The 56,849-nt window shown below is 72.0% G+C and carries 52 protein-coding genes, 5 tRNA genes and 2 pseudogenes (1 of these 59 running past the window's edge); 45 read left to right on the forward strand and 14 right to left on the reverse strand.

The genetic code is table 11. The features are described 5' to 3' along the window. From ABEB00_RS20430 to ABEB00_RS20445, 4 genes and pseudogenes are all read right to left on the reverse strand, one after another. Positions 1–144: pseudogene (locus ABEB00_RS20430) on the reverse strand (ATP-binding protein); the annotation flags it as partial. Beyond that, complete coding sequence (locus ABEB00_RS20435) at positions 125–523, reverse strand: DUF742 domain-containing protein (protein WP_200262880.1); 399 nt, start codon at positions 521–523, stop codon at positions 125–127. The gene ABEB00_RS20435 and the pseudogene ABEB00_RS20430, both read right to left, overlap by 20 nt. 111 nt (positions 524–634) lie before the next feature. Further along, positions 635–1,048: a roadblock/LC7 domain-containing protein gene (locus tag ABEB00_RS20440; protein ID WP_005479910.1), complete on the reverse strand. Its 414-nt coding sequence runs from the start codon at positions 1,046–1,048 to the stop codon at positions 635–637. A gap of 9 nt (positions 1,049–1,057) precedes the next feature. After that, positions 1,058–5,221, reverse strand: a complete 4,164-nt coding sequence (locus ABEB00_RS20445) for a sensor histidine kinase (protein WP_345621348.1) — start codon at positions 5,219–5,221, stop codon at positions 1,058–1,060. Positions 5,222–5,841: 620 nt separating this feature from the next. On the opposite strand from ABEB00_RS20445, the gene ABEB00_RS20450 reads away from it, so the two are divergent. The 9 genes from ABEB00_RS20450 (at position 5,842) to ABEB00_RS20490 (ending at position 9,879) form a co-directional block, all read left to right on the forward strand. After that, positions 5,842–6,045 carry a hypothetical protein gene (locus ABEB00_RS20450; protein ID WP_345621350.1) on the forward strand — a complete coding sequence of 68 codons (204 nt, stop codon included), beginning with the start codon at positions 5,842–5,844 and terminating at the stop codon, positions 6,043–6,045. A 97-nt stretch (positions 6,046–6,142) separates the two neighbouring features. Next, positions 6,143–6,919: a fumarylacetoacetate hydrolase family protein gene (locus ABEB00_RS20455; protein ID WP_345621351.1), complete on the forward strand. Its 777-nt coding sequence runs from the start codon at positions 6,143–6,145 to the stop codon at positions 6,917–6,919. Then, the gene (gltX, locus tag ABEB00_RS20460; protein WP_345621352.1) at positions 6,912–8,396 is read left to right on the forward strand and encodes a glutamate--tRNA ligase; all 1,485 of its coding nucleotides are present in this window, start codon (positions 6,912–6,914) and stop codon (positions 8,394–8,396) included. The genes ABEB00_RS20455 and gltX overlap by 8 nt, the downstream gene beginning before the upstream one ends. A 127-nt stretch (positions 8,397–8,523) precedes the next feature. Next, positions 8,524–9,258, forward strand: coding sequence for an HAD family hydrolase (locus ABEB00_RS20465; RefSeq protein ID WP_345621353.1), 735 nt, complete (start codon positions 8,524–8,526; stop codon positions 9,256–9,258). A gap of 91 nt (positions 9,259–9,349) precedes the next feature. After that, positions 9,350–9,421, forward strand: a tRNA-Gln gene (locus ABEB00_RS20470). A 42-nt stretch (positions 9,422–9,463) separates the two neighbouring features. Then, positions 9,464–9,536: transfer RNA gene (locus ABEB00_RS20475), tRNA-Glu, on the forward strand. 62 nt (positions 9,537–9,598) lie between these two features. Continuing rightward, positions 9,599–9,671: transfer RNA gene (locus ABEB00_RS20480), tRNA-Glu, on the forward strand. Positions 9,672–9,706: 35 nt separating this feature from the next. Next, positions 9,707–9,778 (forward strand) — tRNA-Gln (locus ABEB00_RS20485). 28 nt (positions 9,779–9,806) lie between these two features. Then, a tRNA-Glu gene (locus ABEB00_RS20490) sits at positions 9,807–9,879 on the forward strand. A gap of 147 nt (positions 9,880–10,026) precedes the next feature. On the opposite strand, the gene ndgR is transcribed toward ABEB00_RS20490, so the two are convergent. Further along, a complete protein-coding gene (ndgR, locus tag ABEB00_RS20495) occupies positions 10,027–10,743 on the reverse strand; it encodes an IclR family transcriptional regulator NdgR (protein WP_345621354.1) in 717 nt (238 codons plus the stop codon). A 196-nt stretch (positions 10,744–10,939) separates the two neighbouring features. Between ndgR and leuC the strand changes: the two genes are divergently transcribed. The 4 genes from leuC to ABEB00_RS20515 all read left to right on the forward strand — a co-directional run bounded on the left by leuC (position 10,940) and on the right by ABEB00_RS20515 (position 14,270). Then, entirely contained in the window at positions 10,940–12,370 is a 1,431-nt protein-coding gene (gene leuC / locus ABEB00_RS20500) for a 3-isopropylmalate dehydratase large subunit (RefSeq protein WP_345621355.1), read from the forward strand. Between the two features lie 6 nt (positions 12,371–12,376). Beyond that, the gene (gene leuD / locus ABEB00_RS20505; RefSeq protein WP_345621357.1) at positions 12,377–12,970 is read left to right on the forward strand and encodes a 3-isopropylmalate dehydratase small subunit; all 594 of its coding nucleotides are present in this window, start codon (positions 12,377–12,379) and stop codon (positions 12,968–12,970) included. Between the two features lie 264 nt (positions 12,971–13,234). Further along, positions 13,235–13,465, forward strand: coding sequence for an SCO5555 family protein (locus ABEB00_RS20510; protein ID WP_345621359.1), 231 nt, complete (start codon positions 13,235–13,237; stop codon positions 13,463–13,465). A 136-nt stretch (positions 13,466–13,601) separates the two neighbouring features. Continuing rightward, positions 13,602–14,270, forward strand: coding sequence for an HU family DNA-binding protein (locus ABEB00_RS20515; protein ID WP_345621360.1), 669 nt, complete (start codon positions 13,602–13,604; stop codon positions 14,268–14,270). Positions 14,271–14,363: 93 nt separating this feature from the next. On the opposite strand, the gene ABEB00_RS20520 is transcribed toward ABEB00_RS20515, so the two are convergent. Further along, a complete protein-coding gene (locus ABEB00_RS20520) occupies positions 14,364–14,567 on the reverse strand; it encodes a hypothetical protein (RefSeq protein ID WP_345621361.1) in 204 nt (67 codons plus the stop codon). 9 nt (positions 14,568–14,576) lie between these two features. Then, positions 14,577–15,215 (reverse strand): 2-phospho-L-lactate guanylyltransferase, encoded by a 639-nt coding sequence (gene cofC, locus ABEB00_RS20525; RefSeq protein WP_345621362.1) that lies wholly within the window; start codon positions 15,213–15,215, stop codon positions 14,577–14,579. A 155-nt stretch (positions 15,216–15,370) separates the two neighbouring features. On the opposite strand from cofC, the gene ABEB00_RS20530 reads away from it, so the two are divergent. The 3 genes from ABEB00_RS20530 (at position 15,371) to ABEB00_RS20540 (ending at position 18,425) form a co-directional block, all read left to right on the forward strand. Continuing rightward, entirely contained in the window at positions 15,371–16,168 is a 798-nt protein-coding gene (locus ABEB00_RS20530; protein ID WP_345621364.1) for a lysophospholipid acyltransferase family protein, read from the forward strand. Further along, positions 16,165–17,175, forward strand: coding sequence for an NAD(P)H-dependent glycerol-3-phosphate dehydrogenase (locus ABEB00_RS20535; protein ID WP_345621365.1), 1,011 nt, complete (start codon positions 16,165–16,167; stop codon positions 17,173–17,175). The genes ABEB00_RS20530 and ABEB00_RS20535 overlap by 4 nt, the downstream gene beginning before the upstream one ends. 92 nt (positions 17,176–17,267) lie before the next feature. Beyond that, positions 17,268–18,425 (forward strand): D-alanine--D-alanine ligase family protein, encoded by a 1,158-nt coding sequence (locus tag ABEB00_RS20540; protein ID WP_345621366.1) that lies wholly within the window; start codon positions 17,268–17,270, stop codon positions 18,423–18,425. 30 nt (positions 18,426–18,455) lie between these two features. Here the strand turns inward: ABEB00_RS20540 and ABEB00_RS20545 are convergent, their stop codons facing one another. Together ABEB00_RS20545 and ABEB00_RS20550 are read right to left on the reverse strand one after the other, a co-directional pair. Further along, entirely contained in the window at positions 18,456–18,953 is a 498-nt protein-coding gene (locus ABEB00_RS20545) for a DUF3515 domain-containing protein (RefSeq protein ID WP_345621367.1), read from the reverse strand. Between the two features lie 20 nt (positions 18,954–18,973). Further along, positions 18,974–19,207, reverse strand: coding sequence for an Lrp/AsnC family transcriptional regulator (locus ABEB00_RS20550; protein WP_345621368.1), 234 nt, complete (start codon positions 19,205–19,207; stop codon positions 18,974–18,976). Between the two features lie 206 nt (positions 19,208–19,413). On the opposite strand from ABEB00_RS20550, the gene ABEB00_RS20555 reads away from it, so the two are divergent. Both ABEB00_RS20555 and thiD read left to right on the forward strand, forming a co-directional pair. Next, positions 19,414–20,382, forward strand: coding sequence for a thiamine-phosphate kinase (locus ABEB00_RS20555; RefSeq protein ID WP_345621369.1), 969 nt, complete (start codon positions 19,414–19,416; stop codon positions 20,380–20,382). Continuing rightward, entirely contained in the window at positions 20,379–21,191 is an 813-nt protein-coding gene (gene thiD / locus ABEB00_RS20560; RefSeq protein WP_345621370.1) for a bifunctional hydroxymethylpyrimidine kinase/phosphomethylpyrimidine kinase, read from the forward strand. Before ABEB00_RS20555 ends, thiD begins: the two co-directional genes overlap by 4 nt. Before the next feature lie 112 nt (positions 21,192–21,303). On the opposite strand, the gene rpmB is transcribed toward thiD, so the two are convergent. Further along, positions 21,304–21,489 carry a 50S ribosomal protein L28 gene (rpmB, locus tag ABEB00_RS20565; RefSeq protein WP_105970634.1) on the reverse strand — a complete coding sequence of 62 codons (186 nt, stop codon included), beginning with the start codon at positions 21,487–21,489 and terminating at the stop codon, positions 21,304–21,306. Between the two features lie 282 nt (positions 21,490–21,771). Here rpmB and ABEB00_RS20570 point away from each other — a divergent pair, with 282 nt between their 5' ends. From ABEB00_RS20570 to mutM, 9 genes and pseudogenes are all read left to right on the forward strand, one after another. Continuing rightward, positions 21,772–23,514 (forward strand): DAK2 domain-containing protein, encoded by a 1,743-nt coding sequence (locus tag ABEB00_RS20570; protein WP_345621372.1) that lies wholly within the window; start codon positions 21,772–21,774, stop codon positions 23,512–23,514. A gap of 126 nt (positions 23,515–23,640) precedes the next feature. Continuing rightward, positions 23,641–25,896 (forward strand): ATP-dependent DNA helicase RecG, encoded by a 2,256-nt coding sequence (gene recG, locus ABEB00_RS20575; RefSeq protein WP_345621374.1) that lies wholly within the window; start codon positions 23,641–23,643, stop codon positions 25,894–25,896. Positions 25,897–26,160: 264 nt separating this feature from the next. Continuing rightward, positions 26,161–26,748, forward strand: a pseudogene (gene rsmD, locus ABEB00_RS20580) (16S rRNA (guanine(966)-N(2))-methyltransferase RsmD); the annotation flags it as partial. 26 nt (positions 26,749–26,774) lie between these two features. Further along, a complete protein-coding gene (gene coaD, locus ABEB00_RS20585; RefSeq protein WP_345621517.1) occupies positions 26,775–27,254 on the forward strand; it encodes a pantetheine-phosphate adenylyltransferase in 480 nt (159 codons plus the stop codon). A gap of 109 nt (positions 27,255–27,363) precedes the next feature. Continuing rightward, positions 27,364–28,524 (forward strand): F0F1 ATP synthase subunit B, encoded by a 1,161-nt coding sequence (locus tag ABEB00_RS20590; protein WP_345621376.1) that lies wholly within the window; start codon positions 27,364–27,366, stop codon positions 28,522–28,524. 176 nt (positions 28,525–28,700) lie between these two features. Next, complete coding sequence (locus ABEB00_RS20595) at positions 28,701–29,354, forward strand: YceD family protein (RefSeq protein WP_345621377.1); 654 nt, start codon at positions 28,701–28,703, stop codon at positions 29,352–29,354. Between the two features lie 2 nt (positions 29,355–29,356). After that, positions 29,357–29,530 carry a 50S ribosomal protein L32 gene (gene rpmF / locus ABEB00_RS20600; RefSeq protein ID WP_073491177.1) on the forward strand — a complete coding sequence of 58 codons (174 nt, stop codon included), beginning with the start codon at positions 29,357–29,359 and terminating at the stop codon, positions 29,528–29,530. Positions 29,531–29,549: 19 nt separating this feature from the next. Next, positions 29,550–30,368, forward strand: a complete 819-nt coding sequence (gene rnc, locus ABEB00_RS20605) for a ribonuclease III (protein WP_345621518.1) — start codon at positions 29,550–29,552, stop codon at positions 30,366–30,368. An 88-nt stretch (positions 30,369–30,456) separates the two neighbouring features. Next, complete coding sequence (gene mutM, locus ABEB00_RS20610) at positions 30,457–31,317, forward strand: bifunctional DNA-formamidopyrimidine glycosylase/DNA-(apurinic or apyrimidinic site) lyase (RefSeq protein WP_345621519.1); 861 nt, start codon at positions 30,457–30,459, stop codon at positions 31,315–31,317. On the opposite strand, the gene ABEB00_RS20615 is transcribed toward mutM, so the two are convergent. Further along, a complete protein-coding gene (locus ABEB00_RS20615) occupies positions 31,307–31,729 on the reverse strand; it encodes a winged helix-turn-helix transcriptional regulator (RefSeq protein WP_345621379.1) in 423 nt (140 codons plus the stop codon). The genes mutM and ABEB00_RS20615 overlap by 11 nt on opposite strands. A gap of 31 nt (positions 31,730–31,760) precedes the next feature. Beyond that, positions 31,761–32,927 (reverse strand): CAP domain-containing protein, encoded by a 1,167-nt coding sequence (locus ABEB00_RS20620; RefSeq protein ID WP_345621381.1) that lies wholly within the window; start codon positions 32,925–32,927, stop codon positions 31,761–31,763. A gap of 163 nt (positions 32,928–33,090) precedes the next feature. Between ABEB00_RS20620 and ABEB00_RS20625 the strand changes: the two genes are divergently transcribed. From ABEB00_RS20625 to ftsY, 5 genes are all read left to right on the forward strand, one after another. Next, positions 33,091–33,372: an acylphosphatase gene (locus tag ABEB00_RS20625; protein ID WP_345621382.1), complete on the forward strand. Its 282-nt coding sequence runs from the start codon at positions 33,091–33,093 to the stop codon at positions 33,370–33,372. Between the two features lie 386 nt (positions 33,373–33,758). Further along, positions 33,759–33,977 carry a hypothetical protein gene (locus ABEB00_RS20630; RefSeq protein WP_345621384.1) on the forward strand — a complete coding sequence of 73 codons (219 nt, stop codon included), beginning with the start codon at positions 33,759–33,761 and terminating at the stop codon, positions 33,975–33,977. 253 nt (positions 33,978–34,230) lie between these two features. Beyond that, positions 34,231–37,785 (forward strand): chromosome segregation protein SMC, encoded by a 3,555-nt coding sequence (gene smc, locus ABEB00_RS20635; RefSeq protein WP_345621385.1) that lies wholly within the window; start codon positions 34,231–34,233, stop codon positions 37,783–37,785. Between the two features lie 252 nt (positions 37,786–38,037). Next, on the forward strand, positions 38,038–39,450 hold the full coding sequence (locus tag ABEB00_RS20640; RefSeq protein ID WP_345621387.1) for a sugar porter family MFS transporter: 1,413 nt from the start codon (positions 38,038–38,040) through the stop codon (positions 39,448–39,450). A 287-nt stretch (positions 39,451–39,737) separates the two neighbouring features. After that, entirely contained in the window at positions 39,738–40,946 is a 1,209-nt protein-coding gene (gene ftsY, locus ABEB00_RS20645; protein WP_345621388.1) for a signal recognition particle-docking protein FtsY, read from the forward strand. A gap of 116 nt (positions 40,947–41,062) precedes the next feature. Here the strand turns inward: ftsY and ABEB00_RS20650 are convergent, their stop codons facing one another. Next, positions 41,063–41,743 (reverse strand): bifunctional DNA primase/polymerase, encoded by a 681-nt coding sequence (locus tag ABEB00_RS20650; RefSeq protein ID WP_345621389.1) that lies wholly within the window; start codon positions 41,741–41,743, stop codon positions 41,063–41,065. A gap of 442 nt (positions 41,744–42,185) precedes the next feature. Here ABEB00_RS20650 and nsdA point away from each other — a divergent pair, with 442 nt between their 5' ends. From nsdA to ffh, 5 genes are all read left to right on the forward strand, one after another. Next, positions 42,186–43,679 (forward strand): transcriptional repressor NsdA, encoded by a 1,494-nt coding sequence (gene nsdA / locus ABEB00_RS20655; protein ID WP_345621390.1) that lies wholly within the window; start codon positions 42,186–42,188, stop codon positions 43,677–43,679. 302 nt (positions 43,680–43,981) lie between these two features. Beyond that, positions 43,982–45,334: an ammonium transporter gene (locus ABEB00_RS20660; protein ID WP_345621391.1), complete on the forward strand. Its 1,353-nt coding sequence runs from the start codon at positions 43,982–43,984 to the stop codon at positions 45,332–45,334. Further along, complete coding sequence (locus tag ABEB00_RS20665; RefSeq protein WP_345621393.1) at positions 45,331–45,669, forward strand: P-II family nitrogen regulator; 339 nt, start codon at positions 45,331–45,333, stop codon at positions 45,667–45,669. Before ABEB00_RS20660 ends, ABEB00_RS20665 begins: the two co-directional genes overlap by 4 nt. A gap of 26 nt (positions 45,670–45,695) precedes the next feature. Further along, positions 45,696–48,161 carry a [protein-PII] uridylyltransferase gene (locus tag ABEB00_RS20670; RefSeq protein WP_345621394.1) on the forward strand — a complete coding sequence of 822 codons (2,466 nt, stop codon included), beginning with the start codon at positions 45,696–45,698 and terminating at the stop codon, positions 48,159–48,161. A 103-nt stretch (positions 48,162–48,264) separates the two neighbouring features. Continuing rightward, positions 48,265–49,815: a signal recognition particle protein gene (gene ffh, locus ABEB00_RS20675; protein ID WP_345621395.1), complete on the forward strand. Its 1,551-nt coding sequence runs from the start codon at positions 48,265–48,267 to the stop codon at positions 49,813–49,815. A gap of 110 nt (positions 49,816–49,925) precedes the next feature. On the opposite strand, the gene ABEB00_RS20680 is transcribed toward ffh, so the two are convergent. Continuing rightward, on the reverse strand, positions 49,926–50,783 hold the full coding sequence (locus ABEB00_RS20680; protein WP_345621396.1) for a class I SAM-dependent methyltransferase: 858 nt from the start codon (positions 50,781–50,783) through the stop codon (positions 49,926–49,928). 769 nt (positions 50,784–51,552) lie between these two features. On the opposite strand from ABEB00_RS20680, the gene ABEB00_RS20685 reads away from it, so the two are divergent. The 8 genes from ABEB00_RS20685 to lepB (ABEB00_RS20720) form a co-directional block, all read left to right on the forward strand. Beyond that, entirely contained in the window at positions 51,553–52,149 is a 597-nt protein-coding gene (locus tag ABEB00_RS20685; RefSeq protein WP_345621397.1) for a hypothetical protein, read from the forward strand. A 220-nt stretch (positions 52,150–52,369) separates the two neighbouring features. Then, on the forward strand, positions 52,370–52,789 hold the full coding sequence (gene rpsP, locus ABEB00_RS20690) for a 30S ribosomal protein S16 (RefSeq protein ID WP_345621398.1): 420 nt from the start codon (positions 52,370–52,372) through the stop codon (positions 52,787–52,789). 2 nt (positions 52,790–52,791) lie between these two features. Beyond that, entirely contained in the window at positions 52,792–53,031 is a 240-nt protein-coding gene (locus ABEB00_RS20695) for an RNA-binding protein (RefSeq protein WP_004924853.1), read from the forward strand. A 170-nt stretch (positions 53,032–53,201) separates the two neighbouring features. After that, positions 53,202–53,765 carry a ribosome maturation factor RimM gene (rimM, locus tag ABEB00_RS20700; protein WP_345621399.1) on the forward strand — a complete coding sequence of 188 codons (564 nt, stop codon included), beginning with the start codon at positions 53,202–53,204 and terminating at the stop codon, positions 53,763–53,765. Then, on the forward strand, positions 53,765–54,598 hold the full coding sequence (trmD, locus tag ABEB00_RS20705) for a tRNA (guanosine(37)-N1)-methyltransferase TrmD (RefSeq protein WP_345621400.1): 834 nt from the start codon (positions 53,765–53,767) through the stop codon (positions 54,596–54,598). The genes rimM and trmD overlap by 1 nt, the downstream gene beginning before the upstream one ends. A 134-nt stretch (positions 54,599–54,732) precedes the next feature. Further along, positions 54,733–55,083: a 50S ribosomal protein L19 gene (gene rplS, locus ABEB00_RS20710; protein ID WP_008409401.1), complete on the forward strand. Its 351-nt coding sequence runs from the start codon at positions 54,733–54,735 to the stop codon at positions 55,081–55,083. 45 nt (positions 55,084–55,128) lie between these two features. Beyond that, the gene (gene lepB, locus ABEB00_RS20715; protein WP_345621401.1) at positions 55,129–55,848 is read left to right on the forward strand and encodes a signal peptidase I; all 720 of its coding nucleotides are present in this window, start codon (positions 55,129–55,131) and stop codon (positions 55,846–55,848) included. Further along, positions 55,841–56,849 carry the 5' portion of a signal peptidase I gene (lepB, locus tag ABEB00_RS20720; RefSeq protein ID WP_345621403.1) on the forward strand. It continues 131 nt past the right edge of the window, so only the first 1,009 of its 1,140 coding nucleotides appear in the window; the start codon lies at positions 55,841–55,843; the stop codon falls past the right edge of the window. Before lepB (ABEB00_RS20715) ends, lepB (ABEB00_RS20720) begins: the two co-directional genes overlap by 8 nt.

A 56,849-nucleotide genomic window follows, 5' to 3' on the forward strand; every position in this document is an offset into this window, starting at 1 on the left:
CGTCATGACGGCCTCGGTGCGCAGCGGGTTGATCTCCGATACGGCACCCACGAACGTGGTCTTGCCGACGCCGAAGCCGCCGGCCACCACGATCTTGGCGGAGGTGGTCGCGCGACCACCTCCGTCAGAGCTTGCGAAGTCCACTGAGCACCCTTTCGAGCAGTGTCACGTCCGGAGCGCCGCCGTTGCTCTCGTCGCCGCCCGGCTGATGGATGGCGACGAGTCCGGCCTCGGCGAGGTCCGCGACCAGAATCCGGGCGACGCCCAGCGGCATCGCCAGCAGTGCCGACACCTCCGCCACCGATTTCACCTCGCGGCACAGGTGGCAGATGCGCTGATGCTCCGGGAGCAGTCCCATGAGCGCTGCCGGATCGGCCGTGGTGCTGATCAGCGCCTCGATGGCGAGCTGATAGCGCGGCCGGGTCCGGCCGCCGGTCATCGCGTAGGGACGGACCAGCGGCTGGTCGCCCTCGTCCTCGTACGGCTCCGCGTACGGATCATGAGAGGCGGTGGGCGGGGTCATGAATCCTCCGGGCGGGACAGCAAGTCGGTCGGTCTAGCCGTCTGACGAGGCCGGTGGGGGGATTGTGGCGGCCGGACGGTGATTTGGTGAGACGGGTGGTGCCGGGGCCGATCAGTGCAGCAGACTGCCTTGTAGTTCGGCGCGCAGGTCGGGCGTGAGAACCGCGCCCGCGCGGTCGACCAGGAGAGCCATCTCGTAGCCCACCAGGCCGATGTCGCACTCGGGGTGGGCGAGGACGGCCAGCGACGAGCCGTCCGAGACGGACATGAGGAAGAGGAACCCGCGTTCCATCTCCACGACCGTCTGTGCCACGTCCCCGCCCTCGAAGATCCGGGACGCCCCGGCCGTCAGTGAGGTCAGGCCCGAGGCGACGGCCGCGAGCTGGTCGGCGCGGTCGCGAGGGAAACCCTCGGACATCGCCAGAAGAAGTCCGTCCGCGGACACGACGACGGTGTGGGACACCCCGGGGGTGTTGTCCACGAAATTCGTGATCAACCAGTTGAGGTTCTGTGCCGCCTGGCTCATCGGGCTCAACTAACGCTCCTGCTGGTGAGTGGGCCTCGGGAAACTGCCGGTCTGGCCGGTTCCCGCCTGACGGCCCTGTGCGATACCGCGACGGAGATTGGTCAGCCGACCGCGCACTTCGTCGGGCGCGCGCGAGACCTGCGGACCGTTCTGGTGGGACTGCTGCTGAGCTGTGCCCGGCACGAGGTTCGCGCGAGGCACCCGGCGCGGCAGGCCGGAGGTGGTGATGCCGCCCGCGGCCGGCTGCCGGACACGCTCGGCCTGCCGGACGAGGTCGTCGTTGGGCGAGCTGCGCCAGGAGGAGGTCGCGGGACGCTGAGGGGGAGCGGACTGCGACGCCGCGGGGGTCTGCGGCTGTTCCGGGGCCGGCGCGGAGGCCGGGCCGTCGTTCTCCGGCCGTTCCTGACGCTGGCCGCGGAACCAGTTGGTCTCCAACGTGTCGAACAGCGGCGTCCGTCCGTCACCGGGACCGGCCGGGGGCAGTGCCTCCGGCTCCCGCCGGACCGGACGACGCGGCGCGCCGAAGTCGTTCCCGTGGGGGGCGCCGCCGAGCTGCGGCCGCTCGAACTGGCCGGTGGCGGCCGGGTTCTGCGGCTCGTACCGGCCGGCGTCGGCGCCGTTCGGACCCTGGTACCGACCGGCGTCACCGTTGTGCGGACGCTGGTACTGACCGGTCTCGGCGTGGTGCTGCGGCTCGTACCGGGCCGGGTCGGTGCCGCCCGGCCGCTGGAACTGGCCGGTGTCGGCGGGGTTCTGCGGCTCGTACCGGCCGGGGTCGGTGCCGCCCGGCCGCTGGTACTGACCGATGTCACCGCCGTCCGGGCGCTGGAACTGGCCGGTGTCGCCGCTGTCCTGACGGCCGTACTGGCCGGTGTCGCCGCTGTTCGGCCGCTGGAACTGGCCGGTGTCGCCGCTGTCGGGACGCTGGTACTGGCCGCTCTCACCGCCGTCCGGGCGCTGGTACTGGCCGGTGTCGCCGCTGTCCGGACGGCCGTACTGGCCGGTCGGGGCCGGGTACTGGCCCTCGTAGCGGCCGGTGGAGCCGTCGTCGTAGCCCTGCGCGGGGGCCGGGGCGCCGAAGACGTCCGAGCGCACGTACGCGCCGTTGTCCTGGGCGCCGTTCTGGCCGGTGTGCTGCGGCGGGTAACCACCGCCGCGGCCGAACTGGTCCGCGGCGGCCGGAGCGTTCCGGTCCGGCACGGCGAACGGGTCGGTGCGGCGCGGCTCGGCCGCACCCGGCGCCGGAGCGTCGAAGTCGGGGCGGGCGAACTCGGCCGTGGAGCCGGGACCCTGCTGCTCGTCGTAGCGCGGGACCACGGGCAGCTCGGCGGTGGCACCCGGACCCTGCCGGTCGTCCCCGCGCGGCGGGACGGAAGGACGGGAGACGTCCGGCTCCTCGTGGCCGCGCGGCGCGTCCAGCGCACCGCGCCCCACGGGAAGCTGCGCGTTCTCGTCGCTCCAGCTCGGCCGGGGCTGCGGGTTGCCGCCGGGCAGCTCGGCCCGCGGCGCGCCGCGCGGCGGGAGCTGCGGACGGCGGCCCCGCTCGGCGTCGCCGCCGGCGTTGCCCTTGCGGCGCCCGCGCTGCGGGGCGGCCGGCGGGCGGTTGCCGAAGGCGTCCTGGCCCTGCGGCGCGTTCAGGCCCGCCGCCTGCAGACCCTGCGGAGCACCCGGCACCTGTCCGGCACCCGCGCCCGCCGGGGCGGGCCGCCCCTGCGGAGCCGGCGGCTGCGAGGACTGGGGCGCCTGGCCACCGCGCGCGCCGTCGGGCGCACCCGGACGGCCGCCGTCCCGGCCGGGCAGCGCCGCCCGGGGACCCTGCCCCGCGGCGAGCCGGCCACCGTTCGGGGCACCCGCGCCGAGGGCACCGCCACCGGGCGCACCGGCGCCGACCGCGCTGTTCTGACCGGTGCCGCGGCGGGCCGCCGCCACCCCGGCCGCGGCCTGCGCGGCGGCCGGACCGCCGGTGACACCGGGCTGACCGCCCTTGGCCTGCGGCTTGCGGCCGCCCTGGGCGACATCCACGGGCAGCATGACGAGTGCGGTCGTGCCACCGGAGTCGGAGGGGCGGAGCTGGATGCGGATGCCGTGGCGCTGGGAGAGCCGGCCGACCACGAACAGACCCATCCGGCGGGAGACCGAGACGTCCACGGTGGGCGGCGCGGCGAGCCGCTCGTTGATCGCCGCGAGGTCCTCGGGGGAGAGACCGATGCCGGTGTCGTGGATCTCGATCAGCACCCGGCCGTCGGGCAGCGCGTGACCGGTGACCTTGACCTTGGTCTGCGGCGACGAGAACGAGGTCGCGTTCTCCAGCAGCTCGGCGAGCAGGTGCACGAGGTCGTTGACGACCCGGCCGGCCACTTCGGTGGTCGGCACGGAGGCCAGCTCGATGCGCTCGTACTGCTCCACCTCGGAGGCGGCGGCCCGCAGCACGTCCACCAGCGGAACCGGGCGGGTCCACCGGCGGCCGGGCTCCTCACCGGCGAGGACCAGCAGGTTCTCACCGTTACGGCGCATGCGGGTGGCGAGGTGGTCGAGCTTGAAGAGCGAGGAGAGCTGGTCCGGGTCGGCCTCGCGGGACTCCAGTTCGGAGATGAGCGAGAGCTGGCGCTGGATCAGGCCCTGGGAGCGGCGCGAGAGGTTGGTGAACATCGCGTTGACGTTGCCCCGCAGCAGGGCCTGCTCGGCGGCGAGTCGGACCGCCTCGCGGTGCACGTCGTCGAAGGCCGCGGCCACCTTGCCGATCTCGTCCCGGGAGTGCACACCGACCGACTCCACGGAGGTGTCGACGTCCTGCGGGTCGGACTCGGAGAGCTGCTTGACCAGCTCGGGCAGGCGGTCGGAGGCGACCCGGGTGGCGGTCTCCTCCAGCCGGCGCAGCGAGCGGATCATGGAGCGGGCCACCACGAAGGCGCCGACCAGGGAGACACCGAGCACGATCAGGATCAGCGCACCGGAGAGGATCGCCTCGCGCTCCGACTCGGCCCGCAGCTCGCGCGCCTTCTGCTCCATGTCCTCCAGCAGCGTGTGCTCGATGTTGGACATCTGCTGGATCTTGCTGGAGCTGTCGTCCAGCCAGTCCTGGTAGGACTGCTTCTCCATGCCCTTGATCGCGCCCTCGCTGGCGAGCACCCGGCCGGCGTACTTGTCGCTGGCCTCGATCGTCGGGTTGTTCTCCTCGATCGGCTTGAGCAGATCCTCGGAGCCGCCGCCGTAGATGCTGGTGAAGCTGCGCAGTTCGGAGCGCTGGGACTGGAGCGCCGCCTCGGCGTACAGCCGGTCGTTCTCGGACAGGTCGCCGGCCGTGGTGTTGCTCGCGGGCAGCGCCGCCGCGATGACGGCGCGCTGCACGGAGGCGTACTCCTTGGCGGCCGAGAAGGCCGACAGCGCGCGGGTGCGCTGGATCATGTCGGGGTTGCTGGTCGCCTCGGCCATGTCCTGGGAGAGGTCGAGCAGGTGGGTGACGAGGCGGTGGTACGCCTCGACCGTCTGCGTCGAGTTGTCCTTGGACTGGTAGGCGGCGGTACGGATCTTGCTGAGGTCGTTCAGGTCGCTCGCGAGGCCGACGACCGTGTCGCGGACGCCCTGGAGGTTGCCGTCCTTGCTGGCACTGTCGATGTCCTCGGAGCTGTCGAGGAAGTTCTTCAGGGCCCGGTCGGTCTTCTCCCGGTCGCCCTTGACCGCGGTGGCGGCGGAGGCGGAGTTGTGCGCCAGCGGGCCCGCGGACTGGTCGCGCTCCTCCTGGAGCGCGGCGGCCAGTTCGGTGGCCTGCTTGGTCATCTCGGTCAGCAGCTTCATGTTGTCGAGCTGCTGGATGTCGTCCATCGACTGGTTGATGCGCAGCGCGCCCAGCGAGGTGGCCGCGACCACGGGGAGGGCCAGCAGCGACACCAGGCGGGTGGAGATACGCCAGTTGCGCAGGGCTATTCGCGGCCCCGGACCGGTGGAGGTCTTCGCCGGCTTCGGGGGCGACGCCTTGCCGGACGCGGCCTTTCCGGGCGCGCCGGGAGGTGCGGCCGGCCCGGGGCGACCGGGGCGCTCGCCACTGCTGTCGCCGGACGGGGCCGGGCCCTGGCCCGGGATCTGGGCGTGCTGGGGCGAGGAACCGCGCTCGGCCCCGCCGTGCGGCTCCGGCTCCGCCGAAGCGCTGCCATCCCTCTTGAAACGTCCCTGCACTAGCGTCGCAACCTCTGGACCAGGCGCCCCTCCGCGTGAACGGCGGGACACGGTGTCGGCGTCATGGGAGCGCCCTGAATACGCCCCCGTGGTGGTCGTGAGTGACCGGCGCGGGTTCCCCCTCTTGCCGCCACTCGGCGCTTCGCTGCGCCCCCTGTGCGCCGGCTCGATCCTGCGGCGGTCCGTGGAATTGCAGCACAGAGCAGGATCTCCAACAAGGGCCCCGGGTCAGCCGACGGCATACGTGACAGCACGTGAGGACCGGATCACCAGGTGTAGAAAGCCGGTACTCGCAAAACGGGCGGAAGTCCGCGAACCGTCAGCATGTGGAGGGTGTCCCAGTCGCCATGATCAGGAGCGGAATGAGAGCTTCGGGTGGCTGATGTCCGTTTCGTGACGTCGGTAAGCTGGTCCCTTATGACCTGTTTACACCTTGTCAAGTGAGCAAACTCACACGGAGATCATGAGTCCCCGCCGTCACCGCTGGGGAACCGCATGTTTAGCCTGGCGCTTTACAGAGTAGGCAAATCCGACAACCGCGCCCTGACCGGGTCCTCGCGGCCTCCACGGAGGTCCTCGCGGCCTCGCGGCGCCCGGAAACGACAAGGTCTCGTAGAACCGTGAAGACGACGCTGCTGTTCCAGAACATCGCCAACCCGCGGCGCACGACGCTGGCACACCTGGAGGACGCCGACGACCTCCAGACGCCGGAGCGTCCGGAGCACCCCGTTGAGCTCCCGGCCCAGACCGCCAACCCGCGCCGCACCATCCTCATGGAGATCCCCGCCCCGGTCCCCGCCGTGGAGTGGTCCGCCGCGCGGTAGTCCGGCGCCGCCGGTAATGCGCGAGGTCGGCGCCCGCCTGCCGCGTTAGCCTGGAGCGTCAGACTCCAGCCGCATCAGTCAAGGGGCCAAGCAACCCGTGCGCATCGCCAGGTTCTCCATCGACGGGAATGTCGCTTTCGGCGCGGTCGAGGGCGACCAGCCGGACCAGCTCGTCCTCGACATCATCAAGGGCATCCCGTTCGCGGACTTCGAGCTCTCCGGCACCAAGGTGCCGCTGAGCAAGGTACGGCTGCTGCCGCCGGTGCTCCCCAACAAGGTCGTGGCCTTCGGCCGCAACTACGCCGAGCACGCCCGCGAACTCGGCAACGAGGTGCCCGACGCCCCGTTCGCCTTCTTCAAGCCGTCGACCTCCGTGATCGGCTCCGGCGACCCGATCCAGTACCCCTCCTTCTCCCAGGAGGTGCACCACGAGGCCGAGCTGGCCGTGGTGATCGGCCGGATGTGCCGCGAGGTGCCGCGCGAGCGCGTCAAGGACGTCATCCTCGGCTACACCTGCGCCAACGACATCACCGCCCGCGACGTGCAGCGCCGCGAGAAGCAGTGGGCGCGGGCCAAGGGCTTCGACAGCTCCTGCCCGCTCGGCCCCTGGGTGGAGACCGACCTCGACCCCGCCGACCTGACGATCCAGCTCACCGTCAACGGCCGGCAGCGCCAGCTCGGCCGCACCAGCGAGATGATCCACTCGATCGAGGACCTCATCGTCAACATCACCGAGGCGATGACGCTGCTCCCGGGCGACGTGATCCTCACCGGCACCCCGGCCGGGGTCGGCCCCCTGAACGTCGGCGACGAGGTCGCCGTCACCATCGAAGGCATCGGCACTCTCACCAACAAGGTTGTCAAGCGTGGCTAGCGCACCCTCCCCAGCAGTCCGTGTCCGTTTCTGTCCCTCGCCCACCGGCAACCCGCACGTGGGCCTGGTCCGCACCGCCCTGTTCAACTGGGCGTTCGCCCGGCACCACGGCGGCACCCTGGTCTTCCGCATCGAGGACACCGACGCGGCCCGCGACTCCGAGGAGTCCTACCGGCAGCTCCTGGACTCGATGCGCTGGCTCGGCTTCGACTGGGACGAGGGCCCCGAGGTCGGCGGCCCGCACGAGCCGTACCGCCAGTCGCGGCGCATGGACCTGTACAAGGACGTCGCGGCGAAGCTGCTCGACGCCGGCCACGCCTACCGCTGCTACTGCTCCCAGGAGGAGCTGGACACCCGCCGCGACGCCGCCCGCGCGGCCGGCCGGCCGTCCGGCTACGACGGCCACTGCCGCGACCTGAGCGCCGGGCAGGTCGAGGCGTACGAGGCCCAGGGCCGCACGCCGATCGTCCGCTTCCGGATGCCCGACGAGACGATCACCTTCACCGACCTGGTCCGCGGCGAGCTGACCTTCACCGCGGAGAACGTCCCGGACTACGGCATCGTCCGCGCCAACGGCGCCCCGCTGTACACGCTGGTCAACCCGGTCGACGACGCGGCGATGGAGATCACCCACGTCCTGCGCGGCGAGGACCTGCTCTCCTCCACCCCGCGCCAGATCGCCCTGTACAGGGCGCTGATCGAGCTGGGCCTCGCCAAGGAGATCCCCGCCTTCGGCCACCTGCCGTACGTGATGGGCGAGGGCAACAAGAAGCTGTCGAAGCGCGACCCGCAGTCGTCGCTCAACCTCTACCGCGAGCGCGGCTTCCTCCCCGAGGGCCTGCTCAACTACCTCTCCCTGCTGGGCTGGTCCCTCTCGGCCGACCAGGACATCTTCACGATCGAGGAGATGGTCGCGGCCTTCGACGTCGGCGACGTCAACCCCAACCCGGCCCGCTTCGACCTGAAGAAGGCCGAGGCGATCAACGCCGACCACATCCGGCTGCTGGCGCCGGCGGAGTTCGCCGAGCGCTGCCGCCCCTGGCTGCGGGCGCCCTTCGCCACCTGGGCACCGGAGGACTTCGACGAGGCCAAGTGGCAGGCGATCGCGCCGCACGCGCAGACCCGCCTGAAGGTCCTCTCCGAGATCACCGAGAACGTCGACTTCCTCTTCCTCGCCGAGCCCGCCCAGGACGAGGCGAGCTGGACCAAGGCGATGAAGGAGGGCTCGGACGCGCTGCTCCGCACGGCCCGCGAGAAGCTGGACGCGGCCGACTGGAACTCCCCGGAGTCCCTGAAGGAGGCCGTCCTGGCCGCCGGCGAGGCCCACGGCCTCAAGCTCGGCAAGGCCCAGGCCCCGGTCCGCGTCGCCGTCACCGGCCGCACGGTCGGCCTGCCGCTCTTCGAGTCCCTGGAGATCCTGGGCAAGGAGAAGGCGCTGGCCCGGATCGACGCGGCACTGGCCAGGCTGACCGCCTGACGCCCGCCCGCCCGACGTACGCCCGCGCGCGGGGGCGGTGCTCCCGACCGGGGGGCACCGCCCCTTCGCCGTCCTCCCGCGCCCGGCCCCCTGTGACCGCCCGCCGCCCGGCGGTACGGTCGAAGACATGACGATCAAAGCCGTGGTCTGGGACGTCGACGACACGCTCTTCGACTACACCTCCGCGGACCGCGAGGGCATGCGCGCCCACCTCGTGGCCGAGGAGCTGCTCGACCGCTACGGCACCGCCGAGGAGGCCCTCACCCACTGGCGGGAGATCACCGACCTCCAGTGGGCCCGCTTCGCCGCCGGCGAGGTCGACTTCGTCACCCAGCGGCGCGACCGCACCCGGGTCTTCCTGGACCGGCCGGAGCTGACGGACGCCGAGGCCGACGACTGGTTCCTGCGGTACCTGGTCCACTACGAGGCCGCCTGGGCGCTCTTCCCGGACGTCCTGCCCGTGCTGGACGCCCTCGCCACCAGCCACCGGCACGCCGTGCTCTCCAACTCCAGCCTCACCGTCCAGGACCGCAAACTGCGCGTACTCGGCGTCCACGACCGCTTCGAGGCCATCCTGTGCGCCGCCGAACTGGGCATCTCCAAACCCGAGCCCGGCGCCTTCCTGGCCGCCTGCGAAGCCCTCTCCCTGGCCCCGGCCGAGGTCGCCTACGTGGGCGACCACCCGGAGATCGACGGCCGCGGCGCCGCGGCGGCCGGGCTGCTGTCGGTGTGGATCGACCGCGGCGGGGCGTACGCCACCGTCGAGCCGCCCGTCGGCCCCCGCCGCATCGCCTCCCTCGCCGAACTGCCCGCCGTCCTCGGCTCCGATACTCGTTTTGGAGCCCCGTCCACCTTCGGGTAATGTTCTTCCTGCGCCGCCGGAGAGCGGGCCGAAAGGCCGCAAACCGGAGGAGCACACTAGAACAAGATCCCTGCAAGGGCTTGAGTTCCAGTGGCCTATGGTGTAATTGGCAGCACGACGGTTTCTGGTTCCGTTAGTCTTGGTTCGAGTCCAGGTAGGCCAGCTCGCAGAGCTCATCTGCACCAGCGGAGACCAGCTCCGCGAAGCCCCCGTTGTGTAGCGGCCTAGCACGCTGCCCTCTCAAGGCAGTAGCGCCGGTTCGAATCCGGTCGGGGGTACAGATCCTTCCCGCGGGAACAGTCCGGGTCGCACCCGCTGTACCTGACGCAGGATCGCTAGGGCCCCCGTTGTGTAGCGGCCTAGCACGCCGCCCTCTCAAGGCGGTAGCGCCGGTTCGAATCCGGTCGGGGGTACTGATGGGTTCGACCCGCAATGGTCTAAACCACTTTGGTCTATGGTGTAATTGGCAGCACGACGGTTTCTGGTTCCGTTAGTCTTGGTTCGAGTCCAGGTAGACCAGCTCGGACCTGCGAAAACGCAGTGTCCACGCCCCCGTTGTGTAGCGGCCTAGCACGCCGCCCTCTCAAGGCGGTAGCGCCGGTTCGAATCCGGTCGGGGGTACAGTACGACGGCTCCTCTCCTCAGCGGAAACGCTTGAGGCGGGGGGCCTTCTCGTTGTGCGGCGGGTGTGTTCCGGCTGGTGGCGGAGGCCTCACCGGCGTCAGGGCCTGCCGCGGCGTCGAGGCCGGCCCTGTCTCGCGAGGAGCGTCAGTTGGTGCGGCGCAGGGCCTCCGAGAGACGGCCGGCCGCGTCGATGATCGCCTGGGCGTGCATCCGGCCCGGGTGACGCGACAGCCGCTCGATCGGACCCGAGACCGAGACCGCGGCCACCACCCGGTTCGACGGGCCGCGCACCGGAGCGGAGACCGACGCCACCCCCGGCTCCCGCTCGCCGATGGACTGGGCCCAGCCGCGCCGCCGCACACCCGACAGGGCCGTCGCCGTGAAACGGGCACCCTGCAGACCGCGGTGCAGCCGCTCCGGCTCCTCCCAGGCCATCAGGATCTGCGCCGACGAACCGGCCTTCATGGTCAGCGTGGAACCGACCGGGACCGTGTCCCGCAGCCCGGACAGCCGCTCCGCCGCGGCGACACAGATCCGCATGTCGCCCTGGCGGCGGTAGAGCTGTGCGCTCTCGCCCGTGACGTCCCGCAGGTGGGTGAGGACCGGCCCCGCCGTGGCGAGCAGCCGGTCCTCACCCGCCGCGGCGGCCAGCTCGGACAGGCGCGGGCCGAGAATGAAACGGCCCTGCATGTCCCGCGCCACCATGCGGTGGTGTTCCAGGGCCACGGCCAGCCGGTGGGCCGTGGGTCGTGCCAGTCCGGTCGCACCGACCAACCCCGCGAGGGTGGCCGGACCGGACTCCAGAGCGCTCAGGACGAGGGCCGCCTTGTCCAGAACGCCGACGCCGCTACTGTTGTCCATGCAACGATACTCGCGTCTCACTCTGTGAAACGCAAGTTCAATTTTCCATGGAAAGCGCCACCCTGGAGAGCACGAAGTCACAACGGCCCGTGACGTACGGGCCTGGCGGCGGATGCCTGGGAAACAGGGGCGCGGGCGCCGTCTGCTCAAGATCTCTAGTTGGGTCGGCGCGTTGTCGCCGACCGGAGGGAAAGCGATGGGTAGGACACTCGCGGAGAAGGTCTGGGACGATCACGTCGTCCGGCGCGCCGAGGGCGAGCCCGACCTCCTCTTCATCGATCTGCACCTGCTGCACGAGGTGACCAGCCCGCAGGCCTTCGACGGCCTCCGCAAGAGCGACCGGACGGTGCGCCGGCTCGACCTGACCATCGCCACCGAGGACCACAACACCCCGACGCTCGACATCGACAAGCCGATCGCCGACCCGGTCTCCCGGGTCCAGCTCGAGACGCTGCGCAAGAACTGCGCCGAGTTCGGCGTCCGGCTGCACCCGCTGGGCGACATCGAGCAGGGCGTCGTCCACGTCGTCGGCCCGCAGCTCGGCCTGACCCAGCCCGGCACCACCGTCGTCTGCGGCGACTCGCACACCTCCACCCACGGCGCCTTCGGCGCGCTGGCGTTCGGCATCGGCACCTCCCAGGTCGAGCACGTGCTGGCCACCCAGACGCTGCCGCTGGCCCGCCCCAAGACCATGGCGATCACGGTCGAGGGCGCGCTGCCCGACGGCGTCACCGCCAAGGACCTGATCCTGGCGATCATCGCGCGGATCGGCACCGGCGGCGGCCAGGGCTACATCCTGGAGTACCGCGGCGAGGCCATCGAGCAGCTCTCGATGGAGGCCCGCATGACCATCTGCAACATGTCGATCGAGGCCGGCGCCCGCGCGGGCATGATCGCCCCCGACGAGACCACCTTCGCCTACCTCCAGGGCCGCCCGCACGCCCCCGAGGGCGCCGACTGGGACGCGGCGGTCGAGTACTGGAAGACGCTGCGCTCGGACGACGACGCCGAGTTCGACGCCGAGGTCGTCATCGACGCCGCCGCGCTGTCCCCGTTCGTCACCTGGGGCACCAACCCCGGCCAGGGCGCACCGCTTTCGGCGGCCGTCCCGGACCCGGCCGCGTACGAGGACGCCTCGGAGCGGCTCGCCGCGGAAAAGGCGCTGGAGTACATGGGGTTGGAGGCCGGGCAGACGCTGCGCTCCATCAAGGTGGACACCGTCTTCGTGGGGTCCTGCACCAACGGGCGGATCGAGGACCTGCGGGCCGCCGCCGAGATCGTCCAGGGCCGCAAAGTCGCCGACGGCGTACGGATGCTGGTCGTGCCGGGCTCGGCGCGGGTGGGACTGCAGGCCGTCTCCGAGGGCCTGGACGTGGTCTTCAAGGAGGCCGGGGCCGAATGGCGGCACGCGGGCTGCTCCATGTGCCTGGGCATGAACCCCGACCAGCTCGCCCCCGGTGAGCGCTCCGCCTCCACCTCCAACCGCAACTTCGAGGGCCGGCAGGGCAAGGGCGGACGTACCCACCTGGTGTCCCCGCAGGTCGCCGCCGCGACGGCGGTCACGGGGCACCTGTCCTCCCCGGCCGACCTGTCCGCCGCCGACGCCCCCACGCCCGCTGGAGTCTGATCAGCCATGGAAGCATTCACCACCCACACCGGCCGGGCCGTGCCGCTGCGCCGCAGCAACGTCGACACCGACCAGATCATCCCGGCCCACTGGCTCAAGAAGGTGACCCGGGACGGGTTCGAGGACGGGCTGTTCGAGGCCTGGCGCAAGGACCCGTCCTTCATCCTGAACCAACCCGAGCGGCAGGGCGCCACCGTCTTGGTCGCCGGCCCCGACTTCGGCACCGGCTCCTCCCGCGAGCACGCCGTCTGGGCGCTGCAGAACTACGGCTTCAAGACGGTGATCTCCTCCCGCTTCGCCGACATCTTCCGCGGCAACTCGCTGAAGAACGGCCTGCTCACGGTGGTCATCGACCAGCAGACCGTGGACACCCTGCAGGCGCTGACCGAGCGCGACCCGCAGGCCGAGATCACCGTCGACCTGGAGGCCCGCGAAGTACGCGCCGAGGGCGTCACCGCCCCCTTCGAGCTGGACGAGAACTCCCGCTGGCGGCTGCTGAACGGCCTGGACGACATCTCGATCACCCTCCAGAACGAGCAGGACATCGCCACGTACGAGGCGAAGCGCCCGTCCCACAAGCCGCGGACGCTCCCGGTCTGATCCGAAGCCCCCGCAGGGTCGAGTTTCGGCCACCCGCGCACGTACGCTGTACCCCCGATCGGTCCGATCGGGGGTACCGCCATGTCCGGGCCCGGACGCACCCCGGCGCGGACCTCACGAGGGTCAACGTCCCACGTTAAACGGGTGGTTGGGAGGGTACGAGAGACAGGTGAAGGCAGTTGCCGGGCGGGTCGGTGAGGCCGTTCGAGGCGACAGTTGCCCCCTGCGCAGGCGACAACTCGCCCCAGATGGCACAATCTGTGCATGGAACACGACGGCCAACTCCAGCTCTATGCGGCGGTCGCGATCCGGCTCAAGGAAGCGCACACAAGAGTGCGCGCACTGCAAGTCCCGGAGGGCGTACGGATGGCGCTGACCCGGAAGCTGCTGGTCATTACGGCCGCGGCCAAACACGATCTCACCGATGCGGCAAGGCGTCTGGAGCGGTTCACCGCGGATCTCGACGAGGGACGAATCCCCGACGAGCAACGCTGAACGGGCCGGGACAGCCGAGTCCGCTGCGGCACAAGGGTGATTAGCCCGTTTCGTGTTTGATTTGCGGTATATATCTGCCTAACGTGCGAAAACGCTTGAACATTCTCGTTCTGGCAATGTCTCCGAAGGGGAAGACGTGAACAAGGCGCAGCTCGTAGAAGCGATTGCCGACAAGATGGGTGGGCGGCAGCAGGCCGCCGACGCCGTCGACGCGGTCCTGGACGCCGTGGTCCGCGCGGTGGTCGCGGGGGACCGGGTCTCGGTCACCGGCTTCGGTTCCTTCGAGAAGGTCGACCGTCCGGCGCGCTACGCCCGCAACCCCCAGACGGGCGAGCGGGTTCGGGTCAAGAAGACCTCCGTGCCGCGCTTCCGTGCCGGTCAGGGCTTCAAGGACCTGGTCAGCGGCTCGAAGAAGCTCCCGAAGAACGACATCGCGGTCAAGAAGGCCCCCAAGGGCAGCCTCTCCGGCCCGCCCCCCACCCTCTCCAAGAGCGTGGGCAAGAAGGCCGCCGCCAAGAAGGCGACGGGCGCGGCCAAGAAGACCACCTCGGCGGCGAAGAAGGCCACCGGCGCGGCGAAGAAGACCACCGCCAAGAAGACCGCCACCCCCACGGCGGCGAAGACGACGGCGTCGGCGGCCGCGGCGAAGAAGGCCCCCGCCAAGAAGTCGGCCGCCACCCCCACGGCGAAGAAGACCGCCGCGAAGAGCGCGCCGGCGAAGAAGACCACGGCCAAGAAGGCGCCGGCCAAGAAGTCGACCGCGCGCAAGACCACCGCCAAGAAGGCCACCGCCCGCAAGAAGTAGCGGGCCACAGGGCACCAGGGCACTCACGCGCCGGGCCGGACTCCCTCTCGGAGTCCGGCCCGCGGCCTGTTCCGGGGAGCCGAGGCCCCCAGGTCAGAGCGTCTGCAAGGTCACCAGCGTGATCCGCCGGGCCGCGCCCTCGCCCGCGGTCTCGATCCGCACCCGCTGTCCGGGGCGCAGCAGCCGCAGACCGCCCGCGTCGAACGCCGCCGTGTCGAAGGGCACCGGGGTGCCGTCGTCCAGCAGCACCTGTCCGCTGCGGCTGTCCGGGTCGTAGGTGTACGCGGTCGCCTGCATGACGCCAGCCTACTGCTCCGCGATCAGCAGCCGTGCGGCGGCGGCGGCCGTGTGCGGACCCACCCCGAGCGCCAGCGCGGCCCGCAGATCCGCACCGGTGTCGACGTCCTGCCGTACGGAGTCCACCGCGTCCAGCCGGATCTCCCGTGCGCCCGAGGCGCGGTGCCGGGCCCGGGAATCCGCGCCGAAAGCGGGAAGCAGTGCGCGGTCGGCGCCGGCCGCCAGCAGCGTCGTACCGATTGCTGCCGCATCCGGCAGAAAAGCCCGCGGGAATTGCGCGGCCGCATTCAGTACCCGGGTCAATTCCGCCGGACGGAGCGCGGGGAGATCGGCGTTCAGAGCCGCCACCGGAGTTCCGGGGCGGGCGGCGCGCACGGCGGTCACCGCGTGGGCCAGGGCCGCGTTCAGACCCCCGCCCGGTTCGCCGGCGACGACGGCCGCGCCGAGCGCGGCCAGCTCCCGACCCGCCCGGGGATCCTCCGTGACGACTGCCACATCGGCCACGGCGGAGCAGGCCAGCGCGGCGGTCACGGTGTCCAGCGCGAAGGCGAGCGCCAGCTCAGGCCGCACCTCTTCGCCGGCCGTGTCCGACAGCCTGCTCTTGGCCCGGGCCAAGGGCTTCACGGGTACGACCAAGCTCCACTGCACAGGGGATCCGTCCCTCTCTTGTCGCGCTCATTGTCACCCGGGGGCTCCGGCGCCCCGATTGCCGGGGCGTACGGTGTCCTCGACAGACCGGCGGCCTGGGGCGACACTTGTGCGGCCCCCCTGGCCGCGTCCAGGCCCTGAAGGAAGGTGTCCGCGTGCCCCGCCGCAGAATCGGCTTCTGGTATCGCTTCGCCGCGGTGCTCTGCAAACCGCCGCTGATGGTCCTCATCAAGCGGGACTGGCGGGGAATGGAACACATTCCGGCCGAGGGTGGATTCATCACCGCCGTGAATCACAATTCTTACGTCGATCCCTTCGCATACGCGCACTACCAGTACAACACCGGCCGGGTGCCACGATTCCTCGCGAAGGCCGCCCTTTTCCGGAAGGGCTTCCTCGGCGCCGCGATGCGCGGCACCGGGCAGATCCCCGTCTACCGGGAGAGCACGGACGCGCTCAGCGCCTTCCGGGCGGCCATCGACGCCGTCGAGCGCGGCGAGTGCGTCGCGTTCTACCCCGAGGGCACCCTCACCCGCGACCCGCAGGGCTGGCCGATGACGGCCAAGACCGGCGCCGCGCGCGTCGCCCTGCAGACCAAGTGCCCCGTCGTCCCGGTCGCCCAGTGGGGCTGCAACGAACTGCTGCCGCCGTACACCGGCAAGCCGAGCATCCTCCCCCGCAAGACCCACCGCGTGCTGGCCGGCCCGCCGGTCGACCTCACCCGTTTCTACGGGGAGGAGATGACGCCGCAGGTGCTGAAGGAGGCCACCGAGGTCATCATGGCCGCCATCACCGGCCTGCTGGAGGAGATCCGCGGCGAGAAGGCTCCCGACACGCCCTACGACCCGCGCCGGGAGCGGACCGAGCAGCGGCGCAGGACCCGGGCGGAACAGGCGCGGGCCGAGGCGCGGACCAAGGCGCGGGGCAACCCGTCAGAAGGGCGGAGCACGTGAGCGAGGCGGTAAAGGCGGCGGTGTTCAGCGCCGGTTCATGGGGCACGGCCTTCGGCATGGTGCTCGCCGACGCCGGCTGCGAGGTCACCCTGTGGGCCCGGCGCACCGAGGTCGCCGAGGCGGTGAACACCACCCGCGCCAACCCCGACTACCTGCCGGGCGTCGAACTCCCCGCGAACCTGCGGGCCACCACCGACCCGGCCGAGGCCGCCGCCGGCGCCGACTTCACGGTGCTGTCCGTCCCCTCGCAGACCCTGCGCGCCAACCTCGCCGAGTGGGCCCCGCTGCTCGCCCCGGACACCGTCCTGGTGTCCCTGATGAAGGGCGTCGAACTCGGCTCCGCGATGCGGATGAGCGAGGTGATCGGCGACGTCGCCAAGGTCGGCGCGGACCGCGTCGCCGTGGTCACCGGCCCCAACCTGGCCCGGGAGATCGCCGCTCGCAGGCCGGCCGCCGCCGTGGTCGCCTGCACCGACGAGGCCGTCGCCCAGCGCCTCCAGGCCGTCTGCCACACGCCGTACTTCCGGCCGTACACCAACACCGACGTCATCGGCTGCGAACTCGGCGGCGCGGTGAAGAACGTGATCGGGCTGGCCGTCGGCATCGCGGACGGCATGGGCCTCGGCGACAACGCCAAGGGCTCGCTCATCACCCGCGGACTCGCCGAGACCACCCGCCTCGGCGTCGCCCTCGGCGCCGACCCGCTGACCTTCGCCGGACTCGCGGGCCTGGGCGACCTGGTGGCGACCTGCTCCTCGCCGCTGTCCCGCAACCACACCTTCGGCACCAACCTCGGCAAGGGCATGACCCTGGACGAGACCATCGCGGTCACCAGGCAGACCGCCGAGGGCGTCAAGTCCTGCCAGTCGGTGCTGGAACTCGGCCGGCGGCACGGCGTCGACATGCCGCTCACCGAGACGGTCGTCGCGATCGTGCACGAGGGCAAGTCCCCGGTGGTGGCCGTCAAGGAGCTGATGTCGCGCAGCGCGAAGCCGGAACGACGCTGAGGGACTGTGCCACCGCGCTCGGCGACGGTCCCCCTTTCGCCCGGGGGCCGACGCTGTCTCGTGGCCCTACGGGCGGGTAGTCTCAACGCGATATGAGCACCGAGAACCTCTCCCAGAGCCCCGAGCAGCCGCCCCGTAAACCGCGGGTGGCCGTCGTGTTCGGCGGGCGCAGCTCCGAACACGGGATCTCCGTGGTCACCGCCGGCGCCGTCCTCGCCGCCATCGACCGGACGAAGTACGACGTCCTGCCGATCGGCATCACCTCCGACGGCCGCTGGGCGCTCACCGCCGACGATCCGGACCGCATGGCGATCACCGACCGGCGCACGCCGAACGTGGCGCAGCTCGCCGAGTCGGCCGAGGGCACCGTGGTGCTCCCCGTCGACCCCGCCAACCGCGAAGTCGTCTACAGCGAGCCGGGTTCGGTGCCCAAGGCGCTGGGCGAGGTCGACGTGGTCTTCCCGGTGCTGCACGGCCCGTACGGCGAGGACGGCACCTTGCAGGGACTGCTGGAGCTGTCCGGTGTGCCGTACGTCGGTTCGGGTGTGCTCGCCTCGGCCGTCGGCCAGGACAAGGAGTACATGAAGCGGGTGTTCACCTCCTTCGGGCTCAAGGTGGGCCCGTACGTGGTGATCCGGCCGCGCGAGTGGGAGCGGGACGAGCCGGGCGCCCGTAAGAAAATCGTGGACTTCGCCGGCGAGCACGGCTGGCCGCTGTTCGTGAAGCCCGCCCGGGCCGGCTCCTCCATCGGCATCACCAAGGTCGACGGCCTCGCCGGACTCGACGAGGCGATCACCGAGGCCCGGCGGCACGACCCGAAGTTCCTCGTGGAGGCCGCGCTGACCGGCCGCGAGATCGAGTGCGGCGTGCTGGAGTTCGAGGACGGGCCGCGCGCCTCCGTGCCCGCCGAGATCCCGCCGCCCAGCGCGCACGCGTACTACGACTTCGAGGCCAAGTACATCGACTCCACACCCGGCATGGTGCCCGCGCCGCTGACCGAGGAGGAGACCGCCGAGGTGCGGCGGCTCGCGGTCGAGGCGTTCGACGCGGCGTCCTGCGAGGGGCTGGTGCGCGCGGACTTCTTCCTCACCGAGGACGGCGAGTTCGTGATCAACGAGATCAACACGCTGCCCGGCTTCACGCCCATCTCGATGTACCCGCAGATGTGGCAGGCGACCGGGGTGAGCTACCCGGAGCTGGTGGACACGCTGGTGCAGGCGGCGCTGCGCAGGCCGACCGGGCTGCGCTGAGCGCACCCCGCCGAGGTGCCGGGCCGGGTGCTACAGGGCGATCCCCTCGGGGATCGCCTTCTTCACGGCCGGGGCCAGGTCGATCAGCACACTGGAACTGTCCCGGCCCGCGTCCACGGTGACCTCGACGTAGGCGAGCCGGTTGGCGCAGGTGAAGCGGTACGACCCGTCGTCCTGCCGCTCCATCAGCCAGTCGACGCCGTTCACCCCGCCGGCCACCGCGTCCGCGTCCGCGCCCTCGGCCACCTTCGGATCGGTCATCTTCGGCGGCCGCTGAACCCCGCAGCGCAGTATGATCAGCGGGTTTCCCCAGCCCGCCGTCAGCGCGGAGGCGGGCTCGGGATCGGTACGGCCCGCACCGTCCACCTTCGACGGCAGTACCTTGTCCAGGTCCCGGCAGAGCCCGGCGGTCTTCGCCTCCGGGCTGGGGAGCGCCGCCGACGGGGCGTCGTCCGAGGAGCAGCCCGTGGCCGCGATCAGCAGAGCGAGCACGGGCAGGCCGAGCAGCCGGTGACGACAGTAGTTCACCGGCACAGGGTAGACGGGGACTAGAGATGGACGACCGGGCAGGTCAGGGTGCGCGTGATGCCGTCCACCCGCTGGACTCTGGCGACCACCATGCGGCCCAGGTCGTCGACGGTGTCCGACTGCGCCCGCACGATGACGTCGTACGGGCCGGTCACGTCCTCGGCCTGGATCACCCCAGGGATCTTGCTGATCGTCTCGGCGACGGTCGAGGCCTTGCCGACCTCGGTCTGGATCAGGATGTACGCCTGTACCACGGAACCTCCAGGGCGGCCACGAGGATCATGTGGGGAAAAGGAACGCCACGGTATCGCGTCGCCGCTCGCCGCGGGGAGACCCGCGGCGCACGGGGCTCGGTGTGCCGGGCCGGGAGAACCGCACGGCTCGACGGTCGTTTCGACCGTCATGAGGACACAGACGACGCGCGACCGGGCTCGGACCGGGACGGAAAGGGAGTAGGGCCATGAAGGGCACTGTGGGTGAGCTGGGGGAGTTCGGGCTCATCAGGGAGCTCACCTCCCGTCTCACCACCACCCCGGCGGTCCGGATCGGCCCCGGCGACGACGCCGCGGTGGTCGCCGCGCCCGACCGCAGGGTCGTGGCCAGTACCGACATCCTGGTCGAGGGCCGGCACTTCCGCCGCGACTGGTCCACCGCCTACGACGTGGGCCGCAAGGCGGCGGCGCAGAACCTGGCCGACATCGCCGCGATGGGCGCGGTGCCGACCGCGCTGCTGCTCGGCCTGGTGGTCCCCGCCGAACTGCCGGTGACCTGGCCGACCGAGCTGATGGACGGGCTGCGCGACGAGTGCCAGGTCGCGGGTGCCGCGGTGGTCGGCGGCGACGTGGTGCGCGGCGACACCATCACCGTGGCGATCACCGCCCTCGGCGACCTGCGCAACCAGGAACCGGTGACGCGGGGCGGCGCCCGCCCCGGCGACCTGGTCGCGGTGACCGGCTGGCTCGGCTGGTCCGCCGCCGGATACGCCGTGCTCTCGCGGGGTTTCCGCTCGCCGCGCGCCTTCGTCGAGGCCCACCGGCGCCCGGAACCGCCGTACCACGCGGGGCCGGCCGCGGCCGGGCTCGGGGCGACGGCGATGTGCGACGTGAGCGACGGGCTGATCGCGGACCTCGGGCACATCGCGGAGGCGAGCAAGGTGCGGATCGACATCCGTTCGGGGCAGGTCGACATACCGTCGCAGATGCACGACATCGGCCAGGCCGTCGGCGTCGACCCCATGCAGTGGGTGCTGACCGGGGGAGAGGACCACGCGATCGTGGCGACCTTCCCGCCGGACGTGAAACTGCCCGCCCGCTGGAAGGTGATCGGCGAGGTCCTCCACCCCTCGGCGCTGCCCCAGGTCACCGTCGACGGGGCGCCCTGGACCAGCCAGGGCGGCTGGGACCACTTCGGCGGGGAGATCGAGTCGTGAGCGCGCCGCCGAGGGTACTGACCGTCGCGGGCTCCGACTCCGGCGGCGGCGCGGGCATCCAGGCCGACCTGAAGACGATGCTCGCGCTGGGCGCGCACGGCATGAGCGTGCTCACGGCGGTGACCGCGCAGAACTCCCTGGGCGTCCAGGGCGCCTGGGAACTCCCGGTGGACGCGGTCCGCGCGCAGTACCGCAGCGTCGTGGACGACATCGGGGTGCAGGCGGTCAAGACCGGGATGCTCGCCTCGGCCGCCCTCGTGGAGACGGTCGCCGAGCTGATCGCGGGCACCGACGCGCCGGTCGTGGTCGACCCGGTCGGCGTCTCCAAGCACGGGGACCCGCTGCTGGCCGCCTCCGCCCTGGACTCCGTACGCGCCGAGCTGCTCCCGGTGGCGACGGTGGCCACACCGAACCTCGACGAAGTGGCACAGCTCACCGGTGTCCGGGTCGCATCCGAGGACGGGATGCGCCGGGCCGCGGCGGCCCTGCTGGAGTTCGGGCCGCGCTGGGCGCTGATCAAGGGCGGCCACCTGCCCGGCGAGGCCGTGGACCTGCTCACCGACGGCTCCGAGGAGCACTGGCTGCGGGCACCGCGCCACGACAACCGGCACACCCACGGCACTGGCTGCACCCTCGCCTCGGCGATCGCGACGTACCTGGCACGGGGCCGGTCGGTGCCGGAGGCGGTGACGGCCGCCAAGGAGTACGTCACCGGCGCGATAGCGGCCGGCTTCCCGCTCGGCGGGGGCATCGGGCCGGTGGACCACGGGTGGAGGGGGCGCCTGGGTCCGGTCCAGGGCCTGCCCTAGGGCCTGCCCTGGGCTCCGCTGCCGGGCGGGCGCATGGCAAAAAGCCGGTCCACCTGAGGTGGACCGGCTTTCGGCAAGCGAACCAGCAGTGGCCGCGCGCTGTTGCTGAGCGTCAGCGCGAGACCTTGCCGGCCTTGATGCACGAGGTGCAAGCGTTCACGCGCTTCGGCGTCCCGCCGACCACCGTACGCACGCGCTGGATGTTGGGGTTCCAGCGACGGGGAGTACGGCGGTGTGAGTGCGAGATGGCGTTGCCGAAGCCCGGCCCCTTGCCGCAGACGTCGCAGTTGGCAGCCACGGGTCACTCCAAAGACTTCAGATGCACTTACGGTTGATCCCGGCATGCCCGAATCAAGACGCGGAACTCTCGACGAGCGGCCGTGAACTGAGTGGCGGTGCCAGGGGGAATGGCCCGACCGAGATCGGGCAACCGGAGCAGCATACAACGGCTGCTCCCGTACAACGAAACTACCATGGCAGCTCAGCGGCCCGTCCCGGCCCGCCGCCGCCGGGCACCGGCCCCGGGGTCTACGCTGCGTGCCACGTCCGGCCGCTCGATCCGCAGCTCAGGGAGGCGCAGGTGGCGCAGGTGCCGCAGAGGTTCTTCGACGCTCTGGCGGTGCGCACCTGGTGCGGCCTGGCCCTGCGGGGGCTGGGGCGGCACCGCGAGGAGATCGACGCGATCAACGTCTATCCGGTCGCGGACGGGGACACCGGCACCAACATGTATCTGACCGTCGAGTCGGCCGCCGCGGCGGTGGAGGCGGTGTTCTCGGCCCACGAGACGGAGACCGGGGCGGCGGACGGGACCGGCGGTCCGCCCGGTCCCTCGCTCGCCGAGGCGGTACGGGCCATGGCGCACGGGGCGCTGATCGGCGCGCGGGGCAATTCCGGGACGATCCTGGCGCAGTTGCTGCGCGGCATGGCCCTGGTGCTCGCCGCCGAGGGTGAGCGGGCCCACACCGAGGGGCCCGGCCTGCGGCTCGCCCTCCGGCAGGCGGCCGACTCCGCGCGGCAGGCCGTGGCCCGCCCCGTGGAGGGGACCGTCCTGTCGGTCGCGACCGCCGCCGCCGAGGCCGCCGAAGGCACCGAGGGCGACTGCGGAGCGGTGGCCAGGGCCGCCTACGAGGGCGCCCGCACCGCGCTCGCCGCGACCCCCGGACAACTGCCCGCCCTCAAGCGGGCCGGAGTGGTGGACGCGGGCGGGCACGGTCTGGTGACGGTGCTCGCGGCGCTGGTGGAGACGTTCGCGGGGCGGACCGCGGGGGCGGACTCCCGTACCGACCACCGCGCGAGGCAGGGGGAGCCGCGCACCCGCGTGGTGCACGGCGCCGGCCCCGCGCGGGACGCGCCGGCCGGTGAACCGGAGGCCGCCGCGGAGTGCCCGCCGGGCGCGGACGGCCCCGCCTTCGAGGTGATCTACCTCCTGGAGGCCGACGACACCGCCGTGGCGCGGCTGCGCGAGCGGCTGGACGCCCTCGGGGACTCCCTGGTGGTGGTCGGCGGCGACGGACTGTGGAACGTCCACGTGCACGTGGACGACGCCGGGGCGGCCGTCGAGGCGGGCGTCGAGGCGGGGCGGCCGCACCGCATCCGGATCACCCACTTCGGCCACGGCGACGCGCACACCACCGGTGCCGGGCGCCCGCCCCGGGAGCGGGCCCAGCGGGCCGTGGTGGCCGTCGTGCCCGGCGAGGGACTGGCCGGGCTGTACGCGCGGGCGGGCGCGATCGCCGTGCTCGCCCGCCCCGGGGAGCCGCCCGCCAGCGGCGAGCTGGTCGAGGCGGTACGCCGTGCGCACGCGCGGGAGGTGGTACTGCTGCCGAACGACGCCGAACTGCGGCACACCGCCGCCGCGGCGGCCGAGCAGGCCCGGACGGCGGGCGTGCGGGTCGCCCTCATCCCGACGCGCTCCGCGGTCCAGGGCCTCGCGGCGCTCGCCGTCCACGAGCCCGAGCGGCGCTTCGACGAGGACGTGGTGGCGATGACCTCCGCGGCCGGCGCCACCCGTTACGCCGAGGTCGCGGTCGCCGAACGCCAGTCGTGGACCACGGCCGGCATCTGCCAGGCCGGTGACGTCCTCGGCCTCGTGGACGGCGACGTGGCGGTGATCGGCTCGGACGTCACCGCGGTCGCCGAGACCGTCCTCGGCCGCATGCTCGCCGCCGGCGGCGAACTCGTCACCCTCGTCCTCGGCGACGAGGCCCCCGACACCGTCGCCGACCACCTCCAGGCACGCGTCCGGAAGACGTACCTGGCCGTCGACACGGTGGTGTACAGCGGCGGCCGGCAGGGCGCACCCCTGCTGATCGGCGTGGAGTGAGCGGACGGCCGGCCGTCCTGCCGGCGGCTCGGGCCCCCGCCCGGATGTCCCGCCCGTAGCTCGGGCCACCCGTCCGGCCAGGTGTTTCCGCCCTGGTGCGCGGCGATGTCAGTGCCGTGGTGTGCAATGGATCTCGTGTCCGGACTGCCTGAACCACTGCGACAGCCGCTGAAGTCGGTGCTCGGCCCCGCCACCGCGAAGGTGATGGCCGAGCACCTCGGCCTGCACACCGTCGGCGACCTCCTGCACCACTACCCCCGCAGATACGAGGAGCGCGGCCAGCTCACCCACCTCGCCGACCTCCCCATGGACGAGCACGCCACGGTGGTCGCCCAGGTCGCCGACGCCCGGCTGCACACGTTCGCCTCCGCCAAGGCCCCGCGCGGCAAGGGCCAGCGCCTGGAGGTGACCATCACCGACGGCAGCGGACGGCTCCAGCTCGTCTTCTTCGGCAACGGCGTCCACAAACCCCACAAGGACCTGCTGCCGGGCACCCGCGCGATGTTCTCCGGCAAGGTCTCCGTCTTCAACCGTCGGCTTCAACTGGCCCATCCCGCGTACGAGTTGCTGCGCGGAGGCGGCGACGACGGCGATGGTGACGGTGACGGCGAGGAGGCGGTGGAGAGCTGGGCCGGCGCCCTCATCCCCCTCTACCCGGCCACCGCCAAGATGGAGTCCTGGAAGCTGGGCAAGGCCGTCCAGACGGTACTGCCCGCCGCGCAGGAGGCCGTCGACCCCCTCCCCGGCTCCCTGCGCGAGGGCCGCGGCCTGGTCTCCCTCCCCGAGGCCCTGCTCAAGATCCACCGCCCGCAGACGCAGGCCGACATCGCCGCCGCCCGCGCCCGCCTGAAGTGGGACGAGGCGTTCGTCCTCCAGGTGGCCCTGGCCCGCCGCCGGCACGCCGAGACCCAGCTCCCCGCCGTTCCGCGCCGGCCCCTGGCCGACGGCCTGCTCACCGCCTTCGACGACCGCCTTCCCTTCACTCTCACCGACGGCCAGCGGAAGGTCTCCGCGGAGATCTTCGACGACCTCGCCACCGACCACCCGATGCACCGGCTGCTGCAGGGCGAGGTCGGCAGCGGGAAGACGATGGTCGCCCTGCGCGCCATGCTCGCCGTGGTCGACGCCGGGGGACAGGCCGCGATGCTGGCGCCCACCGAGGTGCTCGCCCAGCAGCACCACCGGTCGATCGTGGAGATGATGGGGGAGCTGGCCGAGGGCGGGACGCTCGGCGGGGCCGAGCACGCCACCAAGGTGGTGCTGCTGACCGGTTCGATGGGTACCGCCGCCCGCCGTCACGCCATGCTCGACCTGGCCACCGGCGAGGCCGGCATCGTCATCGGCACCCACGCCCTGATCGAGGACAAGGTGCGCTTCCACGACCTCGGCCTGGTCGTCGTGGACGAGCAGCACCGCTTCGGTGTGGAGCAGCGCGACGCCCTGCGCGGCAAGGGCAAGCAGCCCCCGCACCTGCTGGTGATGACCGCCACCCCGATCCCGCGCACGGTCGCCATGACCGTCTTCGGCGACCTGGAGACCTCCGTCCTGGACCAGCTCCCGGCGGGGCGTTCACCGATCGCCAGCCATGTCGTCCCGGCCGCCGACAAGCCGCACTTCCTGGAACGCGCCTGGGAACGGGTCCGCGAGGAGGCGGCCGGCGGCCACCAGGCCTACGTCGTCTGCCCCCGCATCGGCGACGAGGAGGACGACCCGAAGAAGGCCGGCAAGAAGAAACCGCCCGCCGAGAGCGCCGCCGAGGCCGACAAGCGCCCGCCGCTCGCCGTCCTCGACGTCGCCGACCAGCTCGCCAAGGGCCCGCTGAGCGGACTGCGGGTCGAGGTCCTGCACGGCCGGATGCACCCCGACGACAAGGACGCCGTCATGCGCCGCTACGCGGCCGGCGAGACCGACGTGCTGGTCGCCACCACCGTCATCGAGGTCGGGGTCAACGTGCCCAACGCCACCGCGATGGTGATCATGGACGCCGACCGCTTCGGCGTCTCCCAGCTCCACCAGTTGCGCGGCCGGGTGGGCCGCGGTTCCGCCCCCGGCCTGTGCCTGCTGGTCACCGAGATGCCGGAGGCGAGCGCCGCCCGCCAGCGCCTGAACGCCGTCGCCGCCACCCTGGACGGCTTCGAGCTGTCCCGCATCGACCTCGAACAGCGCCGCGAGGGCGACGTCCTGGGCCAGGCCCAGTCCGGCGCCCGCACCTCCCTCAAGGTGCTCGCCGTCATCGAGGACGAGGAGATCATCGCCGAGGCGCGGCAGGAGGCGGCGGCGATCGTGGCGGCCGACCCGGAGCTGACCGGGCTGCCCGGCCTGCGCACGGCCCTGGAGGCCTTGCTGGACGAGGAGCGGGAACAGTACCTGGAGAAGGGGTGAGCGCCCCGGCCGCCAAGCCTCGGCGGCCCGGCGGCCCGGCGGCCCGGGGCTCGGCGGTTCGTCGGCCTGTCGGGGGCTCGGGCGCGCGGGCCCGTATGGGCTATGCGGCCGACGCCGCGCGGGCGCGACCAGCCACACTGAGACGCGAGGCCGCTCACGACCGAGCCAGGTACAACCCGGCCACAGTCCGCTCCAGCCACAGTCCGCTCCAGCCGCAGTCCGCTCCAGCCACAGTTTGACCCAGCCGCCCACCACCAAGGACCACAGATGACCCGCGTGATCGCCGGCACGGCCGGCGGACGCCGCCTCGCCGTCCCGCCGGGGACCGGCACCCGGCCCACCTCCGACCGTGCGCGCGAGGGCCTCTTCTCCACCTGGCAGGCCCTCCTCGGCGCCCCGCTGGACGGCGAGCGCGTCCTCGACCTGTACGCCGGCTCCGGCGCCGTCGGCCTGGAGGCGCTCTCCCGGGGCGCCGGTCACACCCTCCTCGTGGAGGCGGACGCCAAAGCCGTCCGCACCGTCCGGGAGAACGTGAGGAGTCTCGGCCTGCCGGGCGCCGAGGTCAGGGCGGGCAAGGCCCGGCAGATCATCCAGGAGACCCCCCCGGCACCGTACGACCTGGTCTTTCTCGATCCGCCGTACGCGGTCCCGGACGACGATCTTCGGGAGATCCTGCTCACACTCCGCTCCGGGGGGTGGCTCACGGCCGAAGCTCTCGTCACCGTGGAGCGCAGCACCAGAGGCGGCGAGTTCGGCTGGCCGGAGGGTTTCGAAGCGCTCCGGGCCCGTCGCTACGGCGAGGGAACGTTTTGGTACGGTCGCGCCGCCTCCACGTGCGAAGACGCACGATGACCGGACTCGAGAGCGAGGGATCGCCAGTGCGCCGCGCCGTCTGTCCCGGGTCGTTCGACCCGATCACCAACGGACATCTCGACATCATCGCCCGGGCCTCCAGGCTGTACGACGAGGTGTACGTCGCGGTGATGATCAACCAGGCCAAGAAGGGCCTGTTCGAGATCGAGGAGCGGATAGACCTGATCCGCCAGGTCACCGCCGAGTACGGGAACGTCCGCGTGGAGTCCTTCCACGGCCTGCTCGTCGACTTCTGCAAGCAGCGCGACATCCCCTCCATCGTCAAGGGCCTGCGCGCGGTCAGCGACTTCGACTACGAACTGCAGATGGCCCAGATGAACAACGGCCTCTCGGGGGTCGAGACCCTCTTCATACCGACCAATCCCACCTACAGCTTCCTCTCCTCCTCCCTGGTGAAAGAGGTCGCGACCTGGGGCGGCGACGTCTCCCACCTGGTGCCGCCGCTGGTCCTGGAGAAACTCGCCGGGCGGCTGAAGCGGGACTGACCCGGCCCGTGCGGCGGACGGCTCGTCGTCCGGTGTTCCGCGCCCGCCCCGGGGTCGTACAGTCGTCCCGTCCGTCTCCAACACAGCTTCAGAGAGTGGCGAGCACACGGTGGACGTGCAGAACAAGCTGGACGAGATCGTCACGATGGTCTCCGGCGCCCGCGCCATGCCCATGTCGGCCTCGTGCGTGATCAACCGCGCCGAACTGCTCTCCCTGCTGGAGGAGCTGCGCGCCGAGCTGCCCGGCTCCCTCGCCCAGGCCCGGGAGGTCATCGGCGACCGCGACCAGATGGTCGCCCAGGCCCGCCAGGAGGCCGACCGGATCATCGAGAGCGCGCACGCCCAGCGCGGCTCCCTGATCTCCGACACCGAGGTCGCCCGCCGCTCCCAGGCCGAGGCCGACCGGATCGTCACCGAGGCCCGCCAGGAGGCCGAGGAGATCCGGGCCGAGGCCGACGACTACGTCGACTCCAAGCTCGCCAACTTCGAGGTGGTCCTCACCAAGACCCTCGGCTCGGTCGGCCGGGGCCGCGAGAAGATGCTGGGCACCGGGCCCGGCGCCGGCGAGGACGGCTACGCGGCCCCCGAAGAGGACGACGCCCCCGAGCGCAGCCACGACCCCGAGACCCTGCGCCGCGACGCGGACGCCTACGTCGACGCCAAGATGGGCGCCTTCGAGGCGGTCCTCGCCAAGACGCTGCAGGCCGTCGGGCGGGGCCGCGAGAAGCTGCACGGCCGCATCGCCAGCGACGACCTCGGCGCCCTGGCCGACGACCCCACCACGGTCCGCCACTCCAGCGACGCCGACTACCTCGCCGACCTGGCCGCCCTCACCGACGGCCCCGCCGAACAGCCCCGGCAGCGGGAGTACGAGGCCCCGCAGCAGCCCGCGGCGGCCCAGGCCGCACCGGCCGACCAGGACGTCTACGGCTACCCGCAGCAGCAGCCGGACCCCTACGGCGGGTACCGGCAGACCTACGGCGACCAGCAGGACCCGTACGGCTACCCGCAGGCCGACCCCTACGACGCCGCCTCCGGCTACGTCCCGGCGCCGGGCGGCTACCAGGGCTACGACACCCAGCAGCCGGCGTACGACCCGCAGCAGGCCCAGCAGGGCTACGGCGAGCCTCAGCAGCACCACCAGCAGCAGCACCACCAGCAGGAGCAGCACCACCAGCAGCCGCAGGCGCTCGACGAAACCAGCCTCTTCGACACCGGCATGATCAGCGCCGAGCAGCTCAGGGCGTACGAACAGGGCCGCGGCCTGTAGGGACCCGGCGGCCGGCGAGGGTCCGGCTGCCCGGCCCCGGGGGTCTCCGAGTACCGGATTGGGCCGAAAGCGAATGGTCCAGTATCCTGGTTCTTCGGTCGCGTGTACGTCCGCGATCCCCGCTGCCCGGAACACCACGGGGCGGCATCCCCTCAGCCCGGAGACCGAAAGCAGGAATGGTTCTGAACGCGCGCCTCGACCACCGCAATCCCCTCGTGCTCGACACTCACGAGCTGGGACGGCGTCCTGGTGCGCAGCAGCGCCTGACCCGCACGGTCGACGCTCCCAAGGACCTCGGTCTGCGGGGGGTCATCGGAGTGCCGGAAGGCACCCCGGTGGAGCTGGAGCTGCGGCTCGAGTCGGTCATGGACGGTGTGCTCGTCACGGGTACCGCCCGTGCGACGGCCCGGGGGGAGTGCGTAAGGTGTCTGGAGCCGGTCGAGCTCGCGCTCGACACGGATTTCCAGGAGATGTTCTCGTACCCTGACGCCGACGACCGGGGCCGTGTGAAAGCGGAACCGGCCGACGACGCCGAGGACGACGAGGACATGCTTTTCGTCGAGGACGGCTTGATCGACCTCGAAACAGTGCTGCGTGATGCGGTGGTGCTCGCACTGCCGATGCAGCCGGTGTGCCAGGAAGACTGCCAGGGCCTGTGTTCCCAGTGCGGAGCACGTCTGTCGGACGACCCGGACCACCAGCATGACGCCGTCGACATCCGTTGGGCGGCTTTGCAGGGACTCGCCGGTTCACTCGGAGACGGCGAGAAGGACGAGATGAGCGGCGGCGCGCCCCAGTCAGCACGCGCCGACGAGAAGCAGGAGAAGTAGCCGTGGCTGTTCCGAAGCGGAAGATGTCGCGCAGCAACACGCGCCACCGCCGGTCGCAGTGGAAGGCTGCGGTCCCCAACCTGGTTGCGTGTGAGCGCTGCCACGAGCCCAAGCTGCAGCACATCGCGTGCCCGTCTTGCGGCACTTACAACAAGCGCCAGGTCCTCGAGGTCTGAGCGGCTGGTGAGAGGCACAGTGTCCACGCCGAAGAAAAACTCTGCGGAGCACCAGGCCTCGTCCCACACGCTTCTGGAAGGGCGGCTCGGGTACCAGCTCGAGTCCGCCCTTCTGGTGCGCGCGCTGACCCACCGTTCCTTCGCGTACGAGAACGGCGGTCTGCCGACGAACGAGCGGCTGGAGTTCCTCGGGGACTCCGTGCTCGGTCTCGTCGTCACCGACACGCTGTACACCACCCACCCCGACCTGCCCGAAGGCCAACTGGCCAAGTTGCGGGCCGCGGTGGTCAACTCGCGCGCGCTGGCGGAGGTCGGCCGCGGGCTGGAACTGGGCTCCTTCATCCGGCTCGGCCGCGGTGAAGAGGGCACGGGCGGCCGGGACAAGGCATCCATCCTCGCCGACACCCTTGAAGCGGTGATCGGCGCGGTCTATCTCGACCAGGGACTGAACGCGGCGGCGGAGCTGGTGCACCGTCTGTTCGACCCCCTGATCGAAAAGTCCTCCAACCTCGGTGCCGGCCTGGACTGGAAGACCAGTCTCCAGGAGCTGACCGCGACCGAAGGGCTCGGTGTCCCCGAGTACCTGGTCACGGAGACCGGCCCCGACCATGAGAAGACCTTCACCGCTGCCGCCCGCGTCGGAGGCGTCTCGTACGGCACCGGCACCGGCCGCAGCAAGAAGGAAGCGGAGCAGCAGGCCGCGGAATCCGCGTGGCGGTCCATCCGGACCGCGGCGGACGAGCGCGCCGCAGCGGCGGCCGAACCGGCCGCCCCGGAGACCGCGGTGGCCGAACCGGCCGCCACGGAGACCGCCGACGTCCCGTCGGCCTCCGCCTGACCCGCTTCACGACAGCGCGCCCGAGCGCCCGACCCCGGCACCGGGGCCGGGCGCTCGGCCGTCCTACCGTCCCGCAGTGGGGGAGCGCATGCCCGAGTTGCCCGAGGTCGAGGTCGTCCGGCGCGGCCTGGAGCGGTGGATCGCCCACCGGACCGTCGCCGACGCCGAGGTGCTGCACCCCCGCGCGGTACGCCGCCACCTCGCCGGTGCCGACGATTTCGCCCACCGTCTCGAAGGGCACCGCTTCGGCGTGCCGAGCCGCCGCGGCAAGTACCTGTGGCTGCCGCTCGCGGACAGCGGCCAGGCGGTCCTGGCCCACCTCGGCATGAGCGGCCAGCTCCTCGTCCAGCCGCACCAGGCCCCGGCCGAGAAGCACCTGCGCGTCCGCGTCCGGTTCGCCGACGTCCAGGGCACCGAACTGCGCTTCGTCGACCAGCGGACCTTCGGCGGCCTGTCGCTGCACGACACCGGCGAGGACGGCCTGCCCGACGTCATCGCGCACATCGCCCGCGACCCCCTCGACCCGCTCTTCGACGACGAGGCGTTCCACACCGCCCTGCGCCGCAAACGCACCACCATCAAACGGGCCCTGCTCGACCAGTCCCTGCTCAGCGGCGTCGGCAACATCTACGCGGACGAGGCGCTGTGGCGCTCCCGCCTGCACTACGACCGCCCGACGGCGACCCTCACCCGCCCCCGCACCGCGGAACTCCTCGGCCACGTCCGGGACGTGATGAACGCCGCCCTCGCGGTCGGCGGCACCAGCTTCGACAGCCTGTACGTCAACGTCAACGGCGAGTCCGGCTACTTCGACCGCTCACTGGACGCCTACGGCCGCGAGGGCGAGCCCTGCCGCCGCTGCGCCACCCCGATGCGCCGCCGCCCGTGGATGAACCGCTCCAGCTACTTCTGCCCGAAGTGCCAGCGCCCGCCGCGACTCACGGTGTGAGGGGAGCGCCGGGCGCCCGGACCGCCCGTTCGTCGTAGTGCTCCCGGGCCGTCAGGACCTCGTCCATGCGGCCTTCGAGGCACTCGATGAGGGCGAGGAGCCGGGCGGCCACCTCGTGGCCGAGCGGAGTCAGTTCGTAGTCGACGCGGGGCGGATTGGTCGGCTGGGCCTCGCGGTGCACCAGTCCGTCACGCTCCAGCGCGTGCAGCGTCTGGGCGAGCATCTTCTCGCTGACACCGTCCACGCGGCGCCGCAGCTCGTTGAACCGGGCCGGACCGCGGTGCAGCGCCCCGAGGGTGAGCGCGCCCCAGCGGCCGGTGACATGCTCCAGCGTGGAACGGGACGGACAGGCCCGGGAGAACACGTCGTACGGGAGGTCCCGCTCCTCCGTGCGCTCCTGCGTGGTCGACATACGCCCAGCGTACGTGAGCACGGGCGGGGCTTCAGTAACCGAAGTTCTGCGTCCACCACGGGCCGCCGGAACCGAAGTGCACGCCGACGCCCAGTGACGTGAAGTCGCAGTTCAGGATGTTGGCGCGGTGGCCCGGACTGTCCATCCAGGCGTCCATCACGGACTGGGCGTCGGCCTGGCCGCGGGCTATGTTCTCCCCGCCGAGGTTGGAGATGCCGGCCTGCTCGGCCCGGTCCCACGGCGTCGCGCCGGCCGGGTCGGTGTGGTCGAAGAAGCCCAGCGCGGCCATGGCCGCGCTGAACCGCTCGGCCAGGCCGCTCAGCGCGTCGCTCGCGTCGACCGGGGTGCACCCGACCTTGGCCCGCTCCGCGTTGACCAGTCGCACCACCTCGGCCTCGGCGGCGGCCCGGCGCGAGACGCTCGCGGACTCGTCGGCCTGCCCTTCCGGCTCCTCGGTGGCGGTCCGGGACGGGGTGGGCTCCGCCTTCTCGGCGGGAGTGGCCGCCGGCTTCTCGGCCGTCGGCGCCGACGCGGGCGGAGCGGACGACGCCGGGGCCGAGGGCTTCTTCGCGCCGGCGGCGGGGGAGGAGGGCGCGGCCGTACGGCCGGCGCCGGGAGCGGTGGCGGCGGAGTCGTCCGCGCCCCCGACGCTGCCCGAGGAGCCGCCCTGCTCGCCGGGGACGTTGCCGTGGGAGGTGCCCGGGGAGTCCGCCGACTGCACGCTGCCGCTGCCGTCGTCGCCGCCGCCTATCCGCAGGCCGCCGAGGCCGGGCACGGCACCGGTCGCCACCGCGATGGTGCCGATGGCCACGGCGGCCGAGACGCCGAGCAGGCCCGTACGGACCGGGGTGGCCGCCTTCTTCTTCCGGCGGCGACGGCCGCCGGGGCGGCGCGGCCCCTCGTCCGGGGCGAAGCCGTCACCGGGGAAGGCGACCGTACGGGCCGCGGGCGGCAGTCCCCCGGCGGAGCCGTCCGGGCCGAACAGAGCCGAGCCGTCCGGGCCGAACAGGTAGGCGTCGCTCCTGGCGCGTTCCTCGGCGTACGCCTCGGGACAGGCGTCGGGGTTCAGATAGGGCGCGATCCCCATGACGGGACGGTCCCCCATGACGGGACGGTCTCCCGTGACGGGACGGTCTCCCGTGGCGGGGCGGCTCCCCGCGGCGGCGCGGCCGGCGGCGGAGCGTCGGTGGCGTCCCATGTCCTGGCCTTCCTCGTCCTGACGAGTCGACTCTTCCTCGCGATCAACACCAAACCCACACCATCGAGTGAGTTTCATATGAGAGGCAGATGCGTCGGGACGGTACCGCATGGCGGCGCGGGAGGGTGTGACCCCAAGGACATTGGCCGGTTAGGTTGCAGCCATGAGCGACGACGTACGGCTGGTCGCCTGGGTGCGCGGACGTGTCCAGGGTGTGGGTTTCCGCTGGTTCACCCGGGCGCGGGCGCTGGAACTGGGCGACCTGAGTGGCTTTGCTCTCAATCTGGGCGACGGACGCGTCCAGGTGGTCGCCGAGGGCCCCCGGAAACGCTGCGAAGATCTCCTCGACTGGCTCCGCGGCGCCGACACGCCCGGCACGGTGGACGGCGTCACCGAGATCTGGGACACACCCCGCGGCGGCTACGAGGGCTTCGCCATCCGCTGACCGAGGACGCCGAAAGCTCCGCCGGAAGGGTGGCGCGGGCGAGCCGCCAGGAGGCGGCCGGACGGGAAACGAGCAGGTGGTTGCCAACGTGGGGTTGTCGTGGCAGGCTCCCCACGGCATAGTGATCGCCACGCCCCGAGGGGCCCGCAGGAGTCGCCGCGCAGCCGTTTCCAGGCCGTGTGCCCCGGGCCGTCCGCCGATACGGGGCGTGATCGTGTTGACCGTCAAACTTTTTGGTGAGACTCTGAAAGCCCCGCGCACCTTAGCTGTTTGGCATGGTTGAACGGCAGGCAAGAACACCGAAATGCCAAGCAACGCGGGTGCGAATCCCTCACGACCCACACCGCATCGGTCGGTCGGTCACTCATTGTGGAGGACCATCCATCATGGCAAAGGCGCTTCTCGGTTACGTCGGCGGCTCCGACCCTCGACTCCTCGCCGAGATGCGACGGCTCCAGCAGCGCGTCCAGGACCTGGAGTCCGAGCTCGGGCGAATCCAGGCGGAGAACGACGCGTTGGCGGCTGCCGCTTCTCACGACAGGATCATGGAGATGGAGAGCATGGAGAGCGTTGACGCACACCAGGCGGAGCCTGCGCTCACCTGATCACTGCTCAGTTACCGCACGAGCAGAGTTCGGGCTGTCCGCTCGGTTGCTCAGAGTTGCAAGGGACGCTTCGGCGTCCCTTCTTTCTTGCCCGGTCCACCGGTCGGCACGGTCCGCACCCCGCGCCCGTTAATCCCCCGCGCATCCTTTCACTCTCTTTAACGTCTGATGTGCCCTGCGCGTTCAGAGGTGAAACCGCGGGGGTCCAGGCGTTCATGGAGTGAGACATCCCCGGCGGGTAGAGTCCGGCGGCGTGCACCTGAAGGCCCTCACCCTCCGCGGGTTCAAGTCGTTCGCCTCGGCGACCACCCTCCGGTTCGAGCCGGGCATCACCTGCGTCGTCGGTCCGAACGGCTCGGGCAAGTCCAATGTCGTGGACGCGCTGAGCTGGGTCATGGGCGAACAGGGCGCCAAGTCGCTGCGCGGCGGCAAGATGGAGGACGTGATCTTCGCCGGCACCACCGGCCGCCCGCCGCTCGGCCGGGCCGAGGTCTCCCTCACCATCGACAACTCCGACGGCGCGCTGCCCATCGAGTACGCCGAGGTCACCCTGACCCGGATCATGTTCCGCAACGGCGGCAGCGAGTACCAGATCAACGGCGACACCTGCCGGCTGCTGGACATCCAGGAACTCCTCTCCGACTCCGGCATCGGCCGCGAGATGCACGTCATCGTCGGCCAGGGCCAGCTCGACTCCGTCCTGCACGCCGACCCGATGGGCCGCCGCGCCTTCATCGAGGAGGCGGCCGGCGTCCTCAAGCACCGCAAGCGCAAGGAGAAGGCGCTGCGCAAACTCGACGCGATGCGGGCCAACCTCGCGCGGGTGCAGGACCTCACCGACGAACTGCGCAGACAGCTCAAGCCGCTGGGCCGCCAGGCCGCGGTGGCCCGCAGGGCCGCCGTCATCCAGGCCGACCTGCGCGACGCCCGCCTCAGACTCCTCGCCGACGACCTCGTACGACTGCGCCAGGCGCTGCGGGCCGAGGTCGCCGACGAGGCCGCCCTGAAGGAACGCAAGGAGGCCGCCGAGCGGGAACTCGGCAAGGCCCTGCGCAGCGAGGCGCTCTTGGAGGACGAGGTCCGCCGGCTCGTCCCGCGGCTGACCCTCGCCCAGCAGACCTGGTACGAACTGTCCCAGCTCGCCGAACGGGTGCGCGGCACCGTCTCGCTCGCCGACGCGCGGGTGACGAGCGCCACCTCGGCGCCCCCCGAGGAGCGGCGCGGCCGCGACCCGGAGGACCTGCAGCGCGAGGCCGCCCGCGTCCGCGAACAGGAGGCCGAACTGGCGACCGCCCTGGAGGCGGCCCGGTACGCCCTGGAGGACACCGTCGCCCACCGCGCCGAACTGGAACGCGAACTGGCCGACGAGGAACGCCGCCTGCGGGACGCCGCGCGGGCGCTCGCCGACCGCCGCGAGGGCCTCGCCCGGCTCAGCGGCCAGGTGGGCGCCGCCCGCTCGCGCGCCGCCGCCGCCCGGGCCGAGATCGAACGGCTGGCCACCGCCCGGGACGAGTCCGGGGAACGCGCCGCCGCGGCCCAGGAGGAGTACGAGACGCTCCAGGCCGAGGTCGACGGCCTCGACGCCGGGAACCGGGACGTCACCGCACAGCACGAGGCGGCCGGACGGCGGCTCGCCGAGGCCGAGGCCGCGCTCACCGCCGCCCGCGAGGCGGCCACCGCCGCCGAGCGCAGCCGCGCCGCGACCCGGGCCCGGCACGACGCGCTGGCCCTGGGCCTGCGCCGCAAGGACGGCACCGGCGCGCTCCTCGCCGCACGGGACGGTCTCTCCGGCCTGCTCGGACCGGCCGCCGGGCTGCTCACCGTGGTGCCCGGCCACGAGACCGCGCTCGCCGCCGCCTTCGGCGCCGCGGCCGACGCGCTCGCCGTGGCCTCCCCGTCCGCCGCCGCCGACGCCCTGCGCCTGCTGCGCAAGCAGGACGCCGGCCGGGCCGCGCTGCTGCTCGCCGGCGCCGCCGACGACGTCACCCCCGAGCCCCGCGGGGACGGGCCGCCGTACGCCGCCGACCTGGTGCGCGGGCCGGACGCGCTGATGCCCGCCGTACGGCGGCTGCTGCGCGGGATCGTCGTCGTCGCCACCCTTGAGGACGCCGAGGAGCTGGTCTACGCGCGGCCCGGGCTGACCGCCGTCACCGCCGAGGGCGACCTGCTGGGCGCGCACTTCGCGCAGGGCGGATCGGCGGGGGCGCCCAGCCTGATCGAGGTGCGGGCGTCCGTGGACGAGGCCGCCGCGGCGCTCGCCGAGCTGGACGTGCGGTGCGAGGAGCTGGCGGCGGCGCAGGACGCGGCCGGTGAGCGGCGCCGGGAGTGCGCCGCGCTCGTGGCGGAGCTGGGGGCGCGCGGCCGAGCCGCCGACCGGGAGCGGTCGGCCGTCGCCCAGCGGCTCGGGCGGCTCGCCGGGCAGGCGCGGGGCGCGGCCGGCGAGGCGGAGCGTTCCGCGGCCGCGGCGGCCCGGGCCGAGGAGGCGCTGGAGAGGGCGCTGACGGACGCCGAGGAACTCGCCGAGCGGCTCGCCGTCGCCGAGGAGACGCCCCTGGACGAGGAACCGGACCACGCCCGGCGCGACCGGCTCGCCGCCGACGGCGCCAACGCCCGGCAGACCGAGATGGAGGCCCGCCTCCAGGCCCGTACCCACGAGGAGCGGGTCAAGGGGCTGGCCGGACGGGCCGAGTCGCTGGACCGCGCCGCCCGCACCGAACGCGAGGCACGCGCGCGCGGCGAACAGCGGCGGGCCCGGCTGCGCCACGAGGCGGCCGTCGCCGGGGCCGTCGCCGCCGGAGCCCGCCGGTTGCTGGCGCACGTCGAGGTCTCGCTCACCCGCGCCGACCGGGAACGCGGCGCCGCCGAGGCGGCCAGGGCCCGGCGGGAACAGGAACTGGCCGCGGCGCGCACCGCGGGACGGGGCCTGAAGAGTGAACTGGACAAGCTGACTGATTCGGTCCACCGCGGCGAGGTACTCGGCGCCGAGAAGAGGCTGCGGATCGAGCAGCTGGAGGCCAAGGCGCTGGAGGAACTCGGTGTGGAACCGGAGGGACTCGTGGGTGAGTACGGCCCCCACCAGCTCGTGCCGCCCTCGCCCCCCGCCCAGGGTGAGGAACTCCCCGACGATCCGGACCACCCGCGCAACCGGCCCAGGCCCTTCGCGCGGGCCGAGCAGGAGAAGCGGCTGAAGGACGCCGAGCGCGCCTACCAGCAGCTCGGCAAGGTCAATCCGCTGGCGCTGGAGGAGTTCGCGGCGCTGGAGGAGCGGCATCAGTTCCTCGGCGAGCAGTTGGAGGACCTGAAGAAGACCCGTACCGACCTGCTCCAGGTGGTCAGGGAGGTCGACGAGCGCGTCGAGCAGGTCTTCACCGAGGCCTACCGGGACACCGCCCGCGAGTTCGAGGGCGTGTTCGGCCGCCTCTTCCCCGGCGGCGAGGGCCGGCTGGTGCTGACCGACCCCGGCCACATGCTCACCACCGGCATCGACGTGGAGGCCAGGCCGCCGGGCAAGAAGGTCAAGCGGCTGTCGCTGCTCTCCGGCGGGGAGCGGTCGCTGACCGCCGTGGCGCTGCTGGTGTCGATCTTCAAGGCGCGGCCCAGCCCGTTCTACGTCATGGACGAGGTGGAGGCGGCGCTCGACGACACCAACCTGCGACGGCTGATCCGGATCATGCAGGAGCTGCAGGAGGCGTCCCAGTTGATCGTGATAACGCACCAGAAGCGGACCATGGAGATCGCGGACGCCCTGTACGGCGTGTCCATGCAGGGCGACGGGGTCTCCAAGGTCATCAGCCAGCGCCTGCGGTAGTCCGTCCCGCACCTGCGGTTTCCTCGCGAGAACAACATCAAGGCTTCAAGTCTTGAACACTGTTGTTCCTCACTTCCCGCCGATTTTCTACCCGTACCGGCCCACAACGTCTGGAAGCTCACACCACTCGCCCTCTTGACTTCGAAACTTGAAGGCATAGTCTCTGCAACGTTGCTTTTACCTTCAGGTACCTCAGTCGGACCTCGAAGGCGATCCACCCCGGCGGCGTTGCCGGTGGCCCGAGGAGTACACGTGACCAGCACTGCGGCAAATTCAGGAGCCAGAACGGCTCATCCCGATCATCTCGGGCACGTCATCTTCATCGCGGCGGCGGCCGCGATGGGCGGCTTCCTCTTCGGCTACGACAGCTCCGTGATCAACGGCGCCGTCGAGGCCATCCGGGACCGTTACGACGTCGGCTCAGCGGTACTGGCCCAGGTCATCGCCATCGCGCTGATCGGCTGCGCCATCGGCGCCGCCACCGCCGGCCGCATCGCCGACCGCATCGGCCGTATCCGCTGCATGCAGATCTCCGCCGTCCTCTTCACCATCAGCGCCGTCGGCTCGGCCCTGCCCTTCGCGCTGTGGGACCTCGCCATCTGGCGCGTCGTCGGCGGCTTCGCCATCGGCATGGCCTCGGTGATCGGCCCGGCCTACATCGCCGAGGTCTCCCCGCCCGCCTACCGCGGCCGGCTCGGCTCCTTCCAGCAGGCCGCCATCGTCATCGGCATCGCCGTGTCGCAGCTCGTCAACTGGGGCCTGCTGAACGCCGCGGGCGGCGACCAGCGCGGCAAGCTGATGGGCCTGGAGGCCTGGCAGGTCATGCTCGGCGTCATGGTGGTCCCGGCCATCCTCTACGGGCTGCTGTCCTTCGCCATCCCCGAGTCCCCCCGCTTCCTGATCTCGGTCGGCAAGCACGAGCGCGCCCGCAAGATCCTCGAAGAGGTCGAGGGCGACAAGATCGACCTCGACGCCCGCGTCACCGAGATCGAGACCGGGATGCACCGCGAGGAGAAGTCCAGCTTCAAGGACCTGCTCGGCGGCCGCTTCTTCTTCCTGCCGATCGTCTGGATCGGTATCGGCCTCTCGGTCTTCCAGCAGTTCGTCGGCATCAACGTCGCGTTCTACTACTCCTCGACGCTGTGGCAGTCGGTCGGCGTCGACCCCTCGGAGTCGTTCTTCTACTCCTTCACGACGTCGATCATCAACATCGTCGGCACCGTGATCGCGATGATCTTCGTGGACCGCGTCGGGCGCAAGCCGCTCGCCCTCATCGGCTCGGTCGGCATGGTCGTCGGCCTGGCGCTGGAGGCCTGGGCCTTCTCCGCCCACCTGGTCGACGGCAAGCTCCCGGCCACCCAGGGCTGGGTCGCCCTGATCGCCGCCCACGTCTTCGTCCTCTTCTTCGCCCTGTCCTGGGGTGTCGTCGTCTGGGTCTTCCTCGGCGAGATGTTCCCGAACCGGCTCCGCGCCGCCGCCCTGGGCGTGGCCGCCTCCGCGCAGTGGATCGCCAACTGGGCCATCACCGCGAGCTTCCCGTCGCTGGCCGACTGGAACCTCTCCGGCACCTACGTGATCTACACGATCTTCGCCGCGCTCTCCATCCCGTTCGTCCTGAAGTTCGTCAAGGAGACGAAGGGCAAGGCGCTGGAGGAGATGGGCTGACCCCGCCCGCGCCCCCTCCCCTCACCGGGAGGCCCCCGAAAGCCCGGGGGGAGGAGCTCATCCCCCGCTGCCCCTCTCCCCGTGTCGTCCCGCCGCCCCCGTCCGGTCACCACCGGACGGGGGCGGCGGCGGTTCCGGCGCACCGGACGGGAGCGCCGGTACCGGCGAAACCGGACGGGTGGCGGTACCGCCGGTACCGGACGGGGTGGCGGTACCGGCGAAGAAAGACGGGACGGGAAGTCCTGAGCGGGCTGTGCGACGAGCCGATGACTGATACTGGACGGGTTATGGAAATCGTCATCCTTGCTGTAGTCATCGCCGTGGTCGTGATCGGCGCGATCGGCGGGCTGGTCGTCGGCAGCCGGCGCAAGAAGCCGCTGCCGAAGCCGCCCCCCGCCGCACCCGACCTCACCGCCCCTCCGGCCGAGCCGCACGTCGGCGACGACGCCGAGACGCCGCGCGACGAGCCGCGCCGGACGATAGAGGAGGTCGACCTCCCGGACGGCGGTACCGCCACCCTCGGGGAACCGCCCGTCGTCGACGAGCTGGAGATCCCCCGACTGGAGGTCCCCGAGCCCACCGCCGGCCGTCTGGTCCGGCTCCGTTCCCGCCTGTCCCGCTCGCAGAACGCCCTCGGCAAGGGGCTGCTCACGCTGCTGTCCCGTGAGCACCTCGACGAGGACACCTGGGAGGAGATCGAGGACACCCTGCTGACCGCCGACGTCGGGGTGCAGCCCACCCAGGTGCTGGTGGAGCGGCTCCGCGAGCGCGTCCGGGTGCTCGGCACCCGCACCCACGACGAACTGCGCGGACTGCTGCGCGAGGAGCTGATCGCCCTCCTCGACCCCGGGATGGACCGCGAGGTCAAGACCGAGCCCGCCCAGCGCAAGCCCGGCATCGTGATGGTCGTCGGCGTCAACGGCACCGGCAAGACCACCACCACCGGCAAGCTGGCCCGCGTCCTGGTGGCCGACGGCCGCAGCGTCGTCCTGGGCGCCGCCGACACCTTCCGCGCCGCCGCTGCGGACCAGCTCCAGACCTGGGCCGAGCGGGTCGGCGCCCACACCGTGCGCGGCCCGGAGGGCGGCGACCCGGCCTCCGTCGCCTTCGACGCGGTCAAGGAGGGCAAGGAGATCGGCGCGGACGTCGTCCTCATCGACACCGCCGGCCGCCTGCACACCAAGACCGGCCTCATGGACGAGCTGGGCAAGGTCAAGCGCGTCGTGGAGAAGCACGCCCCGCTGGACGAGGTGCTGCTCGTGCTCGACGCCACCACCGGTCAGAACGGACTGATCCAGGCCCGGGTCTTCGCCGAGGTCGTCGACATCACCGGCATCGTGCTCACCAAGCTGGACGGCACGGCCAAGGGCGGCATCGTGATCGCCGTCCAGCGTGAGCTGGGCGTACCGGTCAAGCTGATCGGTCTGGGCGAGGGCGCCGACGACCTGGCGCCGTTCGAGCCGGAGGCGTTCGTGGACGCGCTGATCGGTGACTGAGCCGATCGGTGACTGAACCGGTCCCGCCCGCACGCGCGGAAGCGCCCGCTCCCCTGGGGGACGGGCGCTTCCGGCGTTCCGGAACTCAGGAATCCTGTACGGCGACGGCCTCGGGCTCAGGCCCGCGACCGGTGCGCCACGTACGCCAGGGTGCCCAGGAGGAGCCGGGCCTGCGGCGGCTTCGTGGCCGAGTCCAGGGCCGGCGGGCGCAGCCAGCGCACCGGGCCGAGGCCGCCGCGGTCCGAGGGCGGGGCCGTGACGTGCGTGCCCGGACCGAGACCGCGCAGGTCCAGGGCGGACGGCGCGTCCCAGCCCATGCGGTACAGCAGCCGGGGCAGTTCGGCGGCGGTGCCCGCGGCGACGAGGAAGTGGGCGCGTCCCTGCGGGGTCACCGCGACCGGGCCGACCGGCACCCCCATGCGCTCCAGCCGGGTCAGCGCCCGGCGCCCGGCACACCCGGCCACCTCGATCACGTCGAAGGACCGGCCGACCGGCAGCATCACCGAGGCGCCCGGGAACCGGGCCCACGCCTCGCTCACCTCGTCCAGCGTCGACCCCGCGGGCACCTCCGGCGCGAAGTCCAGCGGGTGCGCGCCCGGCGCCGGGCAGTCGACACGTCCGCAGGAACAGACGCCCGACGCGGCCCGCGCCCCCGGCACCACGTCCCACCCCCACAGGCCGGTGAACTCGGCCACCGCGGTGCACGCCGACGAGCGACCGCGGCGGCGCGCGCCGGTCCTGAGATCGCGGATGCCGAGATCGCGGATGCCGCGACTGCCGCCGATCGTGAAGCCCATGCCCCCTCCAACGGGTCCGACGCACCGGTGGTCACGAAGCGGACCCGCTCCGTGACTCTCTGTTCCCCCTCCCCACTGCCGCGCGTTTCAGACGGCGCCTGGAAGCGCTGGGGGTGGTGCGGCAGGCAGTCCGCGCCCCGGCGTACATCGCCGCACCTCTTCGCGGGTGACCGGTGTCAAGTGAATCGCGACCCGGCCACCGTGCGTTCATTCGAAGGGGTGGCGAATGGTGGCGTTTGCGTGTCCGCCATGGCCGCACGGGTGATCATTCGGTTACTTTGTGTGAACAGAGCCCGGGGTGCACGCACCCGCGGGTATGCCGGAGGCAACTCGTCGTTCCGTTCGAAGGGTGTGAACCAGCGGACAGGCGGCCGTGCCCCCCGGCATGCTGATAGGGCTTGGCGCACTCGGCGACGGATGGTTCAGGGATGGGGGCGTTCCAGTGAGCGGCAACGGCGGTAGCGGGACGAGCGCCGGCAACCCGGCACACCCGGACAAGCGCCCCAACGAACTGCTCACCTCCTGGTTCGCCCGAAGCGGCTGGTCCAAGGGTGAACTGGCCCGCCAGGTCAACCGGCGCGCGCGCCAGTTGGGCGCCGGCCACATCTCCACCGACACCTCCCGGGTGCGGCGCTGGCTGGACGGCGAGAACCCGCGCGAGCCGATCCCCCGCATCCTGTCGGAGCTGTTCACCGAGCGCTTCGGCGCCGTCGTCCCGGTCGAGGACCTCGGTCTGCGCACCTCCCGCCCCGCACCGTCCGCCACCGGCGTCGACCTGCCCTGGACGGACCCGCAGACCGTGGCCCTGCTCAGCGAGTTCTCGCGCAGCGACCTGATGCTGGCGCGGCGCGGCTTCCTCGGCACCTCACTGGCCCTCTCCGCGGGCCCGTCCCTCATCGAACCCATGCAGCGCTGGCTCGTGCCCGCCCCCGCGGGCTCCTCGGCGGCGGCCGGGCCGGTGCCCGCCACGCGGGCCCGCGGCCGCCTCTCCCGGGCCGAGCTGGACCTGCTGGCGACCACCACCGTGATGTTCCGGCGGTGGGACGCCCAGTGCGGCGGCGGACTGCGCCGCAAGGCGGTCGTCGGCCAGTTGCACGAGGTGACCGACCTCCTCCAGGAACCCCAGCCGGACGCCACCCGCTCCCGGCTCTTCGGGGTCGCCGCCGAACTCGCCGAACTGGCCGGCTGGATGTCGTACGACGTCGGGCTCCAGCCCACCGCGCAGAAGTACTTCGTCCTCGCCCTGCACGCGGCCAAGGAGGCGGGCGACCGGCCGCTCGGCTCGTACATCCTCTCCAGCATGAGCCGCCAGATGATCCACCTGGGGCGGCCCGACGACGCGCTGGAACTGGTCCATCTCGCCCAGTACGGCAGCCGCGACTGCGCGAGCCCGCGCACCCAGGCCATGCTGTATGCGATGGAGGCCCGCGCCTACGCCAACATGGGCCGGCCGGGCCGGACCAAACGGGCCGTGCGGATGGCCGAGGACACCTTCGCCGAGGCCGCCGACTGGGACGAGCCGGACCCCGACTGGATCCGCTTCTTCTCCGAGGCCGAGCTGTACGGCGAGAACAGCCACTCCTTCCGCGACCTCGCCTACATGGCCGGCCGCAGCCCCGCCTACGCCTCACTGGCCGAGCCGCTGATGCGCCGGGCCGTGGAACTGTTCGCCGCCGAGGACGACTACCAGCGGTCGTACGCGCTGAACCTGGTCGGCATGGCCACCGTGCACCTGCTGCGGCGCGAGCCCGAGCAGAGCGCCGCCCTGCTGACCGAGGCCATGGCGAAGGCCAAGAAGGTCCGCTCCGAACGCGTCAACACCCGCATCCGCAAGACGGTCGACACAGCCGTACGCGACTTCGGCGACCAGACCGAGATCGTCGACCTCACCGCACGCCTCGCCATCGAACTCCCGGAGACCGCCGAGGCGGTCTGAGACCCACCGACCCCGGCCGCGGCCGGCCCTCCCGAACTGCCCGACTCGGCTCCCCCAGGCCAGGGCCACGGAGCGCCGCCGCGGCCGGCCCGCACAGGTTGCGCCACGATAACGATCGCTCGGGGCGAGAACAGGCAGTTCATCCACGCGTAACACGCACGGTGTCTTCGTCACGGCGGCGAAACAACGAGGGGCCTCCACCGAAACCGCGCTGCGCCAGTCTCTTGGCGCATAACCGGCCCACCCCTCATGCCGCACAGGCTTCGCCCGCACGGGGCCGTACCAACGACGAGGAGACGCCGATGGCACCAGCCATCACCCTTGCCGCAGAGGCGCCCACGCTCTCTGCCGCCAACACAGGGTTCATGCTCATCTGTTCCGCCCTGGTGATGCTCATGACCCCGGGTCTGGCCTTCTTCTACGGGGGCATGGTCCGGGTCAAGAGCACCCTGAACATGCTGATGATGAGCTTCATCAGCCTCGGCATCGTCACCGTCCTGTGGGTGCTGTACGGCTTCTCCATGGCGTTCGGCACGGACTCCGCGAGCCTCGTCGGCTGGAACTCCGACTGGCTGGGCCTGAGCAACATCGGCCTGACCGAACTCTGGGACGGCTACACGATCCCGGTCTTCGTCTTCCTCGTCTTCCAGCTCATGTTCGCGATCATCACGCCCGCCCTGATCAGCGGCGCCCTCGCGGACCGCGTGAAGTTCACCGCCTGGGCGCTGTTCATCGCCCTGTGGGTCACGATCGTCTACTTCCCGGTCGCCCACTGGGTCTGGGGCACCGGCGGCTGGGCCTTCGAACTCGGCGTGATCGACTTCGCCGGCGGCACGGCGGTGCACATCAACGCGGGTGCGGCGGCGCTCGGCGTGATCCTCGTCATCGGCAAGCGGGTCGGCTTCAAGAAGGACCCGATGCGCCCGCACAGCCTGCCGCTGGTCATGCTCGGCGCGGCCCTGCTGTGGTTCGGCTGGTTCGGCTTCAACGCCGGCTCCTGGCTCGGCAACGACGACGGCGTCGGCGCGCTGATGTTCGTCAACACCCAGGTCGCCACCGGCGCCGCCGTCCTCGGCTGGCTCGCCTACGAGAAGATCCGCCACGGCGCGTTCACCACCCTGGGCGCCGCCTCCGGCGCCGTCGCCGGCCTGGTCGCCATCACCCCCTCCGGCGGCGCGGTCTCCCCGCTCGGCGCCATCGCCATCGGCGTCATCGCCGGTGTGCTGTGCGCCATGGCGGTCGGCCTGAAGTACCGCTTCGGCTACGACGACTCGCTCGACGTCGTCGGCGTCCACCTGGTCGGCGGCATCCTCGGCTCCCTGCTCATCGGCTTCTTCGCCACCGGCAAGGGCCAGTCCGACGTGGCCGGCCTCTTCTACGGCGGCGGCCTGGACCAGTTCTGGAAGCAGTGCGCCGGCGTCTTCGGCGTCCTCGCCTACTCCCTGATCGTCTCCGCGATCCTCGCCTTCCTGCTGGACAAGACCATCGGCATGCGGGTATCCGAGGACGACGAGGTGGCCGGCATCGACCAGGCCGAGCACGCCGAGACCGCATACGACTTCAGCGGGGCAGGCGGCGGCGCAGCCCGGACCGCGGTCCCGGCAACCGCCCCCGGAGCCACCGCACAGGCCGCAAGCAAGAAGGTGGACGCATGAAGCTCATCACCGCCGTCGTGAAGCCGCACCGGCTCGACGAGATCAAGGAGGCCCTCCAGGCCTTCGGCATCCACGGACTCACCGTCACCGAGGCCAGCGGCTACGGCCGCCAGCGCGGCCACACCGAGGTCTACCGCGGCGCCGAGTACACCGTCGACCTGGTGCCCAAGATCCGCATCGAGGTGCTGGTCGAGGACGACGACGCCGAACAGCTCATCGAGGTCGTCGTCAAGGCGGCCCGTACCGGCAAGATCGGTGACGGCAAGGTCTGGTCGATCCCCGTCGACACGGCCGTCCGGGTCCGCACCGGTGAGCGCGGCCCGGACGCGCTCTGACACGACAGAGGAACAGGAGTCGCTGGGTGACGAGCACGGACGTGGCGAACGAAGCAGAGGACTCGGGACCCAGCGGCTACGCGGCGGCCCGGCTGCGCCTCCTCACCGAGGGGGCGCGGCCCGGGCCGCCGCGCCGTTCCGCCCTCTCCGCGCTGACGGACGACTGGCTCACCGGCCTCTTCGACGCCGGCGCCGCGGGGCAGGCCGGCGCCGCGGGGCTGCGGGGCGTCTCCCTCGTCGCGGTCGGCGGCTACGGACGCGGTGAGCTGTCCCCGCGCAGCGACCTCGACCTGCTCCTGCTGCACGACGGCCACGACGACAAGGCGGTCGCCGCCCTCGCCGACCGCCTCTGGTACCCGGTCTGGGACCTCGGCCTCGCCCTGGACCACTCGGTGCGCACCCCGGCCGAGGCCCGCCGGACCGCGGCGGAGGACCTCAAGGTCCACCTCGGGCTCCTCGACGCCCGCCACCTCGCCGGCGACCTCGGCCTCACCGCCGCCCTGCGCACCACCGTCCTCGCCGACTGGCGCAACCAGGCACCCAAGCGCCTCCCCGAACTCCAGGAACTGTGCGCCGAGCGCGCCGACCGCCAGGGCGAGCTGCAGTACCTGCTGGAACCCGACCTCAAGGAGGCCAGGGGCGGACTGCGCGACGCCACCGCGCTGCGCGCCGTCGCCGCCTCCTGGCTCGCCGACGCCCCCCGCGAGGGCCTCGCCGACGCCCGGCGCCGCCTGCTCGACGTACGCGACGCCCTCCACCTGGCCACCGGCCGCGCCACCGACCGGCTCGCCCTCCAGGAACAGGACCAGGTCGCCGCCGAACTGGGCCTGCTGGACGCCGACACCCTGCTCCGGCAGGTCTACGAGGCCGCCCGGCTCATCTCGTACGCCAGCGACGTCACCTGGCGCGAGGTGGGGCGCGTGCTGCGGTCGCGGTCGGTACGGCCCCGGCTGCGCGCCATGCTGGGCGGCGGCAAACCGGCGCCCGAACGGTCCCCGCTGGCCGAGGGCGTGGTCGAGCAGGACGGCGAGGTGGGCCTCGCCCGCGCCGCCCGGCCCGAACGCGACCCGGTGCTCCCGCTGCGCGCCGCCGCGGCCGCCGCGCAGGCCGGACTCCCGCTCTCGCTGCACGCCGTGCGCCGCCTCGCGGCCGCCGTGGCACCCCTGCCCACGCCCTGGCCCGCCGAGGCCCGCGAACAGCTCGTCACCCTGCTCGGCTCCGGCCGCCCCACCGTCGAGGTCTGGGAGGCGCTGGAGGCGGAACGGCTGGTCACCCGGCTGCTGCCCGACTGGGAACGGGTGCGCTGCCGGCCGCAGCGCAACGCCGTCCACGTCTGGACCGTCGACCGGCACCTCATCGAGACCGCCGTGCGCGCCGCCGGCTTCACCCGCCGGGTGCACCGGCCCGACCTGCTGCTGATCGCCGCGCTGCTGCACGACATCGGCAAGGGCTGGCCCGGCGACCACTCGGTGGCGGGCGAGATCATCGTCAAGGACGTCGCCGCCCGCATCGGCTTCGACCGCGCCGACGTCGCCGTACTCGCCACCCTCGTCCGGCACCACCTGCTGCTCGTCGAGACCGCCACCCGGCGCGACCTGGACGACCCCGCCACCGTGCGCGCGGTCGCCGAGGCCGTCGGCACGCAGAGCACCCTGGAACTGCTGCACGCCCTCACCGAGGCCGACGCGCTGGCCACCGGGCCCGCCGCCTGGTCCTCCTGGCGCGGTTCGCTCGTCGCCGACCTGGTCAGGCGGGTCGCGGCGGTGCTGTCCGGCGACCCCCCGGCGGACCCGGAGGCCGCCGTGCCCACCGCCGAGCAGGAACGGCTCGCCCTGGAGGCGTTCCGCACCGGCGGGCCGGTGCTGTCGCTGCGCGCGCAGACCGAGCCCGCGGCCGGCGAGGAGGCGTCCGGCGACCCCGAACCGCTCGGCGTCGAACTGCTGATCGCCGTCCCCGACCAGGCGGGGGTGCTCCCCGCGGTCGCCGGGCTGCTGGCCGTGCACCGCCTCACCGTCCGCACCGCCGAACTGCGCTCCCTGCCGCTGCCCGACGGCGTCGACGGTTCGGTACTGCTGCTGGACTGGCGGGTCGCCGCCGAGTACGGCTCGCTGCCGCAGGCCGCCCGGCTCCGCTCCGACCTGGTCCGGGCGCTGGACGGCACCCTCGACATCGCCGGCCGCCTCGCCGAACGGGACGCGGCCTATCCCAGACGCCGGGGGGTGGTCGCGCCCCCGCCGCGGGTGGCGGTCGCCGCCACCGCCTCCCACCTGGCCACGGTCATCGAGGTCCGGGCCCAGGACGCGCCGGGCCTGCTGTTCCGCATCGGCCGGGCGCTGGAGGAGGCGGGGGTACGGGTACGCAGCGCCCACGCCTCGACCCTCGGCTCCAACGCCGTCGACGCCTTCTACGTCACCGGGGCGACGGGCGCGCCGCTGCCGGACGGCGAGGCGGCCGCGGTGGCCCGGAAGCTGGAGGAGACGCTGCGGGGGTGAGCGGCCCCCGGCCCCGTCCGACGGGCGGGGACGAATTACTTGCCAGGGCGGATACCCTGGAGGGCAGCCCGAAACGCCCCCGACTCCGAGGACCGACGCCGCCGTGTTCGATACTCTCTCCGACCGCCTCTCAGCGACTTTCAAGAGCCTGCGTGGCAAGGGGCGGTTGTCCGAGGCGGACATCGACGCCACGGCCCGCGAAATCCGCATCGCGCTCCTCGAAGCCGATGTCGCCCTCCCCGTCGTGCGGACCTTCATCAAGAAGGTCAAGGAGAGGTCGCTCGGCGCGGAGGTCTCCAAGGCCCTCAACCCGGCCCAGCAGATCATCAAGGTCGTCAACGAGGAACTGGTCACCATCCTCGGCGGCGAGACCCGCCGGCTCCGCTTCGCCAAGCAGCCGCCCACCGTGATCATGCTGGCCGGTCTCCAGGGTGCCGGTAAGACCACCCTCGCGGGCAAGCTCGGCCGCTGGCTGAAGGAGCAGGGCCACTCCCCGCTCCTGGTCGCCTGCGACCTCCAGCGCCCCAACGCCGTCAACCAGCTCAGCGTCGTCGCCGAGCGGGCCGGCGTCGCCGTCTACGCCCCCGAGCCGGGCAACGGCGTCGGCGACCCGGTCAAGGTCGCCAAGGACTCCATCGAGTTCGCCAAGGCCAAGGTGCACGACCTGGTGATCGTGGACACCGCCGGCCGCCTCGGCATCGACGCCGAACTGATGCGGCAGGCCGCGGACATCCGCGACGCCGTCAGCCCCGACGAGATCCTCTTCGTCGTCGACGCGATGATCGGCCAGGACGCGGTCAACACCGCCGAGGCGTTCCGCGACGGCGTCGGCTTCGACGGTGTCGTCCTGTCCAAGCTCGACGGCGACGCCCGCGGCGGTGCCGCCCTGTCGATCGCCTCCGTGACCGGCAAGCCGATCATGTTCGCCTCCAACGGCGAGAAGCTGGAGGACTTCGACGCCTTCCACCCCGACCGGATGGCCTCCCGCATCCTCGACATGGGTGATCTGCTCACCCTGATCGAGCAGGCGGAGAAGACGTTCAGTCAGGAAGAGGCCGAGAAGATGGCCTCCAAGCTGGCGTCCAAGAAGGGCCAGGACTTCACCCTGGACGACTTCCTGGCCCAGATGGAGCAGGTCAGGAAGATGGGCAGCATCAGCAAGCTGCTCGGCATGCTGCCCGGCATGGGCCAGATCAAGGACCAGATCAACAACCTGGACGAGCGGGACGTCGACCGCACCGCCGCCATCATCAAGTCGATGACCCCCGGCGAGCGCCAGGAACCCACGATCATCAACGGCTCGCGCCGCGCCCGTATCGCCAAGGGCTCCGGTGTCGAGGTCAGCGCAGTGAAGAGCCTGGTCGAGCGGTTCTTCGAGGCCCGCAAGATGATGTCCCGGATGGCCCAGGGCGGCGGGATGCCCGGCATGCCCGGGGTGCCGGGCATGGGCGGCGGCCCCGGCCGGTCGAAGAAGCAGCCGAAGAAGGCCAAGGGCAAGCAGCGCTCCGGCAACCCGATGAAGCGCAAGCAGCAGGAGCAGGAGGACGCCGCCCGCCGCGCCGCCGCCGCGGAGAACGGCGGCGCCTTCGGCCTGCCCCAGCAGGGCGGCAAGGACTTCGAGCTGCCGGACGAGTTCAAGAAGTTCATGGGCTGACCCGCCCCGGCGGTACGTGACGGGGGGCGCCCTTCCTGCCGGGGGCGCCCCCTCGTCGTGCCGCGAGCTCCGGGCCGGCCGTCGTCAGGGTGCCTGGCCAGAGTGTCTCGTCAGGGTGTCCGGGCGATCAGATACCGGAAGACGTTCGGCATCCAGACCGTGCCGTCCGCCCTGCGGTGCCGGTGGAGCGCCTCGGTCAGCTCCTTGTCCACCTGGGCCTGGTCGGTCGCGGCGATCGCCGCGTCGAACAGGTCGGTGGAGAGCAGCCCGCGCACCGCGCTGTCGACGCTCGCGTAACCGAAGGGGCAGGCCACCCGTCCCGAGCCGTCCGGTTTCAGACCCGCCTCCTGGGCGACCTCCTCCAGGTCGTCGCGGAGCGCGGGACGCCAACTGCCCGGACTGCTCAGCGGGTCCGCCAGTTTGGTGGCCACCCGCAGCACCGAGGTCGTCGCGCACCGCTCGGGCGGGCCCCAGCCGGCCAGCACCACGGCGGCCCCGCGCTCGGCCAGCGGCGTCGCCGCCGCCAGCAGTTCGCCCAGCCCCGCCGAGTCGCCCGCCTGGCACCCGATCGGCTCGAAGGCCGTCACCAGGCCGAACCCCGGCAGCCGCGGGTCGCCCGCGTCCTCGGGGACGCCCTCGACGATCCGGGCGTCCGCACGCGCGGGCGCGTCCCACCTCCCGGGGAGCAGGCGGTCGCGCGCGAACGCCAGCCGTTCCGGCCGGCCGTCGTCCACGCCGGTGACCGCCGCTCCCCGGGCGGCCGCCATCAGCAGGGCCAGCCCGGAACCGCAGCCCAGGCCCAGCACCCGCGTACCGGAGCCCAGGCCGAGCCGCTCGTAGACGGTCTCGTAGAGCGGTACGAGCATCCGCTCCTGGATCTCGGACCAGTCACGCGCGCGTGCCCGCCGGTCCACGCGGGGCCTCGCCCCGGCGCGAGGCGGGTGCTGCCGCACGAGCGTAGGTGTCATAGGTAAGCGCCCCAATCGCCGAGTGTCGCCGCTGTGCCCGATGTCATGGCCCCCCGTGCGTCGCGCGTACTTCCCCCGTATGCCAGGAAACTCCGGGCGCGCCGCGCCGTCCAGTGGTAAAGGCGGACGGTTTGCCCGATCCCAGGCGAAGTGGCGAGATTTCACATCCCGGCAACCTGGCGCATATCGAGGAGGGCCGGGGGGTGCACGGGGATACGTGGCGGCGCGTGGCGGTGCGCCTCCGGGGCCGCCGCCGTCGCCGGCCCGGTGCGGCGGTGGCCTGAACGGGTCGCACGGTGATGACAGGGGGTCGCGGGTACGGCCGCGGCTCGCCTCCGCCCGGGAGACCGTCCGCGCGGTGACGGACGAGACGGCGTTCCGGCCAAGGTCCGCGAACCAGGCGTCCCACGAGGACGGGTCGGCGCCCCATGGCCTCGCCGCACCCGGTAGCCTCGCGTCGTCGCTCGTGCCGACCGGGAGACCACCGGGGGATGCCCGTGGGACACGTGAGGATGCCCTTGGGGCGCGAGGGCGGCCGAAACGTCTCTTGCGCCCGCGCGCACCCCGGCCGCACCGCCGACTGGACACGGCGTACGCGCCGACGCGTACGGCCGACTACGCACCACCTTGGTACGAGCTGTGCGGCTTCTGGGCAGATCGGCGCACCCTCCCTCGTCGGGGCGCATCAGCGGAAACTGACGGGTACGAGCAAAATATTTGGGATGCCCCGGAATAGGAACACAGGGGCACCCCGGCTCGTTCTCATTACGTGAGCACGACACCACCTGTTCTCGCCGCAGAGCTGGCGCAGGCGTGGGCCGATATTCAGCGGCACCACCCCGAGCTGCCCGATCTTGCCGCGCCCGAGTCCCTTATCGGAGAGTCGTCGTCCGCCTGCGGCCACGAACTCTCCTTCGAACGACTGCTGCATGAAGCAGTCCACGGCGTCGCCGCCGCCCGTGGCGTCCGCGACACATCCCGCGCCGGCCGGTACCACAACCGCAGATTCCTCGCGATCGCCGAGGAACTGGGCCTCGACCACCCCGAGGAGCCGCATCCCAGCAGCGGCTTCTCGCTGGTCACACTCACCCCCGAGGCGAAGCGCCGGTACCGCCCGACCATCGAGCGCCTCCAGCGCGCCCTCAAGGCGCACACCGCGGCGACCGCGACCGACTCCGCCCGCACCTTCCGCGGCCCGGCCGCCCGGCACGGTTCCTCCGGCGGCGGCGTGCGCGTGAAGGCGGTCTGCGACTGCGGCCGCAACGTGCGGGTCGTCCCGTCCGTCCTGGCCCAGGCGCCGATCGTCTGCGGCGGCTGCGGCAAGCCGTTCCGCATCCCGGAGGTGGTCGGCGCGGTGGCGAGCTGAGGCGGCCGGCTGCTCGTGGCAGCCGTGACCCGGCACCCTGCGCACACCCCGCGGCCGGAAGCGGTCCGCGGGGTGTGGCACAATGGCTAGCTGTACTCGACAGCCGCATAGGACCCCTCTCTTCCTCCGGCTGACGCGTCCGTCGGGCACTCGGGTACCGCAACCCCACGCGGCTCTCTCGCCGTGCCCAACCACGTCAAAACCAGGAGAACCCACTCCCGTGGCAGTCAAGATCAAGCTGAAGCGTCTGGGCAAGATCCGTTCGCCTCACTACCGCATCGTCGTCGCCGACTCCCGCACCCGCCGTGACGGCCGTGCGATCGAGGAGATCGGCAAGTACCACCCGACGTACAACCCGTCGGTGATGGAGGTCGACGCCGAGCGTGTGGCGTACTGGCTCGGTGTCGGCGCCCAGCCGACCGAGCCCGTGCTCGCCATCCTGAAGAAGACCGGCGACTGGCAGAAGTACAAGGGCGAGCCCGCCCCGCCCCCGCTGCTCGTGGCCGCCGAGAAGTCGGCCCGTCCGACCTTCGAGGCGCTCGGTGGCGAGGACGAGGGCAAGGGTGAGGCCATCACCCAGAAGAAGAAGGCCGACAAGAAGGACGAGGCTGCCGCCGAGTCCGAGTCGACCGAGGCCTGAGCATGCTCGAGGAGGCTCTCGAGCACCTCGTGAAGGGCATCGTGGACAACCCTGACGATGTGCAGGTCGCCTCGCGCAACCTGCGTCGCGGACGTGTGCTCGAGGTCCGGGTCCACCCGGACGACCTCGGAAAGGTGATCGGCCGCAACGGCCGCACCGCACGCGCTCTGCGCACCGTCGTGGGCGCCATCGGCGGTCGCGGCATCCGGGTCGACCTCGTCGACGTGGACCACGTCCGCTGACGCTTCGCATCGCAGCACCGGCTCGGGCCGGGGAAGGCCGCTCAACGGCCCTCCCCGGCCCGTAGTCGTATGTCAGGAGAGTCTCATGTGACGCGTGTATCGCACATGTCACGCATGTATCGCATGTGACGCACGTATCGGATGTGTCGTACGACAGGAGATCAGGCACCGTGCAGTTGGTAGTAGCGCGCATCGGCCGCGCCCATGGCATCAAGGGCGAGGTCACCGTGGAGGTCCGCACCGACGAGCCCGAGCTGCGGCTCGCGCCCGGTGCCGTGCTGACCACGGACCCCGCCGCCACCGGGCCGCTCACCATCGCCACCGGCCGCGTCCACAGCGGCCGGCTCCTGCTGCGCTTCGAGGGCGTCACCGACCGCACCGGCGCCGAGGCGCTGCGCAACACCCTCCTCATCGCCGAGGTCGACCCGGCCGAGCTGCCCGAGGAGGAGGACGAGTACTACGACCACCAGCTCATGGACCTCGACGTGGTCCTCCCCGACGGCACCGAGGTCGGCCGGATCACCGAGGTCTCCCACCTGCCCACCCAGGACCTCTTCGTGGTGGAACGGCCCGACGGCAGCGAGGTCTACGTGCCGTTCGTCTCCGAGATCGTCACCGAGATCGACCTGGCGGAGCAGCGCGCGGTCATCGACCCGCCGCCCGGCCTGATCGACGACCGGGCCGAGATCGCCTCCGGGAAGGAAGACGGCGGCAAGGGCGAGGACGGCGTCTGATGCGGCTCGACGTCGTCACGATCTTCCCCGAGTACCTGGACCCGCTGAACGTCTCCCTCGTCGGCAAGGCACGCGCGCGCGGACAGCTCGACGTACACGTGCACGACCTGCGTTCCTGGACGTACGACCGGCACAACACCGTCGACGACACCCCCGCCGGCGGCGGCCCCGGCATGGTCATGAAGACCGAGCCGTGGGGCGACGCCCTGGACACCGTGCTCGCCGACGGCTACGAGACGGGCTCCCGCACGCCCGCCCTGATCGTGCCGACCCCCAGCGGCCGCCCCTTCACCCAGGAACTCGCCGTCGAGCTCTCCGAGCGCCCCTGGCTGGTCTTCACCCCCGCCCGCTACGAGGGCATCGACCGCCGCGTCGTCGACGAGTACGCGCGGCGCATGCCGGTGTACGAGGTCTCCATCGGCGACTACGTGCTGGCCGGCGGCGAGGCGGCGGTGCTCGTGATCACCGAGGCCGTGGCCCGGCTGCTGCCCGGCGTCCTGGGCAACGCCGAGTCCCACCGGGACGACTCGTTCGCGCCCGGCGCCATGGCGAACCTCCTGGAAGGCCCCGTCTACACCAAGCCGCCCGAGTGGCGCGGCGGGGGGATCCCCGAGGTGCTGCTCAGCGGCCACCACGGGAAGATCGCCCGCTGGCGCCGGGACGAGGCACTCAGGCGTACGACGGCGCACCGGCCCGACCTGATCGAACGGTGCGAGCCCGCCGCCTTCGACAAGAAGGACCGCGAGATGCTCTCCATCCTGGGCTGGGCACCGGACCCGGCGGGGGAGCCGTACGGCCGATTTTGGCGCAGGACGCCCGGCATGGAAGAATAGGCGGCTGTTGTGCGCTCGTCCGGCGTGCGCCCCTGCCACAGGGGGACACGACGCCCGCCGGCCGCACGGCCTTCCCTTTCGAAACACCGACTTCCCGTTGATGACCTGTGGCATCAGCGAAGAAAGCAGACGAAATGTCTCACCTGCTCGACTCCGTCGACGCCGCGTCGCTGCGCACCGACGTCCCGGCCTTCCGCCCGGGTGACACGGTCAACGTCCACGTCCGCGTCATCGAGGGCAACCGCTCCCGTGTGCAGCAGTTCAAGGGCGTCGTGATCCGCCGCCAGGGTTCCGGCGTGCGCGAGACCTTCACGGTCCGCAAGGTCTCCTTCTCCGTCGGCGTGGAGCGCACCTTCCCGGTGCACACCCCGATCGTCGAGAAGATCGAGCTGGTCACCCGCGGTGACGTCCGCCGCGCGAAGCTGTACTACCTGCGCGAGCTGCGCGGCAAGGCCGCGAAGATCAAGGAGAAGCGCGACAACTGAGCGCCCTCCGGTATCCCCGCCGGGGCCGGATAGCATCTGGCCCCGATGGACACCGAAGCACAGCACAGGGAGCGCGACCGCTCCTCCCGCCCCTCCGGACCCGAGGACACCTCCTCGGCTCCGGAGCCCCGGGAGGGACGGTCGCGTTTCGCGTGGGCGGCGACCATCCCCGAGTCGACACCCGGCGGCCGGATCACCCTGACCCTGCTGGTCCTCCTGCTCTTCCTGCTGCTGCTCTCCACCTTCGTGCTGCAGCCGTTCCACATCCCCAGCGGGTCGATGGAGCGGGCGTTGAGGATCGGCGACCGCGTTCTCGTAAACAAGTTGGCGTACCGTTTCGGTGCCGAACCGCAGCGGGGCGACATCGTCGTCTTCGACGGCACCGGCACCTTCGGGCACGGTGACTACATCAAACGCGTGGTCGGTGTGGGCGGAGACCATGTGGTCTGCTGCGACAAGGAGGGGGGCATCGTGGTGAACGACCGGCCGGTCGACGAGTCGGCGTTCCTGTACCCCGGGGACAGCCCCTCCACGGTCCGCTTCGACGTCGTGGTGCCCGACGGCAGACTGTTCGTGCTCGGCGACCACCGCGGCGACTCCAGCGACTCCCGCGACCACCTGGGCTCCCCGGGCGGCGGCATGGTGCCGCTGGACGACGTGATCGGCCGGGCCGGCTGGATCGTCTGGCCCTTCGGCCACGCCACCGGCCTGGACCGCCCCGGCGCCTACGCGCGCGTGCCCGCCGCCGGCGGGGCCGATGGGTAACCGCGGCAAGCCCCGCGGTACGGCCGCCGGCCCCGCGGAGAACCTGCTGCCCACCGGCTCCCGGCGGGCGCGCGGCCCGGCCGGCACCGGCCGCTCCCGGGCGGAGCGCCGCAAGCTCCAGCGCAAGGTCAAGCGGCGCCGCAGGCACAGCGCGGTCAAGGAGATACCTCTCCTGATCGGCGTCGCCGTGGTGATAGCCCTGGTGCTCAAGACCTTCCTGGTGCAGGCGTTCGTCATCCCGTCCGGCTCCATGGAGCAGACGATCCGGATCGGCGACCGGGTCCTGGTGGACAAGCTCACCCCGTGGTTCGGTTCGAAGCCGGCCCGCGGGGACGTCGTCGTCTTCCGCGACCCCGGCGGCTGGCTCCAGGGCGAGCAGACCACGCAGCCGGACGATCCCGTCGTCGTCAAGCAGGTCAAGGAGGGACTCACCTTCATCGGTCTGCTGCCCTCCGACGACGAGCAGGACCTGATCAAGCGGGTCGTGGGCATCGGCGGCGACCACGTCAAGTGCTGCGACGCCCAGGGCCGGATCACCGTCAACGGCGTGCCCCTCCAGGAGGAGTACCTCTTTCCGGGCAACGCGCCCTCCAACACGCGTTTCGACGTCACCGTCCCCCGAGGGCGGCTGTGGGTGATGGGCGACCACCGGGCCAACTCCGCCGATTCCCGCTTCCACCAGGACAGCGACCTCGGCACCGTCTCCGAGGACGAGGTGGTCGGCCGCGCCCTGGTGATCGCCTGGCCGTTCGGCCACTGGAGCACTCTGGAGGAGCCGGGCACCTACGCGTCCGTCACCGACGCGGCTCCCGGGTCGACCGCGGCCTCCGCGTCGTCGCATAGTGTGGCCCTCGAAGATTCGAACCTGATCCAGCTCCCGACCCCTGCGGAACTCCCGCTCGTTATGGGAGTGGTGGGCCTGCGCCGCATGTGGGGCAGGCGGCGGCACGGAGTGAGGAGTTGGCGTGGGGGATGTGGCGGTCGGCGCACGGTCCGGTCAC

Source organism: Streptomyces ziwulingensis (assembly GCF_039542605.1).
Classification (GTDB): domain Bacteria; phylum Actinomycetota; class Actinomycetes; order Streptomycetales; family Streptomycetaceae; genus Streptomyces; species Streptomyces ziwulingensis.

What these genes read in the sequence shown, in the direction of transcription:
- lepB (WP_345621401.1), top strand. Translation starts at nt 55,129, where the DNA reads ATGGACACCGAAGCACAGCACAGGGAGCGCGACCGCTCCTCCCGCCCC.
- ndgR (WP_345621354.1), bottom strand. Translation starts at nt 10,743, where the DNA reads ATGGACAACAGTAGCGGCGTCGGCGTTCTGGACAAGGCGGCCCTCGTC.
- ABEB00_RS20625 (WP_345621382.1), top strand. Translation starts at nt 33,091, where the DNA reads ATGAGCGACGACGTACGGCTGGTCGCCTGGGTGCGCGGACGTGTCCAG.
- ABEB00_RS20680 (WP_345621396.1), bottom strand. Translation starts at nt 50,783, where the DNA reads ATGACACCTACGCTCGTGCGGCAGCACCCGCCTCGCGCCGGGGCGAGG.
- ABEB00_RS20630 (WP_345621384.1), top strand. Translation starts at nt 33,759, where the DNA reads ATGGCAAAGGCGCTTCTCGGTTACGTCGGCGGCTCCGACCCTCGACTC.
- ABEB00_RS20620 (WP_345621381.1), bottom strand. Translation starts at nt 32,927, where the DNA reads ATGGGACGCCACCGACGCTCCGCCGCCGGCCGCGCCGCCGCGGGGAGC.
- rplS (WP_008409401.1), top strand. Translation starts at nt 54,733, where the DNA reads ATGTCTCACCTGCTCGACTCCGTCGACGCCGCGTCGCTGCGCACCGAC.
- ABEB00_RS20440 (WP_005479910.1), bottom strand. Translation starts at nt 1,048, where the DNA reads ATGAGCCAGGCGGCACAGAACCTCAACTGGTTGATCACGAATTTCGTG.
- leuC (WP_345621355.1), top strand. Translation starts at nt 10,940, where the DNA reads ATGGGTAGGACACTCGCGGAGAAGGTCTGGGACGATCACGTCGTCCGG.
- ftsY (WP_345621388.1), top strand. Translation starts at nt 39,738, where the DNA reads ATGGAAATCGTCATCCTTGCTGTAGTCATCGCCGTGGTCGTGATCGGC.
- trmD (WP_345621400.1), top strand. Translation starts at nt 53,765, where the DNA reads ATGCGGCTCGACGTCGTCACGATCTTCCCCGAGTACCTGGACCCGCTG.
- ABEB00_RS20695 (WP_004924853.1), top strand. Translation starts at nt 52,792, where the DNA reads ATGCTCGAGGAGGCTCTCGAGCACCTCGTGAAGGGCATCGTGGACAAC.
- ABEB00_RS20595 (WP_345621377.1), top strand. Translation starts at nt 28,701, where the DNA reads ATGGTTCTGAACGCGCGCCTCGACCACCGCAATCCCCTCGTGCTCGAC.
- recG (WP_345621374.1), top strand. Translation starts at nt 23,641, where the DNA reads ATGGATCTCGTGTCCGGACTGCCTGAACCACTGCGACAGCCGCTGAAG.
- mutM (WP_345621519.1), top strand. Translation starts at nt 30,457, where the DNA reads ATGCCCGAGTTGCCCGAGGTCGAGGTCGTCCGGCGCGGCCTGGAGCGG.
- ABEB00_RS20615 (WP_345621379.1), bottom strand. Translation starts at nt 31,729, where the DNA reads ATGTCGACCACGCAGGAGCGCACGGAGGAGCGGGACCTCCCGTACGAC.
- ABEB00_RS20510 (WP_345621359.1), top strand. Translation starts at nt 13,235, where the DNA reads ATGGAACACGACGGCCAACTCCAGCTCTATGCGGCGGTCGCGATCCGG.
- ABEB00_RS20555 (WP_345621369.1), top strand. Translation starts at nt 19,414, where the DNA reads ATGAAGGGCACTGTGGGTGAGCTGGGGGAGTTCGGGCTCATCAGGGAG.
- ABEB00_RS20665 (WP_345621393.1), top strand. Translation starts at nt 45,331, where the DNA reads ATGAAGCTCATCACCGCCGTCGTGAAGCCGCACCGGCTCGACGAGATC.
- ABEB00_RS20520 (WP_345621361.1), bottom strand. Translation starts at nt 14,567, where the DNA reads ATGCAGGCGACCGCGTACACCTACGACCCGGACAGCCGCAGCGGACAG.
- ABEB00_RS20465 (WP_345621353.1), top strand. Translation starts at nt 8,524, where the DNA reads ATGACGATCAAAGCCGTGGTCTGGGACGTCGACGACACGCTCTTCGAC.
- leuD (WP_345621357.1), top strand. Translation starts at nt 12,377, where the DNA reads ATGGAAGCATTCACCACCCACACCGGCCGGGCCGTGCCGCTGCGCCGC.
- ABEB00_RS20435 (WP_200262880.1), bottom strand. Translation starts at nt 523, where the DNA reads ATGACCCCGCCCACCGCCTCTCATGATCCGTACGCGGAGCCGTACGAG.
- ABEB00_RS20660 (WP_345621391.1), top strand. Translation starts at nt 43,982, where the DNA reads ATGGCACCAGCCATCACCCTTGCCGCAGAGGCGCCCACGCTCTCTGCC.
- ABEB00_RS20650 (WP_345621389.1), bottom strand. Translation starts at nt 41,743, where the DNA reads ATGGGCTTCACGATCGGCGGCAGTCGCGGCATCCGCGATCTCGGCATC.
- ABEB00_RS20540 (WP_345621366.1), top strand. Translation starts at nt 17,268, where the DNA reads ATGAGCACCGAGAACCTCTCCCAGAGCCCCGAGCAGCCGCCCCGTAAA.